We start from the raw sequence: 55792 nt of genomic DNA on the forward strand, positions 1-55792 counted from the left end.
CTCCGCCTACCCACCGAGGAACAGCTGGCGGCGCACTACGGCGTGAGCGTGCTGACGATGCGGCAGGCGCTCAAGGAGCTGGAGGACGAGGGGCTGATCACCCGGCACCGCCGCCGGGGCACCTTCATCGAGCCGGCCGCCCTGCGGGGCGCCCCGGTCCGGCTGCTCGGCTCGGTGGACGCGATCGTGGCCCAGCAGTCCGGTATGACGACGGAACTGCTGGAGCACGGCAGGTCGTCCGTGCCGACCGAACTCACCGAGTACTTCCCGAAGTTGGACGAGGTGGCGACGTACCACCGGCTGCGCAGCGACGAGAAGACCGGCGAGCCGACCAACCACGCCCGCAACTACGTCCGTCCCGAACTGGCGGCCCGCATCGACCCGTCCGACCTGCTGCGCTGGCCGATGACGAAGGTGCTCAAGGACGTCGTCGGTGCGGACATCAGCCGTATCACGGACACCGTGGAGGCGCGGCTGGCGGACCCGGAGACCGCCCGGCTGCTCCAGGTCCCGCTGCTCAGCCCGATCCTGCACTACACGGGGGTCACCTATGACACGGCCGGGCGGGTGCTGGACGCGGCGGTGATCCACTACCGGGGGGACCGGTTCTCCTTCACGGTGACCCTGGACGCCACATGAACGCACGGTCCGTGACAAGTCGTACGATGCCCAGCGTGACGCACGACGACGCTCCGCCGCTGGCGGACCTCATGCCGTGGTCCGTCGCACCGCCGCGGCTCGGCCGGGGGTGGCCGACGGGACCCGACGCGGCCTCCCTGAAAGCCCGCTGGGACGCCCTGCTGAAGGCCGAGGGCCCCGACCGGGAGGCCCTGTTCGAGCCCACGCGCTCGCGCACCCTGCGTTCGGCGGTGGGGCAGCTGCCGGGGCGGACGGGCGGCACGGAGAGGCTCGCGCGTGCTTCCGGTCCCTGCCCGGAGCCGGTACGGGTCCTGCACGCGCCCTTCGACGAGCAGTGGCTGATCCCGGACCACCGGCTGATCGACGCGGCCCGGCCGGAGTTGTGGCGGGTGGCCGACGACGACCAGGTGTTCGTGGTGGAGACGCCCGCGCATCCGCAGGGCGCCCTGCTGTTCGCGACCTCCGTGCTCCCCCTGCTCCGGCCCGGCCGGATCCGCCCGCTGTACCGGCGCCCCGGCGGCACGGAGCCCAACCTGGTCCCGGGCCTCCTGGAGCACCTGCGGACCCGGCTCGGGATCGCCGTGGAGCCCCTGGACGTCCTCGGCTGGATCCTGGCGGCGGTCCGTCCGGACCTCACCGTGCCGCTCAGCGACGATCCCGAACTCTGGTCCCGAGGCGTCGAGTCGGGCCGCCGCACGCTCTGGCTGATGCGGCGGCACGGCGACCGCCCGAAGCTTCCCGGAGGCCGCCGCCCGTACGTCCGCGCGCCGCTCCCCTCGCGCCCCCTGCTCCTGGACTACGACCGCGACGAGGAGGCCCTGCTGCTGGACGAGGGGCGCATCTCGCCGGTGCCGCCCGAGGCGTGGGACTTCGAGGTGGCCGGCGTCCGGGTCCTGGAGCAGTGGTTCACGGCCCGGGTCGCCGAGCCCGAACCCGGCACCCTGGCGGCGATCCGCCCGGCGACCTGGCCGCAGGCGTGGACGTCGGAACTCCTGGAGCTGATCGCCGCGCTGGCCCTGCTGGCGGAACTCCAGCCCCCGTGGGAGGAGTTGACGTCCCGGATCACGGCGGCCGACCTGCGCGGGGCGGGCGTGCTGCCGGTGCCGGAGTCGGCGCGCAGGCCGGCGTCGGTCCTGGACGGCCACGAGGAGGGGCCGGAGGGGCAGCTCGCGCTGATCTAACGCCGGCCCGGGTCGAAGGCGTCCAGCACCCGTTCCAGCGCCCGCACGAACACCGCCTCCAGATCGATCGGCCCGCTGTCCTCCGTGAAGGCCGCGGCCAGCCGCGGATAGGCGCCGGTGGCCACCTGACTGCCCAGGTAGGCGATGCGGACCGCGTTCTCCTCCTCCTCGGACCAGGGCATGGAACGGGTGCGCTCGGCGGTGGCGATCTCGTTCGCCGTGTACGTCGTGACGACGCCGTTGAGCAGCGCGACCAGCTCCATCTTCACGCCGTACGGAACGTCGAGCGGTTCGAGGCAGGCCAGGCAGTACTCCAGGTACCGCAGGGTGTTGGGGCTGAAGCCGTACACCCCCGACATCAGACGCGGCACCCAGGTGTGCCGGTGCATGATGGCGCGGGTCTCCTCCGCGTTGCGGATCATGTCGGCGCGCCAGTCGCCCGAGGGCTCGCGGATCTCGTGCTCGGCACCGATCGCGTCAATCATCAGCTCGTACAGGTCCTCCTTGCGGGGGACGTAGTTGTACAGCGACATCGTGCCGCAGCCCAGTTCGGCCGCGATGTGCCGCATGGACACGGCCTCCAGCCCCCCGGCGTCGGCGAGCCGCACCGCCGCGGCCGCGATGTCGGCCCGGCTGAACGCGGGCCTCGGACCACGCCCCGTCCGCTCAGGACGCGCCCAGATCACTTCGGGTACGGCCGCTCGGCCTGCCATCGATCATCACCTCGGCCACCATCCTAGTTACGTACATCGTACGTAGTGCGCTATGGTCACCCCATGACTTCTACGTACGCTGTACTTAGTGAAGGTCTGGAGAAGCGCTTCGGGGAGGTGCGCGCCCTGCGCGGGCTGGATCTCGCGGTCGCGCCGGGCACGGTCTGCGGCATCCTCGGCCCCAACGGCGCGGGCAAGACCACGGCCGTACGGCTGCTGACGACCCTGCTGCGGCCGGACGCCGGTTCCGCCAGGGTCGCCGGGCACGACCTCGTCCGGGAACCGGCGGCGGTACGCCGGGCCATCGCCGTGACCGGGCAGTCCGCGTCGGTCGACGGGGACCTCACCGGGCGGCAGAACCTCCGGCTGTTCGCCCGGCTGCACCGGGTGCGGGGGCCGGCCGAGCGGGCCACCGAGCTGCTCGACCGCTTCGGGCTGACCGACTCCGCCGACCGGCCCGCGTCCACCTACTCGGGCGGCATGCGTCGCCGCCTCGACCTGGCGGCTAGCCTGATCCGCCGCCCCGGGATCCTGTTCCTCGACGAGCCGACGACCGGGCTCGACCCGGCCAGCCGCAACCTGATCTGGGACGCCGTGCGCGATCTCACCGCGGACGGCACGACCGTGCTGCTGACCACGCAGTACCTGGAGGAGGCCGACCGGCTCGCCGACGACATCGCCCTGGTGGACAAGGGCCGGGTCGCGCACACGGGTTCGCCGTCCCAGCTGAAGGCGCTGATCGGGGCGCACGTCGAGATCGTCGTCGCGGACACGGACGTCCTGGTGAAGGCGGCCGGCGTGCTGGACCGACTCACCGGCGGGGAACCGTCGTTCGACCACGAGCGCAACTCGGTCGGCGCGGTCACCCGGGACACCACGCTCACCCTGCCCCGTCTGGTGCGCGAACTGGACGCGGCGGGCGTGCCGTTGCTCGACGCGAGCATCCGGCCGCCGACCCTCGACGACGTCTTCCTGCGACTCACCAAGGAGCATGCGGCATGAGCATGTTGGCCTACGACGGCACCGCGATGGTGGGCCGTCAGCTGCGGCGGGTCCGGAACAACCCGGGACTGCTGATCCTGACCCAGACCATGCCGATCACGATGCTGCTGTTCTTCGGCTACGTCTTCGGCAGCGCGCTGGCGATGCCGGGCGAGCAGTACCGGTCGTTCCTGGTGCCGGGTCTGCTGGTGGCGACGGCGGCGAACGGGATCATGACCGGGATGTTCCAGGCGGCCCAGGACGTCCACCGGGGCGTGACGGACCGGCTGCGCACGCTGCCGATCAGCCGGGCGGCCGTACCGCTGGGGCAGTCGGTCGCGGACGTGGCGGTGACAGCAGCCGGGATGGTGCCGTTCCTGCTGGTGGGGCTCGCGGTGGGCTGGCGCGTCGAGGGGTCCGCGCTCCAAGCGGCGGGCGCCGTCGGACTGTTGCTGCTGTTCCGGTTCGCGACCACCTGGATCGGCGTCTTCCTCGGCCTGCTCACCGGGAGCGAGGAGGCCGCCGGTCAGCTGGGCGGTGCGACGTTCATGCTGCCGCTGCTGTCCAACGCGTACATCCCGACCGAGAATCTGCCCGGCTGGCTGCGCACGCTCGCCGAATGGAATCCGATCAGCGCGGTGACCACGGCCCTGCGGGACCTGTTCGGGAACGCGCCCGTGCCGGAGGGCGCCGCCTGGCCGGTGGCCCATCCGGTAGCCGGGTCGCTGATGTGGTGCGCGGTGCTGCTCGCGGTCTTCGTACCGCTGGCCGTACGCCGGTACGGGCGCGGCGAGGGCTGATCACGCCGCCGGACTCAACGGACGCGCATGGCAAGGGTGTTACGGGTGGGGTGGGTGGTGCGGGGGACGTGCCCCGCACCCGGCGAGTTCACCTGGCGCCGCTGCATGCCGTGGGGATGACGGACGGGAGAGCAGCGGGACACCGGGATGGCCGGACCGCCGAGCGCGGGTCGGGAACGTCTGAGCCGTGGCCCCGGAGGGCCGTTGCGGCTCAGCGACCGCCGAACAGCGAACGGCGCAGTCGGCGCAGCGGCGCGAACAGCGAGACGCGACGAACGCGCGCTCCCCTGCTGTCGCCGCGCTCCTTGGTGGTGTCACGCGCGGTCAGCTCACGCATCAGCAATGTCGCCTCGGCCGCCTCCCGCTGCGGGACAGCAGGTCCCGACAGCACCGAGAGATGGCGGTCGAGGCGCGAACTGGTCGCGCTGCTCCCGCAGGTGATCGCAGGAACCCTCGCCCTGCGCACTGCTATCTGTTCCATGTCACTCCCCACCCGTACGAGTCCACCCGGCCCGGGCAGGTTAACCCTATCGCCCCGTCGGGGCACACGTGTATCGGCGTCACAGGATTCACCTTCCCCATAAGGGTGTTGACGACCCCTCTTTGATTACTCTCCGAATCCAACCGATTTCAGGGCGAGTTGGACAACCGGCTGAGTAGTGGGCTGCGCTGAGCCACCGTCGGGCTCGACCGTCACAGCGAGTGATGTTGCGGACTTGTCGAGTCCGGTCGCGACCAAGGGCGTGTCGGAGGCGAAGAGCCCCAGGGAGCGCGGTTGCTCGCCCGAGCGCATGAGCCACAGTTGGCGCACGCGGCCGCTCGGGGGCGCGCTGTACCCGCTCAGGGTGACGACCGCGCGCCCCTCCGATACGGAAGCGATCACTCCGATGATGCGGCCCTGTGCGTCCTGGCCACGGGTCGCGAGTGCGTCCGAGGCCTGCAGAACGTGGGCGATCTCACTGGCCTGGGCCTTCTGCGCGTCCAGTTCGTCCTGGGTGCGGTCGGCCTGGACGGCGAACAGGGAGGCGACGGCGAGCGCTGCGGCGGCGGTGGCCGTCGCGAAGGGCACGAACAGGGGCCGCCGCCGCTGCCTGGGCAGTGGCTGGGTGCCCCACACGTGGGCCGGCAACTGCGACTTGCGCGCGCGTCCCGGTCCCCGCTGCCGTGCTGGCCCCCGGTGCCGGTCGGGCTCGCGCTGCCGCACCGGCTCCCACTGCCGGTCCAACCCGTGGTGCGGGGCCGGATCCCGGAGCGAAAGGGGCTCCTGCGGAGTCGCGCGCACGGCGGCCAGCACCCGGTCGCGCATCGCGGGCGGCGCCGGGGCCGCCGCGGACCAGGCGAGCCGTACCGCGTCCTCGGACAGCGCCCGCACCTCGGCGGTACAGCTGTCGCAGCCTCCCAGATGCCGCTCGAAGCGGATCCGCTCGGCGGGTTCCAGCGCGTCGAGCGCGTAGGGAGCCGCCAGGGAATGGAGGTCCTCGCTGCGGAACCGGTCACTCAGGCTCATGCGACACCTCCCAGGCACTCGCGCAGCCGGGTCAGCCCGTCGCGCATCCGCGTCTTCACCGTACCCAGCGGCAAGGAGAGCCGCTCGGCCACTTCACGGTACGTGTAGCCGTCGTAGTAGGCGAGGGTGACGGACTGTCGCTGGAGTTCGGTGAGCCGCTCCAGGCACCTTCGCACCCACTCGCGTTCGAGGCCCGCCTCGACCTCCTCGGTCACATGGTCGAAGGCAGGGGGGTGGGCCCGGTTCGCCTCCCGCTGCTCGCGTTCGCCCGCCGCGCGGGCGCTGCGCACCCGGTCGACGGCGCGGCGGTGCGCGAGGGTGAGGATCCAGGACATCGCGCTGCCCTTGCGGGGGTCGAACCGCGCGGCGGACCGCCAGAGTTCGAGCAGCACTTCCTGTGACACCTCTTCGGACTGCGCCTGGTCGCGGACCACTCGGCGTACGAGCCCGAACACCGGCCCGGACACGAACCCGTAGAGCTCCTCGAACGCCCTCTGGTCCCCGCCCGCCACGAGCACCAGAAGCTCGTCAGCCTCCAACTCGTCGCCCCCTCCCGCAAAGCCGCACCTGGGCCGTCCCGCCCCACGTGGTATTCGCAACGAACACACCTCCGGATGGGGGTACGGATGAGAAGGCCGAAAGTGCGGGTCGAGCAGCAGAAAAGAAGTTTTGAGATTCGACCAATCCGGCCCGCCCACCGCTCCGAATCACCGACGTCAGGCAAGTTGGACTGAGGACGGACGGCATGACACCTATCTCCAGGAGCGGCTCGGGACGCGGAAGCATCGCGACCCTCATCTGTGGCGCGCTGGCCGCCGGGGGGCTCGTAGCCGCCGGTGTGGCCACGCTGGAACCCGGGGCGGCCTCCGCCTCCAGTCACCGGGAGGCCCCGCTGATCTCGGGCGACCCCCAGTACGACAACACGGACGTGTACGCGTTCGTCAGCCCGGACAAGCCCGACTCGACGACGATCGTCGCGAACTGGATCCCGTTCGAGGAGCCCGGGGGCGGGCCGAACTTCTACCAGTTCGCCGAGGACGCGCAGTACGACCTCCACATCGACAACAACGGTGACGGTCAGGGCGACCTGCTGTACCGCTTCACGTTCAAGACGCACGTCAAGAACAAGAAGTCGTTCCTGTACAACACCGGTGTGGTCGAGAGCCTCGACGACCCCGACCTGAACGTCACGCAGACGTACGACATCGACCTCGTCCGGCTGAAGTACGGGAAGGTCGAGTACAAGACGAAGGTCGCCGACGACATCCCGGTGGCGCCGTCGAACGTCGGCAAGGCGTCCATGCCGAACTACGAGAAGCTGCGCGACCAGGCGGTCTACAAGCTTCCCGGCGACTCGACGGCGTTCGCCGGCCAGGCAGACGACCCGTTCTTCGCGGACCTGCGCGTCTTCGACCTGCTGTACGGCGGGAACCTCAGCGAGGTCGGCAACGACACGCTCAAGGGCTACAACGTCAACTCGATCGCCCTGCAGGTCCCGACGGAGCTGATCGCCGAGTCGTCCCACCAGCCGGTCGTGGGCATCTGGTCGACGACCCAGCGCAAGAACGCGCAGGGCTACTACTCCCAGGTCTCGCGTCTCGGCAACCCGTTGGTCAACGAGGTCGTCAACCCGCTCAAGGACAAGGACAAGTTCAACGCGTCGCAGCCGTACTACGACGCGCAGTTCCTGAAGAACGTGACCAACCCCGAACTGCCGAAGCTCATCGAGGCGATCTACAAGATCCCCGCCCCGAAGGAGCCGCGCAACGACCTCGTCGACGTCTTCCTCAAGGGTGTGAAGGGGCTGAACCAGCCGCCTCACGTGCGTCCCGCGGAGGAGCTTCGACTCAACACGTCCATCAAGCCCACCGATTCTCCGAAGCGGCTCGGTGTGCTTGATGGCGACAACGCCGGGTTCCCGAACGGGCGCCGGCTCACCGACGACGTGATCGACGCCTCGCTGCAGGTCGTCGAAGGTGAGCTGGTCGGGTCCAAGAACGACCTCGGTGACGCGGTCGACAAGAACGACAAGGACTTCGAGAAGTCCTTCCCGTACGTGGCGCTGCCGACCGAGGGTTCCCGGGGGCCGCTGGCCAAGGGCACGAGCGGCGGCAACGACGTCCGCAACCAGCTCGGCGACGCGCTGTCCCCCGCCGGGTCCTCCGGTTCGGACAACATGACGCTGATCGCCGCGTCCGCGGGTGGCGGTGCGGCCGGTATCGCGCTCATCGGGGCGGCCCTCATGTGGTGGCGCCGGATGCGGGAGCGCGCCTACTAGGCCGACCCCTCCCCCTACTGGCGCGGCCCGCACAACATCGTCCCCCCACGGTGCGGGCCGCGCCGCGACACACGATCACGAACGAATCAGGAGAGGGCCATGTCCGGGTCTACGACCGACAGCGCAGCGGAGAGCGAACACGACGGGCCGCCGCAGACCGGGGCGCCCTCCGCTCGGGCCGACGAGGAGAAGGTCACCGCCGTGCGGCGCGTCTCCGAGGCCGGACGGCGGTGGCGGGCCGCTCAACTCGCCGGGTGCGCTGCTCTGTTGGCCGTGGCGTTGACCGGTGGGTCGATCGCCTTCGGGGCGCTGCGGGACGGCGGCACCGCCACCGTCGCCAGTTCGTCCTCGGCCGTCTCCCCCGGCCTCATGGCCGCCGGGAATCTCGACGCGAGCATCCGCGCGCTCCAGGCCCATCTCCGCAGCCAGCCCAAGGACTTCGGCGGCTGGGCCACCCTCGGGCTCGCCTACGTGGAGCAGGCGCGGACGAAGGGTGACCCCTCGCGGTATCCGCAGGCCGAGAAAGTACTGAAGAAGTCACTGAAGTTGTCGGCGGACAACGAGCAGGGACTCACCGGTCTCGCCGCGCTCGCCGCCGCCCGGCACGACTTCAAGGACGCCCTCGCCTACGCCGACCGGACCCTGAAACAGAACCCCTACAGCGAGCGGGCCCTCTCCTCCCGTATCGACGCCCTCGTCGAACTGGGCCGCTACGACGAGGCGTCCAAGGCGGCCGACCTCGCGGACGAACTGCGGCCCGGCATCCCGGTGTTCACCCGCTACGCCTACGTCCACGAGCTGCGCGGCGATGTCCGCACCGCCCGCAGCGCCCTGGAGCAGGCCCTGTCCAACGCGACCACGCCGGGCGACATCGCCTACGTGGCCGGCGCGCTGGGCCAACTCGCCTGGAACCAGGGCGACTACGCCACGGCGCTGACCGACTACGCCCGCGCCCTCGCCGCCGACGACACCTACCTCCCCGCCCTGGAAGGCAGGGCCCGCGCCCAGGCCGCGAGCGGGGACCGGGCCGCCGCGATCAAGGGCATGGAGAACGTCGTGGCCCGCTATCCGCTGCCCGGGCCGCTCGTCGAGCTCGGTGAGCTGTACGAGGACCGGGGCGCCGACGGCGACAAGGCGAAGGCCCAGGACCAGTACGCGCTGGTGGACGCCTGGATCGCCCTCGCCCGGGCCAACGGCGTCAACGCCGACCTCGACACCGCGCTCGCCGCGGCCGACCACGGCGACAAGGCCTCGGCCCTGCGCGCCGCCCGCGCCGAGTGGGCCCGCCGGCACACCGTGCACACCGCGGACGCGCTGGCCTGGGCCCTGCATGTGAACGGCCGTGACAAGGAGGCCCTGCCGTACACCCGGCAGGCCACCGCCACCGGTTATCGCAACGCCTCCTTCCTGTACCACCGCGGGATCATCGAACTCGCCGCGGGCGACCGGAAGGAAGGCCGGAGCCGTCTCGCCTCCGCCCTGAAGCTCAACCCCGGTTTCTCCCCCCTCGGCGCCCGTGAGGCCCGCAAGGCTCTCAAGGAGGCGTCCAAGTGAGGCCCCGCCGTCTGTTCGCGTCCGTCACGGCCGTCCTGACGGCGGCCTGCGCGCTCGCGCTGCTCCCTTCCGGCAGCGCGAGCGCGCACCCCCTCGGCAACTTCACCGTCAACCGCTACGACGGTCTCGTCGCCGCCCCCGGCGAACTCCGCGTCGACCATGTCGAGGACCTCGCCGAGATCCCGGCCACCCAGGCCAAGCCGGACATCGAGAAGCTCGGCATGACCGAGTGGGCCGCGCAGCGCTGCCGGAAGGCGGCCGAGGGCGGCAAGGTCACCGTCGACGGCCGTACCGTCGTCCTCACCGCCCGAAGCAGCCACGCGCGCGTACGTCCCGGTCAGGCCGGGCTCGACACCCTCCGCGTGGAGTGCCGGCTGACCGCCCCGCTGCCCCAGAGCGCCACCGTGACCCTCGGCTTCCACAGCGCGGGCACCGACTCCGGCCCCGGCTGGCGCGAGATCACCGCGCGCGGCGACCGGATGACGCTCGCGGGGTCGGACGTGCCCGCGAAGTCGGTCTCGAACGAACTCACCACGTATCCGACGGAGTTGCTCTCCTCCCCCGCCGACACCGTGACCGCCTCCCTGCGGGTGCGGCCCGGCGGCCCGGCGCTCACCGAAAAGCAGTCGGACGCACCGGCCGCCTCGGTCCTGCCGCGCGGCGCGGACCGCTGGACCCGTGCTCTGGACTCCCTGGTCGCCCGCCACGACCTCACCGTCGGTTTCGCCGCGCTCGCCCTGCTCATCGCCGTCGTCCTGGGCGCGATGCACGCGCTCGCCCCGGGCCACGGCAAGACGCTGATGGCCGCGGTGGCCGCGGCCCGCGGCGGCAAGGCCCGGATGAAGGACGTCCTGCCCCTGGCCGCCTCCGTGACGGTCACCCACACCCTGGGCGTGGTCGCCCTGGGCCTGCTGGTCACGGCCGGTTCGGCGGCGGCGCCCTCGGTGATCGCCTGGCTGGGCATCGCGAGCGGGGCGATGGTGACCGCGGCGGGCGTCACCCTGCTGCGACGGGCCTGGCGAAGCCGCGTCCACCAGCAGGGGGACGGCCCCGGGCACGGGCACACCCACGACCACGACCACCCGCACGGGCCGGACGGCCACACCCACCCGCACGCGGCCGACAAGCCCGAGGAACGGTCCCTGGTCCTGGTCGCCGCCCACACCGAGACCGCCCCGGCGACGGAGAAGGCCCACACGCACTCCCACACGTCCGGCCACAGTCACGATCAGGCTCACCGTCACGGGCACGACCACGGGCACACCCACGATCACCCGCACCCCCACGACCACTCGCACGCTCTCGAACACACCCACGGCGGCTTCACCCACACCCACGCCGTCGCCCCCACCGTCCGCGGCACGATCCTCCTCGGCTTCGCCGGCGGTCTCGTGCCCAGCCCCTCCGCCGTCGTGGTCCTCGTCGGTGCCGCCGCGCTGGGGCAGGCCTGGTTCGGCCTGCTGCTCGTCGTGGCGTACGGCGTCGGGCTCGCCCTCACTCTGACCGCCGCCGGATTCGTCGTCGTCAGGCTGGGTAGCGGAGTCACACGGGTGCTGGACCGGCGCCCCCGCCTGGCGTCGAGCCCGCTGACCGCGCTGGTGCGCAGGACGGCACCGCTGATGTCGGCGTTCGTCGTCGTGGCACTCGGGGCCGGGTTGGTGCTCAAGGGGGCGGCATCCGCACTCGGCTGAGCTACGTTTGTGGAGAAATCATGCGAAGTCGAGCGGAGTGCGAAGTGGGGGACGTCCGTGTCCGAAGATCCGGGCAGTGAACGAGTGATCGCGGGCCGCTACCGCCTCCTGTCCCCGCTCGGCGAGGGCGGCATGGGAACCGTGTGGCGCGCCCGTGACGAGGTGCTGCACCGCGAGGTCGCCGTCAAGGAGGTGCGCGCCCCGCACGGACTGGCGACGCACGAGGTCGAGCGGATGTACGCCCGCCTCGAACGCGAGGCGTGGGCGGCGGCGCGGGTGACGAACCGCAATGTGGTGACGGTGTACGACGTGGCCACCGAGGACGGCCGGCCATGGATCGTCATGGAACTGGTGCGCGGTGTCTCGCTCGCCGAACTCCTGGACGCCGAGGGCCCGTTGAGCCCGCAGCGGACCGCGCACATCGGCGCCGAGGTGCTCGCCGCCCTGCGGGCCGCGCACGAGGCCGGGGTGCTGCACCGGGACGTGAAGCCCGCCAACGTGCTCCTGTCGAACGACGGCCGCGTGGTGCTCACCGACTTCGGCATCGCCCAGGTCGAGGGCAGTTCGGCGCTGACGATGACCGGCGAGGTCATCGGCTCCCCCGAGTTCCTCGCCCCGGAGCGGGCGCTGGGCCGCACTCCGGGTCCGGAGTCCGACCTGTGGTCGCTGGGTGTGCTGCTCTACGCCGCCGTCGAGGGCAACTCCCCCTTCCGGCAGAACACCCCGCTGAGCACCCTGCGCGCGATCGTGGACGAGGAGCTGCCGCCGCCGTACCGGGCCGGTCCGCTCACCCCGGTCATCGAGGGGCTGCTGCGCAAGGATCCGGCGCAGCGGCTGCCTGCCGAGCGGGCCGAGCAGGAGCTGCGGATCATCGGGGCCGGAGGCACTCCGCGCGCGGACGCCGTACAGGCGGCGCCGTATCCCCCGACCGTCGCGGCGCCCTTCCCGCAGGAACCGGCGACGACCCCGTACCGGTCGGCGCCCACACCGGTCTCCACTCCCGCCACCACTTCCGCCAGGCCCCCGGAACGCAACCGTCGTGCGGGCTTCGTGCTGATCGCGGGTGCGGTGGCCCTCGCGCTGGCGATCGCGGGGCTGACGTACGCGCTGTTGAACAAGGACAACGGCGACGGGGACGGGGTGACCGCCAAGGACCCCAGCTCGTCGGTGAGTTCACCCGCGCAGACCGACACCGGCACAGAGGGGTCCAGCAAGGAGAACCCGCCCCCCAGTCAGCAGGAGAGCACCACGAGCGCGCCCCCGAAGCAGTCCGTGGACGTCTCGCTGGCGGGCTCGAACACCGGCTACTCCGGCAGCTGCCCCCCGGACAAGTCGGCGGCCCCCGGCTTCACGGCCACGCTGACGGTCGGCCGGCTCCCGGCGACGGTGACCTACCGCTGGGTGTCGAAGAACGGCTCGGTGAACGGCAGTTGGAAGACGCTCACGTTCCCGGAAGGTGGTGACAAGACGCAGCAGGACCGGCGGTTCGTCACCACGCAGGACGACAGCGGTACGTTCGAGGACGTCATCAGCGTGGAGGTCCGCGACCCGGTCCACGAGACGTCCAACTCGGTTCCGTTCTCGCTGACCTGTGTGAAGGAGACCCCGACCCCGACGGGCGAGGCCTCCCCCACCGAGTCCCCCTGAGGGGTCAGGCCGCGCTGTTCAGGACCGGAAGGTAGCCGCCGGACTGGCCGGCCGCGGTCGGGTGGTAGGACTGGCCGATGTTGAGCAGGTCGAGGCTGTGCAACCAGGCGCTGCCGGAGCAGAGTTCGTGCCCGGTGAAGGTGGGGCGGACATCGCCCCAGGCGAAACCGTGGTCCGCGGCGCGCTTGGCGGTCGCGGTGTCGAGGTAGTCGGCGGCGCCGTTGATCGCCTTCCGCTTGGTCTCGGAGAGGCCGAGGCAGGTGGCGCCGAGCTTGTAGAAGCGGGGGTAGCCGAGGACGACCACCCGGGCGTTGGGGGCCCGGCCGCTGATCGCCGAGTAGACGGCGTCCAGTCGGCCCGGCAGCGTCGAGTCGACGTACGCCTTCGCGGTGTTGATCCGGGCCAGGCAGGAGCTGTCGGACTGGAGCACACAGGTCGTCATGACGTCGGCGAAGCCCGCGTCGTTGCCCCCGATACTGATCGAGACGAGGGCGGTCGCGGAACTGAGGGGCGTCAGCTGGTTCGCCAGAACGTCACCCGTACGAGCGCCCGAGCACGCCGTGAAAGCGAACGACGAGGGTGAGTTGGCGGCGGCCCAGAGGTAGGGGTAGGCCTTCGTGCTTCGTTTGCAGTCGCCGCTTGAACTGATGTAGCTGCCTGCGCCGACACCCGAGGAATAGGAGTCGCCCAGGGCCACATACGGGCCTTCGGCGGCGTGGGCGGTGCCTGTCCCGGTGAGGACGGCGGCGAGGGCGAGGAGGAGCGAGCCGACGTAAGCGGCAAATCGGGAACGTCTCATGGAACCTCCCTTTAGCAGGATCTCTGCCACATCCGTCGTAGCAAGCACGCGAATCGACGGGAAGTGTCCATGCCAAAATCGTCAATGATTTCGTGGACATGGCAGGTTTGTCGACGCCGCCTCAACTCCCTTGTTCTACGCCCGTAGACGACCCAGTCTTTACCTCGGTCCGGAGCGGAACGCGACGCTCCCAGCCGTGTGCGCGAACACGTGCACACCTGCGTGGCAACACGTTCCGGTTCGCCGCGATCACCGGTCTGGCAACCGCCGCCCTCATGGGCGGGCTCACCGCCCTGCCCGCCGAGGCCACCCCGGCACACACCGCCTGAACGGCCTTTCCCCGGAGGCGCCTTGTACCTCCGGGGAACACTCATGTCCAAGTCCGTACCTGTGCGTCTTGACGGCCCCCACCACCCTGAGCGACATTGAAGCCCGGCATCCGGCGCTTTCTGGGGGGAAACGTCGCCCATGCACCTCACACGTATCAGGACATCTCCGAGAGAATCGGGCAGAGACCTCACACCGTTGCTCGCGGGCGCCGCGACCACGGCGGGGGGACTGGGCGCGCTGCTCGCCCTCACCGGCTCGGGCTCACCACTGCGCGCACCGCTCGTGCTGTTCTTCCTGCTCGCGGCGCCCGCCGTCGGCATCGCCGCCGCGCTGCGCGGCCTCGATCCGTTCGCCCGGACACTGACCGCGCTGGCCGGCTCGGTGGTCCTCAACATGCTCGTCGCCCAGGGCATGCTGGCCACCCACCGCTGGTCGGCGCGCGGCGGTGTCGTGGCCATGGCCGTGATCAGCTCTCTCATCCTGCTGCTGGTGCTGGTCCTGCGGCGCCGTACGGCGAAGGGCCGGAACCTCTGACATGGACCTCGACGTGTACCGACCCGGCGAGCTGAGTGCCGCCGACCGGGCGGCATGGACGGCCCTGCAGTCCAAGGCCCATCTCCAGGGCTCACCCGGGCTGGCGAACCCGTTCCTGTCCCCCGAGTTCGCGCTGGCGGTGGGCCGGTACAGACGGGGCGTGCGGATCGCGGTGGTACGGGAGCGGGGCGAGCCCGCCGCGTTCTTCCCGTTCCAGCGCACCGCCGCCGGCGTCGGCCGGGCCGTGGGGCTCGGCATCTCGGACGCCCAGGGTCTGGTGCACCGGCCCGGATTCACCTGGGACGCACGGGAGTTGCTGCGGGCCTGCGGGCTCGCCGTGTGGGAGTTCGACCATCTGGTGCAGGAGCAGGGGCCGTTCGAGACGGGCGCCTCCCGCGGCTTCGCCTCACCCGTACTGGACGTGGACCAGGGCTACGAGACGTATCTGGCCCAACTGCGCAAGCGTTCACCGAAGTTCACCCGCACCACCCTCGCCAAGGAGCGCAGACTGCACCGCGCCGCGAGCGAGGTGCGCTACGTCCACGACGAGCGCGATCCGGCCGTTCTGCGCACGTTGATGGGCTGGAAGTCCGCCCAGTACCGCAGGACCGGCCGCAGCGACCGCTTCGCGCACGAGTGGATCTCCGGGATCGTGCGGCAGTTGTTCCACACCCGCTCCGAGTCGTTCGCCGGGATCCTGTCGGTGCTGTACGCCGACGGGAAGCCGGTCGCCGCCCACTTCGGGCTGCGCACCGAGCGCGTGCTGGCCTGCTGGTTCCCTGCGTACGACCCGGAGTACGCGACGTACTCGCCGGGCCTGATCCTGCATCTGCGCATGGCCGAGGCGGCCGCCGCCGACGGCATCGCGTACCTCGATCTGGGTCGGGGCCACAAGGAGTACAAGGACTCCCTGAAGACACGGGAACTGACCGTGTCGGAGGGGTGGGTGACCCGTCGGCACCCGGTCGCGGCAGTACACCGCGTCCGCCGGGTGCCGGTACGGGCACTGCGCAACGCCGTGGTGACGCGGCCGGAGCTGTTCGAACCCGCCGACAGACTGCTGAAGAAGGTGGGAAAGATCCGCACGGTCCCGTCTGTAACGGTCAAACCAACAAAAACGTGAGGCCTCGTTCCAGGTCTTGCCATAGGGGTCCAATCGTCAATACCGTCATACATCACACCCGCTTCGTCCCGTCATCGAGCGGCTCTAGGGGAGGGCTCAAGAACCGCGACGGGGGACGCGGGGCGCGGTAGGGGGGTGCCGTGCTCGGTGGCCGTACAGGTGACCGAGTCGTGCCGCGCGACCGGCTGTCGTTTTCTTGAAACAGGCACAGCACGACGGTGGTCGGCCAGCTTTGCCAGCTCACCCAGCGGGTACGGAGATTCCTTCCGGCATGCCCTGAGTGAGAACCCCCCTTTCGAACCGGAGTTAAAAGCCGGACCGCCCAGGGGCGGGCGGTCCACCGGACGAGAGGGAACCAGACTCATGAGTTCAGTTCTGCGCCCGGCGACTACGGGCCAGGATGCGCCAGTAGTCGACCGGTACCGACCGATCTCCACTCACCTGGCCATAGCGCCACCGGTGAGCGTGGTCATACCCGCCATGAACGAGGCGGAGAACCTTCCGTACGTCTTCAAGACCCTGCCGGACTGGATCCACGAAGTGGTTCTCGTGGACGGCAACTCCACCGACGACACCGTCGCGGTGGCCCGCGGGCTGTGGCCCGAGGTGAAGGTCGTGAAGCAGCACGGCAAGGGCAAGGGGGACGCGCTGATCACCGGGTTCGAAGCCTGCACCGGTGACATCGTCGTCATGATCGACGCGGACGGCTCGGCCGACGGCAACGAGATCGTCTCCTATGTCTCCGCCCTCGTCTCGGGCGCGGACTTCGCCAAGGGGTCGCGCTTCGCCAACGGCGGCGGCACCGACGACATGACCTTCATCCGCAAGCTCGGCAACTGGGCGCTGTGCACCATCGTCAACCGCAAGTTCGGCGCCCGCTACACGGATCTCTGCTATGGGTACAACGCGTTCTGGCGGCACTGCCTCGACAAGATCGACCTCGACTGCACGGGCTTCGAGGTGGAGACCCTGATGAACATCCGGGTGGTCAAGGCCGGGCTCAAGGTGCAGGAGATCCCCAGCTACGAGTACCTCCGCATCCACGGCGCCAGCAACCTGCGGGCGGTCCGGGACGGGTTCCGGGTGCTCAACGTGATCCTCGGGGAGCGGTCCAACCGGCGTGCGCTGCGCCGTCGTATCCACCACTCGCCGATGCTCGGCCCGGGCCGGGGAGAGGTGTCTTGAGCGATCCCGACATCTCCGTCGTGATCTGCGTGTACACCGAGGACCGCTGGGAGGACATCCTCGCGGCGGTCGCCTCGGTGCGGACGCAGTCGTACACGGCCCTGGAGACGCTGCTGGTCGTCGACCACAATCCGGCGCTGCTGGATCGACTGACCAAGGAGTACAAGGAAGTCGGGGAGGTCCGCGTGTTCGCCAACGCGGGCCCCCGTGGCCTGTCCGCGGGCCGCAACACCGGGATCGCCGCCTCGCGCGGCGAGGTGATCGCCTTCCTCGACGACGACGCCGTCGCCGAGCGCGACTGGCTGCGCCACTTCGCGGCGGCCTACACCGACCCGCGGGTCATGGCGGTGGGCGGCCGTACGGTGCCGATCTGGGCGTCGGGCCGCCGGCCGGCCTGGTTCCCGGAGGAGTTCGACTGGGTGGTCGGCTGCACCTACAAGGGCATCCCGCCCGGCCGGGTACGGGTGCGCAACGTCCTCGGCGGCAACGCCTCCTTCCGTCGCGGTGCCTTCGACGCGGCCGGCGGCTTCGCCACCGGCATCGGACGGGACGGCGACAAGCGGCCGCTGGGCTGCGAGGAGACGGAGCTGTGCATCCGGCTGAGCCGGGCCAGACCGGACGCGGTCCTGCTGATCGACGACCGGGCGGTGATCCACCACCGGGTGCCCGAGGTACGCGAGCACTTCGGCTACTTCCGTACCCGCGCGTACGCCGAGGGTCTGTCGAAGGCGCTGGTGGCCCGAAGTGTCGGCGCGGACAAGGGACTTGAGTCCGAACGCCGTTACACCACCCGGGTACTGCCGTCCGGGGTGGTGCGCGGGCTGCGGGACGCCGCGCTGTTCCGGCCGGGAGGCGCGGGCCGGGCGGGCGCGATCGTCGCCGGGGTGCTGACCGCGGCCGGCGGGTATGTCGTCGGCAGCGTCCGGGCGCGGCGGGGAGGAGCAACGTTCTCGGTCGCGGAGATCGAGGGGGGAACGCATGCCTGAGCCGCCCGTACCGATCCTCATGTACCACGCGGTCGCCACCGACCCGAACGACGCCACCCGCGTGCTGTCGGTCTCCCCGGAGGGCTTCGCCCAACAGATGGAGGTCATCGGCGAGTTGGGTCTCACCCCGGTCAGGACGGCGGACCTCGCGGCCCGTTGGCGCGACGGCCGCCCGCTGCCCGAGCGGCCCGTCCTGATCACCTTCGACGACGGCTACGAGGGCGTGCACCGCCACGCGCTGCCCGTGCTCGCCAAGCACGGCTTCCCGGCCACGGTGTTCGTCTCCACCGGCTGGATCCGGGGTGCCCACGACACCGGCGGCGGCCTGGACACCATGCTGGACTGGGACCAGGTGCGGGAACTCGCCGCGGCGGGCGTGGAGATCGGCGGCCACACCCACACGCACCCCGAGCTCGACCAGCTCGACGACACCGCGCTGCGCCACGAGCTGATCCACTCCAAGGAGATCGTCACCGACGAACTCGGCACCTTACCGGTCTCGTTCGCCTATCCCTACGGCTACTCCAGCCGCCGGGTGCGTGAAGTGGTGCGCGAGACCGGGTACGGCCAGGCGCTCGCCGTGAACAACGGCCTGGCACGCCGGCGCCAGGGGCCGTATGCGCTCACCCGCCTCACCGTGCGCCGTAGCACCTCGGCCGAGGAGTTCGAGCGGCTCGTCCAGGGGCGTGCGATCGCCCGGGACTTCGCCAGGGACCGTGCCCTCACCAAGGGGTACGCGTTGGTCCGAAGAGCACGACAGGTCCGCCGGAAGGTCTCCCGTTCCCGTGTCTGACACGACGACCACGACCGAGCCCGAGTCGACCGCGGCGAAGGCGCCCGAGCAGTCGGGGCGCCGTCTTCGGCTGCCCGGACTGGGCAGGGGCGCCGGCGGCGGCAACCAGCTGTTCCGTAACGCCTACGCCCTGATGCTCAACACCGGTATCTCCGCGGTGCTCGGCCTCGGCTTCTGGCTGGCGGCCGCCCGCTACTACTCCGAGTCCGCGGTCGGCCAGGGCTCCGCCGCGATCGCCGCGATGAAGTTCCTCGCGGGCCTGACCGCCGTCGCCCTGACCGGGGCGCTGGCCCGCTTCATCCCGGTGGCGGGCCGCGCCACGGGGCGGCTCATCTTCCGTACGTACGCGGGCAGTTCGCTGGTCGTGGCGGTGGCCGCGGTCGCCTTCCTGCTGACGCTCGACGTGTGGGGGCCGTCGTACCGCTTCCTGCACGGGCCCCTCAACGGCCTCGGGTTCATCGCGGCCGTCGTCGCCTGGAACGTGCTCACGCTCCAGGACGGGGTGCTGACCGGGCTGCGCAACGCGCCCTGGGTGCCGGTCGGCAACACCGTGTTCTCCGCGGTGAAGCTGGGACTGCTGGTCGCCTTCGCGGTGGCGATCCCCACGGCCGGAGTCTTCGTGTCCTGGGTCGCGGCCATCGCGATGTCCGTACTGCCGCTGGGCTGGCTGGTGTTCCGCCGCCTGGTGCCCCGGCATGTGAAGGCCACCGAGGACCGCACCGAGCCGCCGTCCCTCAGGGAGATCGGACGCTTCCTCGCCGGCGACTACACAGGCTCGCTGTTCTCGCTCGCCGTGGTCTACCTGATCCCGGTGATCATCGCCTCGCAGGTCAGCTCCGAGGACAACGCGTACTTCTACATCACCACGACGATAGGCGGCACCTGCAACCTGCTCGCCATCAACATGGGCGCCTCCCTGACCGTCGAGGGCTCGCACGACCCGGGGCGGCTGGCCGCCAACACCCGTGCCGCGCTCAAGCGGATGGCCCGGATCATGCTGCCGGTCGCCTCCGTCCTGTTCTTCGGGGCGCCCTGGATCCTCGGCGTGTTCGGCGAGGGCTACGCGGACGCGGCCACCCCGCTGCTGCGCTGGTTCGCGGTGGGCGCGGTGCTCAGGGTCGTCATGGAGACCTACTTCGCGATGCTGCGCGCGCAGAGCCGCACCGCCGGACTCGCCTGGATGCAGGGCCTGTTGTGCGCGCTGGTGCTGAGCCTGACCCTGCTGCTCCTGCCCCGTATGGGGCTGACCGGAGCGGGCGTCGCCGAGATCTCCTCGCTCGCGGTGATCGTCGCGATCTCCGCGCCCAAGCTGTACCGGACGATCCGGCAGGCACCGGCCGCCGAGATCCCCGAGGGCGCCGCTCCCGACGGTGACCTCGCCGACCTCGGGGCACGCGAGGTCACGGCCGACGGCCGCACCCGCCGCCCCGGCTGGGCGCTCGACCAGGACACCCTCGCGCTTGGCATCCACGTCGACTTCGACCACCAGGAACGCCGCCCCGACGTACGCCCGGGCCCCGGCACCCCGCCCACCGGCACGCCCGTGGACCGGCCGGCGCGCGACCGGCCGACCTGGGCCCTGAGCAAACTCCCCGACCTCGGACTGCCCGTGGAGAACCGGGAGCCCGGCTCCGAGTCCTCCCTCGGACCGTCCGAGACCGAGGTGGACGCACCGTTCGAGAAGACATTCGACGCGGGCAGGGAAGCCGTACCGGGAGAGGAACCCGAGGTACTGGAAGAGGCGGCCGTCCCCATGGAGGCGGCGGAGTCCGCGCAGCCGCCGACATCGCTCCCGCCGCTCTCGTGGCGGGAACGGCTGCGGCCCACCCGGAGCGGAGTCGTCCTCGGCTGTCTGCTGGTCGCCGCGCTCCTGCTGTACTGGGTGCCCGCGGCCCGCCTGGGCGAGTCCGACCTGGACCGGATGGGCGGGCTCGGGCTGATCTCGGTCCTGCCGCCCGCGACCCTGCTCGGAGCGGCCCTGCTGGTCGCGGTGTTCGCCTCGCTGCTGTGGCTGGGCCGCGAGCACAAGGCACTGCTGCTGGTCACGCTGGTGGCGACGGTGGTCTCCCTGCACGCGCTGCCCGCGGTGATCGAGGCGGAGCCCCGGTTCGCGACGGCCTGGCAGCACCTCGGGTTCATCGACTACATCGACCGGACCGGTTCCGCGGTGCCCGACCTGGACGCGCGCTGGAGCTGGCCGGGCTTCTTCGCGGTGGCCGCCTTCGTCGCGAAGGCCTGCGGCGTCACGGACTTCACCGAGGTGATCCGCTGGTGGCCGACCGCGATCCAACTCGCCTACCTGGTACCGATGTTCCTGCTCGTACGGCACATGCGGGCGAGCTGGCGGGCCAAGTGGACCGGCATCTGGATCTTCGTGCTCAGCGGCTGGGTGGGCCAGGACTACTTCTCCCCGCAGGGCTTCACCTATCTGCTGTACCTGGTGTTCGTGGCCGTCCTGCTCGTCTGGTTCCGGGCACCCCGCGTGATCTGGACGAAGAGGCGCCCCGGCGAGGCGGAGGTCGAACCGACGGACCGCCGCCAACGGGCCGTGCTGCTCGCGGTGTTGATCGGCCTGTTCGCGGCGAGCGTGCCGGCCCACCAGCTCACCCCGTTCATGATGCTCGGTGTGCTGGCGGCGCTCGTGGTCTTCCGCCGCAGCGAACTGCGGGGCCTGCCCGTGCTGTTCGCAGTGATGGTGACCGCCTGGATCTGCTACATGGCGGAGCCGTACTGGTCGGGTCACTTCGACGACCTGTTCGGCGGGGTCGGCGGGGTCGGCGGCAATGTGTCCTCGTCGGTCTCCGGCCGTATCGAGGGCGGCAGTTCGACCCACAAGCTGGTCCTGTACGTACGCGTCCTGCTGGCCGGCGGTGTCATGGCGCTCGCCTGCTACGGCTGGTGGCGGCGGCGCGACCACAAGTACCGGGAAGCCGCGCTGCTCGTCCTCACCTTCGTCCCGTTCCTCGGCTTCGGCATGCAGTCGTACGGCGGCGAGATGGCGCTGCGCGTCTTCATGTTCGCCCTGCCGGGTGCCGGTCTGCTCGCGGCGCTGGCGCTGTTCCCGCGTACCGGTGTCACCGCGAAGGAGCGTGAGCGGGACCGGGTGAGCCTCGCTCCGGTGGCCGCGTTCATGGCGGGTCTGCTGCTCATCGGGGGCTTCCTGGTGGCCCGTTGGGGCAACGAGCCGTTCGAGCGGATCCAGCCCGGCGAGGTCGCCGCGATGGACTACGTCTACGCCCACGACGACCCGACGGTCCGGGTGCTGTGGCTGTCCAACGACACGGTGAACAACGTGACGCCGGCGATGCCGTGGGGCGCGAAGGACATGGAGAAGGTGTCGTACGTGCCGACGCTTGCGCCGCCCGACCCGGTGCTGGTGTCGAGCCTGGTCAAGGCGCTGAAGGACGCGGGCCCGAACTCGTATCTGATGGTCAACGTCGGTCAGGTCACGTATCTGCGGCTGGACGTGGGCTATTCGCGGACCTGGGAGCCGCGGCTCATCGAGAACCTCGACAACCGCAAGGAGCTCAAGCGGGTCGTCAGCAACGACGACGTGACCATGTACGCGCTGCGGGACCAGCCCGCGGGCAGGATCCCGCAGCCCGACCCCGGGCCGATCGGGCCGCAGGTGACCTGGACGTCCTGGTCGGTGGTGGGTGCGCTGGCCGCCTTGGCGCTGATCCTGCTGCTGTCGGCACGTGAGGTGGTCCGGGTCGCGGTGCGGCCGAGTGTGCGCCAGTTGCGATGGCTGCAGAGCAGCTTCTGGTTCTCGCTGCCGCTGCTCGCGGTGTTTCTGGCGGCGCTGGTCCAGCGGTTCCTGACGATGAAGTAGGCGCGCTGCCCGAAAGAGGTCAAGTGGCTCAGCGGCTGAGCCACTTGACCTCGTACGCCTGCATGTCGAACCGCTTGCCGTCGACCTGCGCGCTGATCTTCCGGTTCAGGGTGTTGACGACCAGGACCGTCTTGTCGGTGGCGAGGACCCGGACGTTGGGTACGTCGTCCGCGGCGACGGGGACCGTCCGGTACCGCGTGCCCGGCGGGAACGCGGCGCCGAAGCGGCTCAGCAGACCGAACATGGGCAGCTCCCGGCCGCCATCCGCACCGCTGGTCGGCGTCCAGAGGCAGCCCGCGCAGTCCGTGCCCTTCTCGTTCTCCGGGTTCCAGTAGAGGGCGGACGTGGTGCCGCCCCTGGCCAGCGCGATCATTCCGGCGGCCTGGACCGCGACCCGGCGGCTCTCGGACCAGCCCTCGCGTTCGTCCCGGCTGTCGGCGGGCTCGACGTAGTACTCGGCCCACCACAGCGGCAGGTTGCCGGTCTGCCTGCGCACCCAGCGGCTCACCGCGGTGAACTTGTCGGTGGCCGCGAACTCGTTCGGCAGCAGTTCGTCGTCGTTGGTGTAGCTGGAGCCGTCGACGACCACGAAGTCGGCGCCGGCCTTGTGCTGGTTCCAGTAGTCGAAGGCGTCCAGGATCCGCTGGTCCATGGCGCCCCAGGGACCCTTGAAGGTCGTGGAGGCGTCCGTGGAGCGCGGGTCGACGCTGTCCATCACGAGGTACGGCCCGCCCACCATGATCTTGGGGTCGACCTTCTTCAGCGCCTTGTAGACCAGGTTGTACAGCCGGGTGTATCCCTCGTAGTCCCAGCGGGCCTCGCCGTCGTTCCAGAAACCCTTGAACTCGTTCCAGACGATGAAGTGCCGTACGTCCGGATAGCGCTTGGCGACGGTCGCGGCGAGCGCGGCGTAGTCCTTGAAGTGCTCCGGTTCCGGGGCGGTCTCCAGGGCTGCCTTGCTCCAGTCGGTACTGCCGACGCCCGCCTTGCCGCCCTTCATCCAGTCCGGCGCACAGCACAGGGTGATGACCGGGGTGGAGCCGGAGGCCCGGATGAAGTCGACGCGCCGGTCCAGGTCCTCGAAGTCGTAACGCCCCTTGACCGGTTCGGGGTTGTCGGCTCCCCAGCCCATGACGGCCTGGTTCTGCGGCAGCCCGCCGACGTCGGCCAGCATCCCCTCGACACGCTCGGTGGCCGCCGTGCTGCCCTCGTCGGCGCTGAACTGGGTGTGCGTGAACCCCCAGCCCACGTCCGGGGTGTCGGCGTCCGGCGTGGTCGTGGGAGTGCCGTGGACCCTGTCGCCGTTGCGTGATGTGCCGTCGGTGCCCGCGCCGTTCCCCGGAAGCGTGTTGAGGAGGGTCACGAGCAGCGCCAGAGCCACCGCGCCCACACCGAGCAGAGCGGTGAGCCGCCACCGCAGTGCCCCCGAATTCCACCCATGACGTGCCATCGAGGACAACGGTATCCGCGAACACGCCTGTGCGGGCAGAGGTCGTGGATGCACAGCTCTGTAACAGGAGGCGGCGGACGGACCGGAGGCACGGGACGGGCGCGACACAACCGGCGAGGCACGGAAACCGGGTGCGTATGGGGGTCTTGTGCCGGATCATGGCCCGCATGTCTGCGAACCCACACGACGCGTTGCCGATCCGGCTCAACGTCGACGACAGCGACTCACCGTCCGACGTCGTCGACGCGCTGTTCCTCGGCCGCTTCGCGACGGGCGAGCAGCCGTACTCCCACGCGGTCAACATCGACCGGGTCCGCTCCGGGGCCACGCTCCTGCCGACGGGCGCCCGCGTGCTGCGCGTCGCCCGCGACGACGACCGCAGCGCGACCCTCGCCGAGGGCGACGGCTGGACCCTGCTGATCTCCCGCTGGAACCGCGGCGCCGACGTCACCGTCACGGCCACCGACGCCGAGCTGGCCAAGAAGGTCCTCGACCAGGCCACCGACGGCGCGACGGACGAGCCGGAGCCCCAGCCGGAGAACGTCACGATGGGCTTCTGGTACGTCTCCCCCAGGCGCGGCCCGCACCGCACGACCCGGCAGATCTCCGCGGGGACCTGGGACGAGGTCCGGGAGAACTACACGGCACCGGTCGCGGACGCCATGGACCGCCTGATGAAGACGACTCCGGAGAACATCGCGGGCCGCCTGCTCCTGCTCCACGGCCCGCCGGGCACCGGCAAGACCTCGGCCCTGCGCACCCTCGCCCGCTCCTGGCGGGACTGGTGCCAGGTGGACTGCGTCCTGGACCCGGAGCGTCTGTTCAGTGATGTCGGCTATCTGATGGACATCGCGATCGGCGAGGAGGACGCGGCCGGCAAGGGCCGCTGGCGGCTCCTGCTCCTGGAGGACTGCGACGAACTGATCCGCGGTGAGGCCAAGCACACGGCGGGGCAGGCCCTGTCGCGGCTGCTGAACCTGACCGACGGGCTGCTCGGCCAGGGCCGCAACGTCCTGGTGGGGGTGACGACCAACGAGGACCTGGAGCGGCTGCACCCCGCCGTGGTCCGCCCCGGCCGCTGTCTGGCCCGTATCGAGGTCGGCCCGCTGACCCGCGGGGAGGCGGTGGGCTGGCTCGGCACCGAGGAGGGCGTCGGCCGCGAGGGCGCGACGCTGGCGGAGCTGTACGCGCTGCGCCGCGGGACGTCACCGACGACACTGCCGGAGCCGCGGGGAGACGTCGACGCCGGGCTGTACCTCTGAGCTCCGCGGCCGGTGCTTTCATGGAGGTATGACCCTGCACGTCGGCACGTCCGGGTGGCAGTACAAGGACTGGCGTGACGTCCTGTACCCGGCCGGCCTGCCCGTGCGGCTGTAGCTGGAGGAGTACGCGGCGCACTTCTCCACGGTCGAGATCAACAACGCGTTCTACCGGCTGCCGACCCGGGAGCACTTCGAGACGTGGCGGGACCGGCTGCCGCAGGACTTCGTGGTGGCGGTGAAGGCCAGCCGGTATCTGACCCACATCAAGCGTCTGAAGGACCCCGAGGAGCCGGTGGCACGCCTGATGAGCCACGCGGAGGGCCTGGGCCCGCGCCTGGGCCCGGTGCTGCTGCAACTGCCGCCGACTCTGCGCGCGGACACGGCACTGCTCGACACCTGTCTGGGGTGCTTCCCGCCCCGCACTCGTGTCGCGGTCGAGCCACGGCATGACTCCTGGTGGACCCCCGAGGTGCGGAAGGTCCTGGAATCACGGGGCGCGGCCCTGTGCTGGGCCGATGTACGGGCCCGCCCCGTGACCCCGCTGTGGCGCACCGCCGACTGGGGCTACGTCCGCTTCCACGAGGGCCGCGCACAGGCGTGGCCGCACTACGGCAGGCGGGCCCTGGAGACCTGGGCGGAGCGGATCGCGGAGACCTGGGCCGGGGACGAGGACGTGTACGCGTACTTCAACAACGACCCGAACGGTGCCGCGGTACGGAACGCGACGATGTTCGGGTCCCTTTCTCAGCCCTCCCCGTAGCCCGCTCTCAGCCCTCCCCGTAGCCCGCCCGCAGCGCGTCCCGCACGGCGGCGAGGGCCGCCGACTCGTCCAGCCCGAGCCGCCGGGCCCGCTCCACGTACGCCTGGGCAGCCGACGCAAGCTCCCGTTCCGCGGCCGGGCCCGCCGCGGCGACGAGCGTGCCGTTGCGTCCCCTGGTCTCGATCACGCCGTCGCTCTCCAGCGCCCGGTACGCCTTGGCGACGGTGTTCGCGGCGAGCCCGAGCGACTCGGCGAGCCCCCGCACGGTCGGCAGCCGGTACCCCACGGGCAGCACCCCCGCCCGCGCCTGCTCGGAGATCTGCGCCCGCACCTGTTCGTACGGCGGCGCACTGTCGTCGATGTGGATCTTCAGGGTCACGTGCCGATTGTCCCGCACCCGCCGGAAAATGAGAGGCATCCGGGCAAGCCCCCCACGTAGCGTCCGCCTTCATGACCGTGATCGTGCGCGACCTGCGCCCACAGGACCCGGCCGACGTCGAGAACTTCAGCCACGCCCGCCATCTGGCCCTCCCGTTCGTGCTGTGGACCCCGGCCGGTGTCCTGCACCGCCTGGCCCACACCCACCCCACCGCCCGCTACCGGTCCCTGGTCGCCGAGGAGGACGGCGAGGTGATCGGCACGGCCCAGCTCGGCCTCGCCCACGACAGCCCGGAGCCGGGCCAGGGCTACCTCAACGTGTACGTACGCCCGGACCGCACCCGGCACGGCGCCGGCGCCCTCCTCGTCCGCACCGCCGAGGAGCACCTGGCGGCACACGGCGCGACCAGACTGTTCTCCTGGGTCCTGGACGAGCCGCGAAACCGCGCCTTCGCCGAACAGTGCGGCTACCGGGCCAGCCGCTCCGCCCACTTCCTCGGCCTGGACCTGGCGAACGGCGCGCTGCCCCCGCTCCAGCCCCCTCCCCCGGGCGTCGAACTGCGCACCGCCGCCGACTTCGCGGACGACCCGCGCCCGTTCTTCGAACTGGACGCGGAGACCACACTGGACGAACCGAGCGACGTGGGCGCCGAGTTCACGGACTACGACATGTGGATCGAGGAGACCTGGAAGCACCCGCTCCTCGACCACGCCCTGACCACGATCGTCCTCGTCGACGGCCGCCCCGCCGCTTTCAGTGCCGCCCATACGGACGGCGCGGGCCGCTACGCCACCGCCATGACCGGCACCGCCCGTGCCTTCCGCGGTCGCGGCCTCGCCAAGCTCGCCAAGAACCACTCCCTGCACCGCGCCCGCGCCGCCGGACACACCGAGGCCCTCACGGGCAACGACGCCGGAAACGAACCCATGCTCGCGATCAACAAGTGGTTCGGATACGAGATCCGCGCCACGGAGGTACGCCATGTCCGCGAACTCACCTGACCCCAAGACCCTCCTGGACGTCGTCCTGGTCAAGGCGGGCCGCACGAAGATCCGTTACGAGGCCGAACTCCTCGCCGACGACGGCACCCACGTCGCCGTCCGCGCCCCCTGGGCGGGCAAGGGCGTACGCGACTTCGGCTTCGTACGCTTCGAGCCCGGTGACGTCTTCACCGAGCACTACTGGCGCGACCGCTGGTACGCGGTGAAGGAGGTCCGCACACCCGACGGCACCCTCAAGGGCTGGTACTGCGACATCACCCGCCCCGCGGCTCTCGACGGCGCCGAGCTGGTCGTGGAGGACCTGGACCTCGACCTGTGGGTCTCCGCCGACGGCCAGGAGGTACTGCGCCTGGACGAGGACGAGTTCGAGGAGAGCGGTCTGGCGCAGCGGGACCCCGAGGCCGCGTCGGCGGCGACGACGGCCCTGGACGAGCTGGAGGCCTCGGCCCACCGCTTCAGGGACGCGGGGCCGTATCGATCCGCGGCTGCGCCGCGGGACGCGCCAGGCCACGACGAACCCGCAGCCGACACCCACCACTGGCCCCCGACCTCTTAGTCGCTCCTCACCACCACCGCATACCGCTCGTCGTCCACGTCCTTCCCCCACAGCACGGAGTTCTCCGACAGTCTCTCCACGAGGACATGGCCGCCGAGCGGTTCCACCAGCTTGGCCACCACGTCGGCGGGTATCCCGACCTGCCCCCACACCCCCTCCACCAGCACGAGCCGCCCGGCCGGCCGCAGCAACCCCCACCACCACCGCAGCGCCCGGCCGGGATCGGGCAGCGCCCACAGCACATGCCGTCCGAGCACCACGTCGAAGCGCTGCTCCCCCACCGGCGGCATCGCCGCGTCACCGACCAGGAACGCCGCGTCACGCCCGGCGAGCTTCGCGCGAGCCAGCTCGACCATCGCCGGGGAGAGGTCCACCCCGGTGACACGGTGTCCCTGCTCGGCCGCGAGGAGCGACAGACTCCCGGTCCCGCACCCGAGGTCGAGGACATCGCCCGCGCCGGCCGGGAGCCAGTCGCGCAGCCGCTCGGCCCAGGCCCCGCGCACCTCGGGGTCACGCAGTCCGTGATCCGGCTCCTCGTCGAAGGACGGCGCCTCGGCGTCCCAGTCCACGTCCGCCGCCCCGCCCCCGTTGTCCCTGTTCTTCGCCATACGCCCAAGAGTGACACCCGCCACTGACAATCGAATCGTGACAGCCGCCACTGACAGATCAGGGACCGATGAGGAACTCTCCCCCAAAGGGTCTATCTCCGTGAGAACGCGGAACTCGGTAGGCACTGAAGGAGGCAGTCATGCGCCGCACCACCGTGCAGAAGCCCCTGAAGAGGACGGACGCCCGCCGGATCCGCGAGGAGGCCGACGAACGCCCCGCGGGTCGACCCGAGGTCCGGAAGGACATCGCCCGCACGTGGTGGCCGGACGGCTGACGGCGCCTGCCATGCCCCCGTCTCAGACCAGTCGCTTGCGGTAGTGGACGCGGTCGTAGGGCCCGTCCACTCGCCGCTCCACGACCTCATAACCGAACTTCGGGTAGATCTTCTGGTTCTCCCACATCAGCGCGTTCGTGCAGAGCCTGACTTCGGGCAGCCCCCGCGCACGCGCGTGTGTCTCGACGAACCGCAGCAGCCGTCCCCCCACGCCCTGTGCCTGCGCGTCGGGACGGACGGCGATGGTGTCGAGATACAGATGGTCCGCGTACTCCTCGACCACCACGAGTCCGCTCACGGGGTCGCCCGTGACGAACACCTGTCCCGCGGCCACGTTCGCCGCGTGGTCCCGCTCCATGGGCTGCGGCACATGCCCGATGCGCTCGGTGTAGTGCGCGAACGCCGCGTCGGTCACGGCCTTCACGGCCGGCACGTCGGCCGTTTCGGCGGGCCGGATCTCCTCGTTCGTCATGCGCGCACGCTATCCACCTGATCTGCGTCTCAGCATTCCCTTAAGAGGGCCATAAAGATCGCCACCGACCGTCCCAAGCTGGGGATTTCACGGTTTCTTTGATCCGGCACCCGTCAGTTCCGGTTCCGAGGAGATCCCCCATGCCCGCACGCCGCAAGGCCGCCGTCGCCGTGGCCCCGCTCGCCCTGACCGTGCTGGCCGTCGCACCCGCGTCCGCGCACGGCTCGATGGGCGACCCGGTCAGCCGGGTCGCCCAGTGCTACGCGGAGGGTCCCGAGAACCCGAGGTCGGGCGCGTGCCGGGCGGCGGTCGCGGCTGGGGGTACCCCCTCTGGGGGAGGCACCCAGGCGCTCTACGACTGGAACGGCATCCGGATCGGCGACGCGAACGGACGGCACCAGGAGCTGATCCCGGACGGCAGGCTGTGCAGCGCGAACAACGAGGAGTTCAAGGGGCTCGACCTGGCCCGGGCCGACTGGCCGGCGACGAGCGTGCGCGGCGGGTCGTACACCTTCAGGTACCGCGTGACCGCCCCGCACAAGGGCACCTTCGAGGTGTACCTCACCAAGCCGGGCTACGACCCCTCGCAGCCGCTCGCCTGGGACGACCTGGACCTGTCGCACCCGGTCGCGACGGCCACCGACCCGGTCGCCTCGGGCGGCTACTACACGTTCTCCGGCACCCTCCCCGAGCGCTCCGGCAGGCAGCTCCTGTACGCGGTCTGGCAGCGCTCTGACAGCCCGGAGGCGTTCTACTCCTGTTCGGACGTGACGTTCGGGGACGGCTCCGGTGGCGCGGCGAGCGGTTCGGCCCCCGCCCCGGTCGCCTCCGCTCCCTCCGAGGAGCAGATCGAGGCGGGGGCCGAGGAGTCGACGGTCGAGCACCAGGGGCACGGCGACAGCGACGCGAGCACGTCGGCGGAGCCGGTGGCGGACACCGCGAGCACCCCGGCCAACGACCCGAAGGCGGCGGGGACTTCGCCGCGTCTGGCCGAGACGGGCGGGGACGGCAGCACGCCGTATCTCGCGATGGGCGGTGCGGCCGTTCTCGCGGCGGGCGCGGCGCTCCTGTTCGGCTCGGTCCGGCGGCGTGCGGTGAACGGCGCGGGACGGCACGGCCGTTGAGCGCGTGAGACTCCGGGGCCTGTCGGGCGGCTCAGGCCGGACAGGCCCCGGCATCGGTCAACTCAACGCCGACGCGCAGGTGGTGGTGGAGGCATGCGCCGGGTCGAGGGCGTTGGCCACCTCGTGGAAGGCGATCCGGTCGAACAGTCCGATGGCGGCGTGTTCGGAGAGGTCGAGCGGGCACAGGTCCTGGAGCAGCACGTTGTGGACGCCGGATCCGCTGAGGAACTGGCTCCGGTACGGCGTCACGACCTCGTCGTACCTGGTGGCGAGGACCGTGTACCTGACGCCGGGGACGGTGTCGCCGCCCTCGTTGAGCTTGGTGAGGAAGGGGGAGCCGACGACCTGGTCGGCGAGGGCGGGGGTGTTGGTGGTGAGGAAGTCCCCGATGCCGGGGAAGTACGGCAGCAGGTTGGTGAGGCCCGACAGGGTGGTGCCGTGGTTGTCGGGGGCGATGCCGACGAGGGCGTTCACCTTGGCGGCTCCGCCGAGGAACTTGAGGTAGTAGCGGGGCATCAGGCCGCCCTGCGAGTGGCCGACGAGGTCGGTCTCGGTGGCTCCGGTGGCGGCGAGCACCTTGTCGACGAAGGTCTTCAGCTGTTCCGCCGACTTGTCGATCGGGCCGAGACCGTGGATCAGGGGCACGCCGGCCAGCTGACCGTAGTCGAAGGAGAAGAGGCAGTAGCCGCGGTCCTCCAGGTACGGGGCGAGGGCCAGCCAGTTGTCCGTGGCGTTGGCGAAGGTGCCGTGGACGAGGACGACGGGGCGGGGGTGGGCGGCTGAGGGTGTGCAGGACCAGTCGTTCCAGCCGTGGCTGGGGGCGTCGGCCGCCTGGGCGACACCGGCGGCGGGGACGACGGCGACCGCGGCGGTCAGCAGGAGGGCGGAGAGGGGTCTGAGCAGTCGTTTCCAGGGCAGCATCGTGTGATCTCCTTGCGGCTCAAGGGAGGTGCGATGGCCTTACGCCCTGTGACCCGGATCACGAGGATGCTGTTCAATTCGAAAGTTACGGACGAGTAGTGCACTTGTGAAGTTACGCGTCAGTAAAAACTTCCAGTGATAACCGCGTCGACTGCATCTGCTGATGAACCGTCACCAGGCGGGCCTGATGGGACCATAGGGAGCAATGCGCCCCAATCGCTCGCTCAACGCGCGCACTTCACTCTCACCGAGTACGTCGACCCACGCCCGTACGGCCTCGGCGGCGGCCTCTTCCGCCGCACGGGTGCAGGCCCACCCCCGCTCGGTCAGCACGACGAGCCGGGCCCGCGCGTCCGCGGGATGCGGCCGCCGCTCGGCATACCCCTTGCGCACGATCTCGTCGACCAGCTGACTGGCGGCCTGCTTGGTCACCCCGAGATGGGTCGCGATCTCGGTGGCGGTCGCCCCGTCCGGCGCGAGCCGCGCGAACGCGAAACCCCAGGCGGGCCGCGCCTCGAACCCCCGGGCGACGACCCCGTCGTTGATGCGGTGCGTCAGATCGCCGGCGGCGGCGAGCAGGGCGGCGGACAGGGTGAGGGCTTCGGAGTTCTGCACTCAGGCATTGAAACACCCTTGACTAATTGGTCAAGCAGCTTGACTATGAATCCACATAGTCAACCTGCTTGACCATCTCTCGATCAGTCCCGGAGGCCACCCATGCCCGTAGTCCGCTCGTCCGACGCCGTCACCCACGAGATCCACGGCGCCCGCTTCGTCTCGTACGCCACTCCCCTGAGCGGCGCCAAGGAGCTCTGTGCCTGGCGGGGCGAGATCCCCGCGGGGACGAAGGCGCCGGCGCACACCGTCAACCGCGAGGAGATCTTCCATCTGCTCATCGGCGAACTCTTGATCACCCTCGACGACACCACTCACCGGATCACCGCCGGTGACACGGTGATCATCAACCCCGGCGCGACCCTGGCCGTCGAGAACCCGACCGCCCACACCGCGATCTCCTGGGTCACGACCTCCATCGGCCTGGAGGCGGAACTGGCCGACGGCACCCGCATCACTCCCCCGTGGGCCAACTGACCGCTATGCCGCCAGCGTTCCCGGCAGCACCGCGAGCGGGCCGAACCTGGCGCGGGCGCGGTCCGCGGCCTCCTCGATGCGGCGGAGTTTGTCGTCGACGGGGTCGAAGGTGAGCTGGTGGGAGGCCTGTTCGGCGGGGTCGAGCCCCTCGGCGCGGAGGGACATCGAACGGACCCGGGCCCGTTGGAGGCCCAGCGCCTCGTACATGCCGTAGGCCACCCTGGTCAGGGCCGCCGAGTGGGCGGTGGGTTCACCGAGGGTGCGGGTGCGGGTGGTCGCGCTGCGGTCGGCGTAGCGGACGGTGAGGGTCAGGGTGCGGCAGACCTTGTCGAGGGCGCGCAGCCGGGAGCCCAGTTCCTCGGCGGCGGAGAGCAGGGCTCGGCGGTGCCGGCCGGGCGACAACTCGTCGCGGGTGAAGGGGCGTTCGGTGGCGAGGGACCGGGAGACGCCGTTCGGGACCACTCGGCCGCGGTCCACTCCGTTCGCCTTCTCGTGCAGGTCTCGGCCGGCCTTCGCGCCGACGAGGCGCTGGAGTGTGGACAGGGGCGCGGTGGCGACCCGGCCCAGGGTGTCGAGGCCGTACTCCCACAGGGTGCGGGCGGTCGCGGCGCCGACGCCGGGGAGCGCGGCGACGGGCCGGCCGGCGAGGAAGTCCACCGCCGTGTCCTCGGGGACCGCGCAGGTCACCCCGGGCCTGGCGTCCTTCAGCGCCATGCGGGCCAGCATCGGTCCGGGCCCGGCGCCGATCGCGCAGTCGACGCCGTGCAGGGCGAGGGCGCGGACCCGGATCACCGAGGCCAGCTCGACGGCGTCCCGCTTGAAGTACCGTTCGGCGCCCCGCAGATCGGCCAGTGCCCCGTCCGGTGGCAGCGCCTCGACGACCGGCGTGAACTCCTCCAGGAGGCCGAGCAGTTCGGGCAGGGCCGCCTCCCGCGTCGGCGGCAGCTGGAAACGTACGCAGAGGATGGTCATCCCGCACTCCCCGGACTCTGGTGCCACAACTTCCGTACCTGTGAAGCCTCTTGACCCGCCGGTCGCAGATCGGCCCACGGATGCAGTTCGTATCCCGTCGGCATGTGGATTCGCCTGCCGCCCGTCGGATCCCCGGTGGCGTCACCATCCGCTTCCGGCACCGGCACCGGCACCGGCTCCGCCAGCCGCGCCGCGACCGCGTCGAGGCCTTCGGCGTCCCGCAGTTCGACCAGTTCGGCGAGGTTCCAGGCGGCCGAGCCCACCACGCTGAGGCTGCGCGGACCGCGCCGCTGCACCACTCCGCGCACCAGCAGCAGCCAGGAGTGGAAGACGGTGTGCGCGCAGGCGTCGTGCGAGTCGTCGAAGAAGGCGAGGTCGACCAGGCCGGTGCCGTCGTCCAGGGTGGTGAAGATGACCCGCTTGCCGGACCGGATCGGCGGGGTCTGGGTGGCGGCCTTGGCGCCCGCGACCAGCACGGCCTCTCCGTGCCGCGCCTCCCGCAGCCGCCGTGCGCCGACCACGCCCAACTCCCGCAGGAACTCCTGGTGGTCGTCCATCAGGTTGCGCGAGACGTCCATCGACAGCACCCCCAGTTCGGCGCTGAGCCGCTCCACGGAGGAGAGGTCGGGAAGCCCGGCCGAGGCCGTCTTACGGCCGCCGGACAAGGGGAGTTGGCTCCCGCGGCCGGCACGCGCACCCCGGTGCAGTTCGGTCAGGTGCAGTTGCAGATCACGCCGGTTGGCGCCGAACGCGTCCAACGCCCCTACCTGGGCGAGTCTTTGGGCCACCGGGCGGCTCGGCCGCGCCCGCTCCCAGAAGTCCAGCAGCGAGGCGTACGGCTGCCCCTGGGCGATCCGCGCCGCCTCGGCCTCGCTGATGCCGTGCACGTCGGAGAGGGCCAGCCGCAGCCCCCACACCCTCGGTGATTCAGACACCAGTTCGATACGGTGGGCGACCGCCGACCGGTTCACGTCCAGCGGCAGGATCGGCACCCCGCGCCGCCGCGCGTCCGCCAGCAGCAGCCGCTTCGGATACATCCCGGGGTCGTGCGTGAGCAGCCCCGCGTAGAAGGCGGCCGGGTGGTGCGCCTTCAACCACGCCGACTGGTACGTCGGTACGGCGAAGGCGACCGCGTGCGCCTTGCAGAAGCCGTACGACCCGAAGGCCTCGACGATCTCCCAGGTCCGCTGAATCGTTTCCGCGCTGTATCCGTTCGCCGCCGCGTGCTGCGCGAACCAGAACCGGATCCGCCCCTGCGACTCCGGTTCGGACAGCCCGCGCCGCACCCGGTCCGCCTCGCCGCGTCCGCAGCCGGTCATGATGTCGACGATGTCGATGATCTGCTCGTGGAAGACGACGACCCCGTACGTCCCCTTCAGCGGCCGCTCCAGATCCCGGTGCGGATACCTGACGGGCGCCCGCCCGTGCCGCGCCTCGATGAACGGCCGCACCATGTCGGCGGCGACCGGGCCGGGCCGGAAGAGCGAGATGTCGACGACGAGGTCGTGGAAGGTCTCCGGCTGCAACCGCCCCACCAGGTCCCGCTGCCCCGGCGACTCGATCTGGAAGCAGCCCAACGTCTCTGCGGACCGGATGAGTTGGTACGTCGCCGGGTCTCCCGGCGGCACCGCGTCCAGGTCGACCCGCTCCCCCGTACCCCGCTCCACCTCGGCGACCGCGTGCGCCATCGCCGACTGCATCCGCACGCCGAGCACGTCGAGCTTGAGCAGCCCGAGGTCCTCGACGTCCTCCTTGTCGAACTGCGACATGGGCAGCCCCTCGCCGCTGGTCGGCACGACCGGTGTACGGCTCAGCAGCGACGCGTCGGAGAGCAGCACCCCGCACGGATGCATGGCGATCCCGCGCGGCAGGGCGTCGAGGGCCTCGACCAGCTCCCACAACCTGCCGTGACGCTCCTTCTCCCCTGCCAGCGCCTTGAGTTCGGGCAGTTCCTCCAGCGCCGCGCGGACATCGCGGGCCCGGATGTGCGGGAAGGACTTGGCGATCCGGTCGATGTCGGCGGGGTCCATCGACAGGGCCGCCCCCACGTCCCGGATCGCGTGCCGCACCCGGTACGTCTCCGGCATCGCGACGGTGGCGACCCGCTCGGTGCCGAACCGTCCGATGATCGCCCGGTAGACCTCCAGCCGGCGCGCGGACTCCACGTCGATGTCGATGTCGGGCAGGACGAGCCGCCGCGTGGACAGGAACCGCTCCATCAGCAGCCCGTGTTCGACGGGATCGGCGTGGGCGATACCGAGGAGGTGGTTGACCAGGGAGCCGGCGCCGGACCCACGGGCGGCCACCCGGATCCCCATGTCCCGTACGTCGTCGACGACCTGAGCGACCGTCAGGAAGTAGGAGGCGAAGCCGTGGTGGGCGATGATGTCCAGTTCCTGGTGCATCCGTTCCCAGTAGGCGCCCTTGCCCGCGTAGCCCTTGCGCACCATCCCCGCCGCCGCCCGCGAGGCCAGCGTCCGCTGGGCGGTGCGCCGGCCGACGCCGACGAGACGCGCCTCGGGGAAGTGGACGGTACCGATACCGAGGTCGTCCTCGGGGTCCACGACACACTCGGACGCGGCCGTCTGCGTCTGCTCCAGCAGCCGGTACCCGGTGTCGCGCCGGAAGCCCGCGGCCTCGACGATCCGCTCGGCGGCCCCCAGCATCGCACCGGAGTCCTTGAGCCAGGCCTCGCCGGAGTCCAGCTCCCCGACGGCACCGACGGGGACGAGCCGGCGGGCGGAGTCCAGGACGTCGGCGACCGGGCCCAGGCCCGCGTCGGCATACCGGACGGCGTTGCTGAGCACGGGCCGGATCCGCTGTTCGGCGGCGAAGCCGACGGTACGGGCGGCCAGCCGCAGGGAGCCGGGCCCGGTGCCGTTGCGCCCGTGCCAGACGGCTTCGAGCCGCAGGGCGTCGCCGTAGGCCTCCCGCCAGGGGGCGAGGAGGCGGGCGGCCCGGTCGGGGCGGCCGGCGGCAAGGGCACGGCCTACGTCGGAGGCGGGACCGAGCAGCACGGTCAGCCCGTCCCCCCGGTTCTCGGTCCACGGCAACAGGGGGATGCCCTCCGCGCCCTTGCCGGAGTGCGCCACGGTGACCAGCCGGCACAGGTCGGCCCAGCCTCGGGCACCGTCCCGGGCGAGAAAGGTGACACGGGGAGTCGACTCGTCGACGAAGGCACCTCCGCGCACAGGAGCGCGGCGCCGCTCCTGCCGCACGGACCCGGTCTCCTCCACCGCCAGCTCCACCCCGAACAACGGCCGCACCCCGGCCTTCGCGCAGGCCTTGGCGAAGCGGACCGTGCCGGCGAGGGTGTCGCGGTCGGTGAGGGCGAGGGCGTCCATGCCCCGCTCGGAGGCGCGCTCGGCCAGGCGCTCCGGGTGCGAGGCGCCGTGGCGCAGGGAGAACCCGGAGGCGGTGTGCAGATGGGTGAAGCCGGGCATCCGCACCTCCCACCTCGAATATCGAACACCAGTTCCTTGCTGCCCCATCTCCACCATAGACCAACTATCGAACTCTTGTACGACAACCCTTCGGCCGCCTCCCACCTGCGAAAACGTCCGCCCTGCGGCCACTGCCCAGCAGCCCGGCGGCCCTGGACGCACGGAAGTCCCGCCCCTCGCACAAGGGGCGGGACTCCACAGCGCCGGATCGTCAGCCGATCGAGGTCCCGGTCGCCGACAGCGCCTCCGTCACCGGCTGGAAGAACGTCTCCCCGCCGGAGGTGCAGTCACCGCTGCCGCCCGACGTCAGGCCGATCGCGCTGCTGCCGGAGAACAGCGACCCGCCGCTGTCCCCGGGCTCCGCGCACACATCGGTCTGGATCAGCCCGTTCACGATGTCGCCGTTGCCGTAGTTCACGGTCGCGTCCAGCCCGGTGACCTTCCCGGAGTGCACCTGGGTCGTGGACCCGCTGCGCGTCACGGACTGACCGACGGTCGCCGACGCCGCACCGGTGATCGCCTGCGCGGACCCGTTGTAGAGGTTCACCTCGCTGGGGTGGGCGACCTCGGCCGTGTACTTCACCAGCCCGAAGTCGTTGTCCGGGAAGCTCGACACCTCGTTGGTGCCGATCTCGTTCCCGCTGGAGTCCGACCAGGTCGAGATCGCCTCGGTGCAGTGCCCCGCGGTGAGGAAGTACGGCTCGCCGCCCTTGACCACGTTGAACCCCAGCGAGCACCGCCCGCCGGACCCCGAGATCGCGTCACCGCCCGCGACGAAGGGCTTGAACTCCGCCTTCGTGCGCTGGAGTTCGGCCACCGACCCCAGCCCGTCGACCACCTTGGTGAGCTTGGTCCACTCGGCCTCGGACACCGTGCGGTCGGCGGTGACGACGACCTTGTTGGTCGTCGGGTCGGTCACCCAGGACGTCCCCGGGATGGTCGCGTCGCTCTTGAGCGTCGTACGCGCGCTCTTCAGCTCGGCGAGGGAGTTCGCGACGATTCTCGCCGAGGCCCCTGCCGCCGACACGGTCCGCGCCGCGTCCTCGTCGAGGACGTTCACCACGAGACTCCTGGTCTTCGCGTCATAGAACGTCCCGGCCGCGTCCGCGCCCAGGTCGGCCCCGAGCGTCGAGGCGAGCTTTCCGGCCGCGAGGGCCGAGAGGGTCTTGACTTCGGGCGAGGCCGGCGTCTCACTGGCGTTCGCAGTCTGCAAGGTGACTCCCGCGGCGACCAGCGCGGCGACACCCGCGCCTGCCACGACGATCCGCCGCCTGGGTATGCGTCGGTGCTTCAACTCGCGTCCTCCTGTGGGGGGTCGGTCCAGGAAAGTGGGGGGATCCCGTGGACCGGAAGGCTGGTTGACAGGCGCCTACTCTTCCGAACCCCCCAGGGGGCGCACAAGGTTGACTTCAGGACGCGCGTAGAACGCGGTTGCGCGCCCCTTTCGATTTGACCGTGCACAGTCACACCAGGCGAATTCGCACTGCAAACACTACGTGCGAGTAACCCATCAGCGGTGTGTGAGGTCTAGTCCTGTCTTGAATCCGATGCTTCGGGGGCGGGATCCGGACGGGGCGCAGGAGACGGGAGTTGCTCCTGCACCGGTTGCTGAACAGCCGGCGGCACCACGGCCTGCGCGGGCGCCACGGTCTGCGCGGGCGCCACCGTCGGCTGCGCCCGCTCCAGGAACCGCAGCAACTCCACCGGGAACGGCAGCACCAGCGTCGAGTTCTTCTCCGCGGCCACCGCCACCACCGTCTGCAGCAGCCGCAGTTGCAGCGCGGCGGGCTGCTCGGACATCTCCTTGGCCGCCTCGGCCAGCTTCTTCGACGCCTGGAGCTCCGCGTCCGCGTTGATGACCCGCGCCCGCCGCTCCCGGTCCGCCTCGGCCTGCCGGGCCATGGACCGCTTCATGGTCTCGGGCAGCGAGACGTCCTTGATCTCGACCCGGTCGATGGTGACGCCCCACTCCACGGCCGGGCTGTCGATCATCAACTCCAGCCCCTGGTTGAGCTTTTCGCGGTTGGAGAGCAGATCGTCCAGTTCGCTCTTGCCGATGATGGACCGCAGCGAGGTCTGCGCCATCTGCGCGACCGCGAACCGGTAGTCCTCCACCCGGACGATCGCCTCGGCCGGCGAGGTCACCTTGAAGTAGACGACGGCGTCGACCCGCACCGTGACGTTGTCCCGGGTGATGCCCTCCTGCCCCGGCACCGGCATGGTCACGATCTGCATGTTGACCTTCCGGAGCTTGTCGACGCCCGGGACGATCATCGTGAACCCCGGCCCGCGCACGTCGGACCGCAGCTTGCCGAGGCGGAAGACCACACCCCGTTCGTACTGTTTGACGACCCGCGCAGCCGCCATCGCGTACACCGCTCCGGCGGTCACGAGCGTCGCGCCCGCCGCCACCAGCTCCTCGACCATTGCGGCCCCCCAGGGTCCGAACCAGGCGCTCAAGGTGTGTACTTCGACGGTAACTCCGAGATGTTCGCGTTGGGGAGACGGAGGACACAGGTGGTCCACGGCATCAGGACACAGGACGGCCGCCGGCTGGCGGTCGAGGAGTACGGCGATCCGGACGGCACACCGGTGGTGCTGCTGCACGACACACCGGGCTGCCGATCCGGAGTCGTACCCGAAGACGTCGTCGCCGCGCACCCGGCAGCGCGGTTCATCTCCTACGACCGCCCCGGCTACGGCGACTCGGACCGCCTGCCGGGACGGCGCGTGGCCGACACCGCCCGGGACGTGGCGGACCTTGCCGACGCCCTCGGGCTCGACCGTTTCTCGGTCCTGGGCCGCTCCGGCGGCGCCCCGCACGCCCTGGCCTGCGCCGCGCTGCTGCCCTCCCGGGTACGCCGGACGGCGGCACTGGCCTCGCCCGCACCGCCGGACGCACGGGACCTGAGCTGGTTCGACGGCATGGCCGAGTCCAACGTCGAGGAGTTCACCCTGGCGCTGACCGACCCGCTCGCCTTCGCCGGCCGGCTCGCCGCCCGCGCCGCCGACATCCGCCGGGACCCCGCCCAGCTGCTCGTCTCCGTCCGCGACGGGCTCACCGACTCCGACCGGCGGATCGTGTCCACCCCGGCCGTCGCCGAGATGCTGCTGCGCGGCTACCGCGAGGCGCTGCGCGGTTCGGCGTACGGCTGGCTCGACGACGACCTCGCCCTGCTCAGCTCCTGGGGCTTCGACCCGGCGGCCGTCACCCGGCCCGTGCTGCTGTGGCACGGTGCCCGGGACACGTTCTTCCCGGCCGGCCACTTCAAGTGGCTCGCGAACCGGATCCCCCGCGTGCGGCCCGTCCTGGAGCCGGAGGCCGGTCACTTCGGGGCGCTTCAGGCACTGCCGGCCGTACTGGACTGGCTGTGCGCCGCCCCGGAGGGGACCGCGCCCCGGCCGCGGTGAACCCCCGTACGACACACGCGTACGGGGGTTCACCTGGTGCCGGCTGCGACAAGGGCCGTTGTTCCGGTCCTAGAAGACGCTGACGCCGTACGTGCTCAGGGCCTCGGTGACCGGCTGGAAGAAGGTCGTGCCGCCGGAGGAGCAGTTGCCGCTGCCGCCGGAGGTCAGACCGTAGGCGACACCGTTGCTGCCGTACAGCGGGCCGCCGGAGTCGCCGGGCTCGGCGCAGACCGTGGTCTGGATCATGCCGTAGACGACGTCACCGCCGCCGTAGTTGACCGTCGCGTTGAGCGCGGTGACCCGGCCGCTGTGGATGCCGGTAGTAGAGCCGCGGCGGTTGACCGTGGTGCCCACGCTCGGGGTGGCGGCGCTGGTGATGTCGACGCTGCCGACGGTGCCGGAGATCGACGACGTCGGGTAGCTGGTGGCGTACTTGACGATGCCGTAGTCGTTGGTCGGGAAGCTGGACCCGGTCGTCGTGCCCAGGGTGGCCGTGTGCCCGGAGTTCGACCACCAGGTGCCCGCGCCGTCGGTGCAGTGACCGGCGGTCAGGAAGTAATAGGTGTTGCCGCTGCGGACGTTGAAGCCGAGGGAGCAGCGCCAGCTACTCGCATAGATGGCGTCGCCGCCTGAGATCAGCTTGTTGAACTTGCCCGGGGTCCGCTTGATCGTGAGCGCGTCGGCGTTGCCGCCGGCCTGCTCCTTGATCTTGGCGATCTCGGCCTGCGAGACCGTGCTGTCGACGGTGACGACCACACGGTTGGTCTTGCTGTCGACGGCCCAGGCGGTGCCCGGGATGTCGGCCTTGAGCACCGAGCTGCTCGCGCTCTTCAGCTCGGCGGTGCTGAAGGGTGTCGCGGCGGTCGCGTTGGCGCTGGGGACCGCGATCGCTGCCGCGGCGACGAGTCCGGTGGTACCGGCGATCAGCCGGGTCCGTCTCGCGATGCCGCTGCGGGGGGTGGTGCGCTTGATCCTCACGTTTCGTTCCCTCCCAGGGGAAGTCGGGGGCCCGCGTGGGGTCGGGGCCCGTGAGGCGCAGTCTGGGGCGAGCACGTCCGGTTTTCGAACACGTTGTGCCCCTGACAAGCGCTGAGGGGGAGTATTCGGCCGAACGGACGGTAGGCGCAAGGGCGCCTTTCGGCCGTCAATCTTTGAAACACCTTTGCGATCCGGAGGGAACCGCCGCGCACCGGGCCAGGGTGCGCTCCCCACCGGGACGGTGACGCCCGTGGTGTTGGCCGGCGCCGGGAAACGGACAGAAGAAGTGGTCGGCGCGGGCGCACGGCGGCAGCACCGCCCGGTGGAAGCCGGCCGTCGTACGGCCTCCCGCGTCCGGCGAGGCCGGGTCCACGGACCGGAATCGGCAGCCGCTGCCCCCGCTCGCCGGATCGCCGAAAACAGCCCACCGCGAACCGCCGTCCCGGACCCCGGAATTGAGCGCCCGCTCCCGCCCGCCGCCTTCGAACGCCGCCGCGCCGTGTGTCGTACGGCGTGACACACATGTCGTTCGGCGGACGCGAACCCCATCCGGGACCTCTACCGCAGATCTGCCCCGGCGGTGGTGCGGCCGGTGCCCGGAAACCGCTCGGCGAGACGGACCCGCCGACGGCTCATGCCCCTCCCCCGGCGACGCCGTACTGGTGGGTTGTCCTGGCGAGGCCCAGGTGTTCCCTGAGCGTGCCGCCCGGATAGAAGGTGCGGAACAGGCCGCGGTGTTGGAGCAGCGCCACCGTGCCGTTGACGAGTCGTTCCAGGTCTCGGAACGGCTCGGTGGGCGTGAGGTGGAAGCCGTCGACGACTCCCTCGGCGTGCCAGGTGGCGATCAGTTCCGCGAGGTCGACCGGGCCGCCCCGGTACAGCGGCCCTCGCGCGGTCTGCCGGGGGCCGCCTCCGCCGTGGCCCGGTTCGGCCGCGTGCTCGCCGCCGCCGAGGTCGACGAGCAGGCTCGCGAAGACCCGCAGTTCGTCGGGGTCGCGGCCGAACCCGGCTGCCCGGGAACGGAGTTGGTCTCGTTCGGCGGCTGTCTGCTCGGCGCTCACGGCGTCCACCAGGACCACGTCGGCATACCGGGCGGCGGTCTGCCGGGCGGCTGCGTCGGTGGCGTCGACCACCCGGACCGGGTGGCCCTGCGGGGGCCGCGGCCCGGCCGAGGGGCCCCTGGCGGACAAGGCCGTGACCGGGAAGCCGACGGGGTGCGGCTTGTGCCGGTCGACAGGACGGCCGGTCGGCGCGTCCCCCTGCCCGGCGCCGGCCACCCGGCCGTCCCACGACGTCCCGGCCGCGTCGGCGACTTCACCGGCCCCCCGCCGCAGCGCGTCGGCCGGGGACGGTGGTCCCCCCACCCGCGCGAGGCCGAGCGGAGCCGGGTGCCGGCTGTCGAGGCGGTCCTCGTCCTCGGTGGTGGGCACGTCGAGCCGCCAGCCTGCCCGGCCCCGGCTGATCCGGTCGAGGCTCGCGACGGTGGCCTGCGCGTGGAGGGGCTCGGTGTGCGTGGTCGTCACGGTGGGCACCAGGCCTATCCGTCTGGTGGCGGGCGCGACCCCCGACAGCACGGCGAGGGCGTCGGGGCCGGGCCGGGCGAAGGTGTCGTGCAGCGTGACGAAGTCGAACCCGCCGCGCTCCGCGAGCTGTGCGAGGTCGACGTAGGAGGCGGCGTCGTAGCCGGTCGGCCGATCGACAGCGGCGGCGAGATGCAGCATCACAGCACCTTCGAGAGAAAGGCCCGCGTGCGTTCGTGCCGCGGGTTGTCCAGGACCTCGGCGGGCGGGCCCTGTTCGACGATCCGTCCGTCGTCCATGAACACGACGGTGTCGGCGACCTCGCGGGCGAAGCCGATCTCGTGGGTGACGACGATCATGGTGGTGCCCTGTCCGGCCAGGTCCTTGATGACGTCGAGGACTTCGCCGACGAGCTCGGGGTCGAGCGCGGAGGTCGGTTCGTCGAACAGCAGCAGCCGGGGCTCCAGCGCCAACGCCCGGGCGATGGCGACCCGTTGCTGCTGTCCACCGGAGAGCTGCCGCGGACGGGCGTCGGCCTTGTCGGCGAGCCCCACCCGGTCCAGGAGCCGCCGTGCCGCCTCGACGGCCTCCTTCCGCGGCCGTTTCAGCGCGGACACCGGAGCCTCGATGACGTTGTCCAGCACGGTGAGATGCGGGAACAAATGGAAGTTCTGGAAGACGAAGCCGATCCGCGTGCGCTGTCGGAGCACCTCGCGTTCGGGTAGTTCGTACAGCTTGTCGCCGGAGCGCCGATAGCCGATCAGTGCCCCGTCCACGCTGATCACGCCCTTGTCCACCTTCTCCAGATGGTTGACGGTGCGCAGCAGCGTCGACTTTCCGGAGCCGGACGGACCGAGGATCACGGCGACCTCGCCTGCGCGTACCGCGAGATCGATGCCCTTGAGCACCTCCAGCGGGCCGAAGCTCTTGTGGACGGACCTGATGTCGACCATGACACTCATCGCTTGACTTCCCTCATGTGCGGGCAACTTGGGCTGTCCGGGCGGTTCAGGCGACCGCATGGCCGGTGAGCGCGCCGAGGAACAGCAGCGCGGCCCGCGCGGTCGCGTCGTTCTGCCGGAAGGCGGGGCCGCCCGTGCGCGGCCGGGTGAAGGCGCCGGGTGTCCGTCCGTCGGTGTGCGGGCCGAGGGCGAAGCGCCGTGGGTGCGGCAGGCCGGACCGGTCCAGGATGCGTCCGTCGGCGCGGTCCACGCGCAGCAGTCCGTCCGGGCTCTCGGCGGCCCCGTCGGCGTGCAGCTCGCGCAGCAGCGGGTCGAGGGCCCGGCGGACCGTCGGCTCGGGGAGCCGGGCCTCGACCAGCGCCCGCGCCTCGACCGAGTGTCCGGGCACCGTGGGGCTCGACGCCCGGAACAGCCCGTCCTCGGCGCGGACCTCCATGTCCGCCCCGACGAACCTGACCACCCCCGCCCGGGACAGCGCGAGCAGCTGCCGCAGCCGGGGCCCGGGCGGTCCGGACGCGAGGTAGCTGAAGAAGCCGTGCCACCGTCGGCCGATGTCCCCGAGCCGGACCAGCTGCCCGTAGACGGAGAGCAGTGCGAGGAAGACGGCCAGGTCCGGGCTGTAAGCGGGGTCGTGACTGCGCCTCAGGTCGGCCTCGACGTACTCCCGCACCCCCTTCTGGAGCTCCTCGTGCGTCGCGTACCGCACGTTGTGCAACGGCCAGTCGAGCGCGGCGAGGTCGAGCCGGTCACCGGGTTCGGGCACGGCCGAGGCGGCCAGGGTCTCCCGTTCGAGGGGGTCGTCGATGGCGGCGTACTTCTCCTCGAAGTCGGCCCAGGACATCGCGGTCCGCTCCGGATGCACGGTGAACAGCCGGTGGTAGTGGGCGAATCCGAGTTCCTTCTCGATCAGCGGCCACACGTCCCGCCCGAAGGCGAAGCCCCCTGGCCGGGCGCGCAGTTCGTCGATCTGGGCCGGCCCCAGGAAACGGGGCAGCGGCGGCCGGTCACCGGTCCAGTCGTAGCCGATCTTCGAGTGGTACGGCACTCCGCGCCGCGATCCGACGTACAGCACAGGCTCCCGCCCCGACGGGACGTAGGTGTCTCCTTCGTACCGCCCGCCCCGGCCCTCGGTGAGCAGCACCATCAGGTCGACGAAGGCGAGCCCGAAGCCGCGGACCAGGACGGGTTCGCCGGGCGCGAGCGCGGCCAGGTCGCTGTCGGCGGTGAAGTCGGGTGGCAGGTGGACGAGGTTGTGGGTGCGGGCGTAGGCCGCCAAGTCGGTCTGCTCGCCGTCGAGTTCGGCGTCGAGGTGGCCCAGGGCGAGGACGACGAGGTCGGCGAGGAGCGGTCTCGCGCGGCCCTCCAGCCAGACCTGCTGTCGGCCCTCGCGCGGCCCGCTGACACGCAGGGCGCGGTGCGGATGGTGGTGGACGGTGACGCCGTCCGGGAGAGCCGCCACCGCCTGCTCGTGCACCCAGCGCAGATACCCGCCCTGGAGCTGCCGGTCCGCGAAGGTGCGGCCGTCGATGCCGGCCCACTCGTGCAGCGTGGGGCCGGGGCGCACGGGTCCGGCCATGTCCACCGTCTCGTCGGTGAACATGGTGACGTCCTCGGCGTGCGAGTTCATCCACAGCAGCGGCGACTGCGCCGCCCGCCAGATGCGTCCGGCGCCGGGCGGATGCGGGTCCACCAGGTGCACGTCCAGGCCCTGACCGTCGTACAGCTCGGGCGCGTTGGCGGCCAGCCGCTCGATCAGACCGGTCCCCCGCGGCCCGGCCCCGACGATCACCAGAGAGCGCCTCATCGGGTGCGCTCCGAGCCTCGGGCGTAGTGCTTCTCCACGTAGTACTGGCCGACGCCGAGCACCGAGGTGACGACGGTGTACCAGACGGTGGCGACCATCAGCAGCGGGATGACCTGGTAGGTGCGGTGGTAGACGAGCTGCACGGAGTAGAGCAGGTCCTGCACGGCGATCACGCTGACGATGGAGGTGCCCTTGAGGGTGCCGATCAGCATGTTCCCGGCCGGGGGCACGATGGAACGCATCGCCTGCGGCAGCACGATCCGCCACCAGCGCCGCCACCGGCTCAGCCCGAGCGCCTGCGCGGCCTCGATCTGTCCGGGGTCGACCGACAGGATCCCGCCCCGGACGACCTCGGCGGCGTAGGCGGCCTCGTGCAGGGTCAGACCGATGATCGCGACGGTGACCGGGCCGAGCAGGTCCACCGTCCTGACCCCGAGGATCTGCGGGTACAGCGCCCCGATGTTGAACCAGAGCAGCAGCTGCACCAGGATCGGGATCGACCGGAACAGCCAGACGTATCCCCAACTGACGCTTCTGAGCACCGGGTTGGCGGACAGCCGGGCCGCCGCGAGCAGCGCGCCCAGCACGAAGCCGAGCACCATCACGACCGCGGTCAGCCACAGCGTGAGCCACAGCCCGCGCAGCACCGCGGTCGAGGTGAAGTAGTCCGCGACGACGTCCCACTGGAACGCCCGGTTGCGCAGTACGGAGGTGACGGCGAGGCCCAGCAGCACGAGGACGGCGACAGCGGCCGTCCACTGGCCGGGGCGGCGCTGCGGGACGATGCGAAGGGAATCCGCGTGCTCCGGTATGTCCGGTGCGGCGGGGGCTTTGGCAAGGGTGTCGGAGGACATGCGCAGGCTCCGTGACATCGAGTCGTCGAACTCGGGCGGGTGCCTTCACACATGTGCGGCCGAGCCCCTCAGCAGGGCCGCCCCTTGAGACTACGGGTGCGTTTCCCGGCCCTGTCAAGGCTGTCCATACTGTGAGCGTTACATCTCAAGTCAGTTGACGCCCCACCGGATGCCTGTTCCACTTGGCCCATGCATCCACAGCAGTGGCTGGTCAAGCGCTCCCACATCGACCTCGGTCGCGTGTGGTCCTCTTCCTGTTGAGCTGACCCACTGCGCGCCCTGATTCCCTAGGGCGCCCTTTCGCGTTCTCTCCTCCTTCGCCTTTCCTGCCTTCACACGCGCCTCCCCTCACCCAGCGCTGCACGCTCTCAGGAGACCGCCCCGCCATGCGCACACCCACGCCTGCCCGAAACAGGCTCATGCTCCCCTTTGCCGTCATCACCGCTGGGACCCTGCTGCTGACCGCCTGCGGCTCCGGCACGGACGAAACCGTGACCGCCTCCGCCACGTCCGGCGCGATCCCCACCACGGACGTCGTCTCCGCGATCAGGAAGGACGGGGCCGCGGCCAAGCTCCTGCCCTCGGGAACGACGAGCCTGACCCTCGCCGTCAGCGTCTCCGGGCAGCCGCCGGGCACCTCGATCCTCGACGACGGCAAGACCCTGGCCGGCCAGGACGTGGACTTCGCGAACGCGGTCGCCAAGGTGCTCGGCGTCAGACTGAAGACCGAGCAGGCGAGCTTCGAGGCGATCCTGCCTGCCCTCGACAGCGGCAAGTACGACCTCGGCGTCGGCAACTTCGGCGTGACCGACGAACGCCGCAGAACGATCGACTTCGTCACCTACATCAACGACGGTCAGGGCTTCGCGACCCGTGACGACAGCAAACTCACCAAGGTCACCGACCTGACCCAGCTGTGCGGACTGAACGTGGCGACCGGCGCGGGCACGACGTTCGAGGCGACGCTGGAGGACAACAAGTCCCTCTGCACCAAGGCCGGCAAGAACGCGTACGACGTCCAGACCTACAACGAGCAGGGCGCCATCTGGTCCTCGCTCCAACAGGGCCGCAGCGACGTCGTGATGTCCACGATCAACGGCCTCCGCTATGCGGTGGCCCACCAGCAGGGCGTGAAGTTCCTCAACGAGTACCACCGCCTGGACGTCGGCTTCGCCTTCAAGAAGGGCACGAAACTGACGCCGGCCTTCCAGGCGGCGGTCAACTCCCTGATCCAGGACGGCACCTACGCCAAAATCCTGAAGAAGTGGGGCACGACGGGCTCGGCGATCACGAAGTCGGAGATCTCACCGCCGGAGCTGTAGTCAGCAGTCGCACCCGCAATCGCAGCAATCACACCCGTCCCCGCAACAGCTGCAGCATTCGCAGCAGTCCCCGCAGTCGGTGCCCCGGCACGCCCCGTCCCGTCGCCGCCCGCTCCAGGGGTCCTCGAACGTCCCGCAGCACATCTGACAGGTACAGGCGAGCCCCACCCACACCGCGCACCCCGCCACCAGCCCCCGCCGCTCCCGCCGGGACGGCGGCTCCGGTGGCGCGCTGAACGCCCGCTCCACCGAGGTACGAAGCTCGTGCACCAGCAGCACATGCGCCAGCGCCGGGTCGGCGAACTCGGCCTCCCGCAACGCGAGCCGCACCCCGTGGACGGCGTCGTCGGCGAGCCTGCGGGCCTCCTCCAGGGACGTCCCGGTGGCGGTGAGCGGGTTCCACGCTCCCGCCGCGGCGTCGGCCGCTCTGTCCTCCACGGCGTCCAGCAGATGGGCCAGCCGCCCGAAGAGCCGCCCGGCCTCGGCGAGCGCCGGGGCGTTCCCCGGCCGCCCCGCCAGCACGGCCGTATGCGCGAAGGCGGCCGCCGTCGCGGTCTCGGTGGGCTCGGTGACCGTCAGGATCGGCGTCCCGGGCCCGGCCAGCGCCTCGATGCCGAACTGGCGGTCCACCGCGTCGACGAGTACGGCCGTGTCGAACCCCACGTCGAGCCCGGTCCGTTCCCCGGCCCGCCCCCACCCCTCGGCGACCCTCCGCGCGGCGACCGCCACCGGCCGCCGCGCCAGCATCCCGTCCCCGTCGGCGACGTGGTCCCGCACCTTGGCCGAGGCCAGCACCAGCGAGACGGCCGCCGCGAGCCGCGCTCCCTCCCCCTGTGCGACGGACGCGGTCCGCATTCCCCGCAACGGACACGGCCCCGCCGTACGCCTTCCGCCGGATTCGCCGCCGGTCTGAGCCTCCGTCAGAACCGATATCAGCAAGCCGTCGTAGTTCGTCACGACCCGTGCGAACTGGCCGTGGTCCTTACGCAGAGCGAGACACAGCCCGCACAAATGGGCCATCCACTGGTTCCTGAGACTTTCCCCGAGCCGATGGCTGCAGGGCCTGACGATTCCGAACATGACGATCCCCCGTGGTCAGTGCGGTGTTGGGCGGCGGCATCGTACCGGGCCCCCGTTCACCCGTACGCTCCGTCCGTCACCCATACGCCGTGAAGAATCATATTTCACTCACAGTCAGCAGCCGTATGGGATGCGACCCTTGGGGCACCCGGGCTCTCGACGGATTCGCTGTGCACCAGTACCGTCACAAACCCCCCGCGCGGCGGCTATTCACTTGGCGCGCGATCCGCATCATGGATGACCATAGGGAAACAGAAGCAAGAGAAGACCGCTGTGAGAGGAGGCGTCCATGGGATCGGTGCGCAAAGCGAGTGCCTGGCTGGGCCTCGTTGACGACAACGATGACGAGCGTTACTACGACGACGACGGATACTCCGAAGGGACCGAACAGCCCGGGGATGCCTGGGTCACCGACCCGCGGGTCAAGGTGGCCACGGATGTCGCCGAGGAGAAGGGCCGCCGGATCGGCACCGTGACCCCGGACAGCTTCCGGGACGCGCGGGCCATCGGCGAACTGTTCCGTGACGGTGTCCCCGTCATCGTGAACCTCACCGCGATGGAGGCCGGCGACGCCAAGCGGGTCGTCGACTTCGCGGCCGGGCTGATCTTCGGACTGCGCGGTTCCATCGAGCGCGTGTCCACCCGGGTGTTCCTGCTGACCCCCGCCAACACCGAGATCGTGAACGGCGATCCCGCGCAGCACCGTACGGACGGCTTCTTCAACCAGAGCTGAGGCAGGGCCGCTCGCCGGCCCTGCCCCAGGCAGGGTTCACCGGAAGGCGTCCAACCCGGTGAGTGCCTTGCCCAGCACCAACTGATGCATCTCGACGGTGCCCTCGTACGTCAGCACCGACTCGAGGTTCGTCGCGTGCCGCATGACGGGGTATTCGAGGGAGATCCCGTTGGCACCGAGGATCGTCCGTGACGTACGGCAGATCTCGATGGCCTCACGGACGTTGTTCAGCTTGCCGAAGCTGACCTGCTCGGGACGCAGGCGGCCGGCGTCCATGCGCCGCCCCAGATGGTGGGCGAGCAGAATTCCCTTGTGCAGTTCGACCGCCATGTCGGCGAGTTTGGCCTGGGTGAGCTGGAAGCCGCCGATCGGCCGCCCGAACTGCTCCCGTGTCTTCGCGTAGTCGACAGCGGTCTCGAAGCACGACCGCGCCGCCCCCATCGCACCCCAGACGATGCCGTACCGGGCGTGCGACAGACAGCTCAGCGGCCCCTTGAGCCCGACGACCTCCGGCAGCACCGCGTCGGCGGGCAGGCGTACGTCGTCGAGGACGAGTTCACTGGTGACGCTGGCCCGCAGGGACCACTTGTGCTTGATCTCGGGCGCCGAGAAGCCAGGCGTGCCGGTCGGCACGACGAACCCGCGGATCCCGTCGTCGGTCTGCGCCCACACCACGGCGACCCCGGCGACCGACCCGTTGGTGATCCACATCTTGCGCCCGTTCAGGACCCAGTCCGTGCCGTCCTTCTTGGCGTACGTCCGCATGCCGGCGGGGTCGGAGCCGTGGTCGGGTTCGGTGAGCCCGAAGCAGCCGATGACCTCGCCTGCGGCCATGCGCGGCAGCCAGGTCTGCTTCTGGTCCTCGCTGCCGAACCGGTGGACGGCGTACATGGCGAGGGAGCCCTGGACCGAGACGAGGGACCTGATCCCGGAGTCGGCGGCCTCCAGCTCCAGACAGGCGAGTCCGTACTGCACGGCGGAGGCGCCGGCGCACCCGTATCCGTCCAGGGACATGCCGAGGGCGCCGATTCCGCCCAGTTCACGGGCCAGTTCCCTGATCCCGGGCAGCTCGCCCTTCTCGTACCAGTCGGCGACATACGGCAGGACGCGGTCGGCGGCCCAGGTCCGCACGGTCGCGCGGATCGCCAGGTCCTCCGGGTCCAGCAGGTCGTCGATGCCGAGCGGGTCGGCGGGGTCGAACGGGGGCATGGCACATCCTCCGGCAGACGGCTCCAGCGGGCGGCGCCTCGAAACTAGCACCGCTAATTAAAACTCCGTGGCCGACGGTACAGCGCAGTGTCCCGCACAGCCAGACCGCCGCTCACGCCGAGACACGGGACTGCGCGACCTCGCCGGCCGTCCCGACCTCCCGGGGCGCCGGAAGCTCCACCGCCGCCGTGGACTCACCGCACTGCATCGTGCGCGGCAGCCGCAGTGCCATCACCGCGCCCAGCAGCAACAACCCCGCACTCACCAGCAAGGTCACGTGCAGCCCGTGCACGAAGGAGTCCCGGGCGGCCCGGCGCAGGGCCTCGCCCGGGGATCCGCCCAGGCGTCCGGCGACGTCGTAGGCCTCGCCCAGGGAGTGCCCCGCCGACCTCGACGCCGACTCCGGGACCCCGGGTACGCCCGAGAGACCGGGCGCGTAGGCCGCGTTCATGACGCTGCCCAGCAGGGCGATGCCGATGCCCGCGCCCAGCTGGTAGGAGGTCTCGCCGATCGCGGCGGCCCCGCCCGCCTGCTCCGGCGGTGCCTCGCTGAGCATCGACTCGTACGCCCCGAAGAGCGTCGTCTCCAGACCGAACCCGAGCAGGACGAACCCGGCCAGCAGCAGCCCCGTGTTGTCCGCCTCGTCCATCGCGGTGAGCAGCAGCACGGCCACGGCGGTGAGGCAGAACCCGACGCTGACCATCCGGCGCGGCCCGAACCTCCGCAGCAGGCGCGCCCCGGCCAGCCCCGCGGCCATCGCCGCGATGGTCAGCGGCAGCAGCCGCAGCCCGGTCTGCAGCGGGGAGAGGTCCAGGACCAGCTGGAGGTACTGCGCCGCGATCAGTTCGAGGCCGACCAGCGCGAGCATCGCCAGCACGATGCAGCAGACCGAGGTGCTGAACGCCGGGCGGGCGAACATCCCGAGGTCCACCAGGGGATGGGTGAGCCGGCGCTGCCGTCGTACGAAGAGGACGAGCAGCACCGCGCCGACGATCAGCGGCACCGCGGTGAAGGCGTCGAACTCGGCGCCGCCGAGCCGCTTCACTCCGAGGACGAGGGCGAACAGTCCGGCGGCGGCCATCAGTGCGCCGGCGACGTCCCAGGGCCCGTTCGCGCCGCCCTTCGACTCGGGCAGCAGCAGGCGGCCCACCGGCAGACTGACCAGCATCAGCGGGATGTTGATGAGGAAGACCGAGCCCCACCAGAAGTGCTCCAGGAGGAAGCCGCCGAGCAGCGGCCCGACCGCCGCGCCGACCGCGGCGACCGCGCTCCAGATGCCGATCGCGAGCGCCCGCTCCCGCCGGTCAGGGAAGACCTGGCGGAGGATCGACAGGGTCGCGGGCATGATCATCGCGCCGCCGACGCCGAGCAGCGCCCGCGCGAGGATCAGCATCACGGCGCTGTCCGCGAAGGCGGCGAGACCGGAGGCGACGCCGAAGAGGCCGTAGCCGAGGAGAAGGACCCGTCTGCGGCCGACGCGGTCGCCGAGCGTGCCGAAGAGGATCAGCAGCGAGGCGCAGACGAGGGGGTAGACGTCGACGATCCAGAGCAGCTCTATCGCGCCGGGCTTGAGGTCCTCGGTGACGGCGGGGACCGCCACGTGCAGCACGGTCGCGTCGAGGGCGACCAGGAGCAGGCTGACACAGAGGACGACGAGGACGACCCAGCGGTTGGCGCCGGCCCCGGCCGCCCGACGGCGCAGCGCTGCGGCGGCCGTGGTCGTCCCGGACATGCACGTACCTCCCAGATGTTCCCTCGCGTTCGGCGGGTGCACGGGGTGGGGACTCCCCGTGGTCTCGGCCGGAGAGGAGCGGGGTCTCCGGCCCGCGCAGCGAACGGCGGGTGACACGTCAGCGTACGCGAGTTCGTACGGTGGCCCAGTGGCGGACCTCTCACACTCCGGACTCAACACGTGTGGCGTACACCACTCCCCGCACGCCTCTGCGTGACCCTGCGGACACGCCGGTCCGGCGCGCGGTCGATAATCGGGCCCGTGACCGATCTTGGAACGCGCACCGAACCGGCCCTGCGCCGAGCCGCCCCGGCGCTGCTCGGCTACGCGGCCGTACGGGCCCTGGGCCTGATCGCCCTGGCCGTGTGGAGCGCGGCCCGCGACAAGAGCGCGTACACACTGCTGACGGCCCGCTGGGACGCGCTCTGGTACACGCGGGTCGCCGAACTCGGTTACGGCTACGAGGTGCGGCTGCCCAACGGGGACGTGCACTCGAACCTGGCGTTCTTCCCGCTGCTGCCCTGGCTGGAACGGCTGTTGGCCGCGCTGACCCCGCTGTCGTACGCCGACGCCGGGTTCGCCGTCTCCCTGCTCGCCTCGCTCGCCGCGGCCTGGGGTGTCTTCGCGGTGACGGACCATGTGTACGGCCGCAGGGCCGGCGTCTGCGCGGTCCTCCTGTGGGCCGTCCTGCCGGTCGGGATCGTCCAGTCGATGGCGTACAGCGAGTCGCTGTTCACCGCGCTGGCGGCCTGGTCGCTGTACGCGGTCCTGACCGGCCGCTGGGTGACGGCGGGTGCCCTGGCCTCCCTGGCCGGTCTGACCCGGCCGGTGGGGATCGCGGTGGTCGCGGCGGTGTGGGCGGCGAGGATCGCAGCGTTCGTGCGGAACCGGGTGGACGCCGTCGAGGACACCTCCGCCCTCTCCTTGCGCCGCGCTCTCGGCCTGGCGCTGGCCCCCGTCGGCACCGCCGCCTACGTCCTGTGGGTCGGGCACCGCACCGGCGCAGGGCCGCTCGGCTACCTCGACGTCCAGGCGGGCTGGCGCAACGGGTTCGACGGCGGGTACGCCTTCGCGCGTTTCGTCGCCGACAAGTTCACGTCGTTTCCGTCGGCCCTGGCCGGGGCGGGACTGATCGTCGGGGTCGGGCTGGTGGTGTGGCTGTACGTGGTCTGCGTGCGGCAGGGCCAGCCGCTGCCGCTCCTGGTGTACGCGGGGGTCGTCACGGCGCTCGCCCTGTGCGCGTCGAGCTACTTCGGCTCGAAACCGCGCCTGCTGATGCCCGCCTTCCCCCTGTTGCTCCCCCTCGCCCTGGCGCTGTCCCGCTTGCGTACGCCCAGGTCAGCCGCGGTCGTGGCGGCGATCGCCGGCGCGTCCGCCCTGTACGGCGCGTTCTGGCTGAACGGCTCCGGTCCGCCCTGACCGGCCGCGGGACATCGATGAGCGCCGGGAGAATTCCGCCCCATGATTCGGTGAACGAATTCATAAGGGCCATAAAACCGAACCCGGAATGATCAAAGGAATTGAAGGACGCAGCCGCCCACCTTTGCGGAATCACTGGAAATAAACGCCCGCCTGAGAGGAATCCCACATCACATCGTCATCACAAAGCCGTTGATTCGACAGGGAACTGCACTCACTCGCTGTAACGTCGATTGAGTGCGTACCGAACGAGACCCCACCCGTCTGGACCGGGTGTTCGCCAGGCTGGACCGTGAGCGGGAGCGGCCGGCTCACCTCAGCGTGCCCAGGCCGAGCCGGCACCGGACCGTCCTGGCGCTTGCCGGCCTGGCCTTCTACCTGACCATCGTGTGGCTGGTGGTGACCACCTCGTGGCTGGTCCGCCTCGACTGGCAGGTCATGTTCTTCCGGCCCTACCAGCAGTGGGCCTCGATCCACTGGTTCGTCGACTACTACGTGGTGCTGGGCCAGCGCGGCCCCACCGCGGTGATGGTCGCGGCCTGGCTGGGCTGGCGTTCCTGGCGGCAGCACACCCTGCGCCCCCTGCTGACCCTGGGCGCGTCCCTGCTGCTGCTGAACATCACGGTCGGCGCCGCCAAGTACGGCATGGGAAGGCTCGGACCGCACTACGCGACCGTCATCGGCTCGAACGAGATGGGTCTGGGCGGCGATATATTTCCCAGCGGCCACACCGCCAACGCCGTGGTGACCTGGGGAATCCTGGCGTATCTGGCCTCGACCCCGGCGGCCCGCCGCTGGCTTTCCGCGATCTCCGCGGTGACCTCGCTGGGCGTGGGCATGGCCACCGTCTACCTCGGTACGCACTGGCTGAGCGATGTCGTGCTGGGCTGGGTGGCGGGTCTGCTGATCCTGCTCGCACTGCCCTGGTTCGAGCCGTTGATCGCCCGCACCGAGGCCTACGCCTTCGATCTGCGCGACCGCTGGCGGGCCCGCGGCGGCGTGAAGGCCCCGGCTCCGGTCACCCCCGTCGCGGCGCCCGCGCCCGCCCGGCTCAAGCCCCTCACGGCCCCGCAGAACGAGACGGCGGCCCGCGAGGCCACCACTCCGGCGCATGTCACCAGGTCACCGGCGTATCTGGCGCAGGGCCCGCACACCAGCCGCTCGGAGCGCACCCCGGTCACCCCGGTCGGCAGCCGCCGCCCGCCACAGGCGGACCGCGTCGTGCGCGGTACGCCCTCCCCGGCCACCCGGCCGGTGACAGGCGGCTGAACCGCTTCGGACCAGCGGGGCCGGTACGCACCACCACCCCGCGCGAAGGCCCCGGCTCCCTCACAGGGAACCGGGGCCTTCGTCGTCGTACAGCGGCTCTCAGCCCTTCCAGGCCCGGGCGACGCGGCCGTCCTTCACCTCGAAGTTCAGCCTGCCCGCGCGGTACTCCATCGTGATGATCGCGCCCGGCGGCAACGACCGGACGGTCGACCAGCCCCGCTCACGGGCGAGCCGCTCGGCGGAGGCGGAGTCGAGACCGACGTACGTGTCCGGGCTGTCGGCGGGTTCGGCGGACGGTGCGGGAATGGGTGCCATGGCGCCACGCTAGGCCCTGCCCGGCGACGGGGGAAGTACGGGTCCCGCACCCCTCCTGTCACGCTTCTGTCACAGGATCACGCCACCGGTTTCCCTAGCGCTGTGTCACACGGACGGGCGTTTCCCCGGCTCTTCCGCGGGTATTCGAACGCAATTCCCGCGTGTCGTACGACTTCCCGGAATGACCTGTGAGAGTGCTTGTCGGAGAACTGCTCCGTGCCCTTTGCCCACAGATTCCGGACAGTGCCACGGAAGCTGACACCGCATAAGAAATACACGGTTCCGGCACAGAACCC

The 55792-nt window shown here is 71.0% G+C and carries 50 protein-coding genes and 1 pseudogene (1 of these 51 running past the window's edge); 26 read left to right on the top strand and 25 right to left on the bottom strand.

Annotated elements, in window-relative coordinates; translation table 11 throughout:
- Both ACZ48Z_RS02350 and ACZ48Z_RS02355 read left to right on the top strand, forming a co-directional pair.
- On the top strand, window positions 1-639 hold the 3' portion of the coding sequence (locus tag ACZ48Z_RS02350) for a GntR family transcriptional regulator (RefSeq protein WP_468733897.1). Its footprint begins 111 nt before the window's first position; the window shows 639 of its 750 coding nt (coding positions 112-750); its start codon lies off the left edge, out of view; its stop codon occupies window positions 637-639.
- 26 nt (window positions 640-665) lie between these two features.
- Window positions 666-1820, top strand: a complete 1155-nt coding sequence (locus tag ACZ48Z_RS02355) for a type ISP restriction/modification enzyme (RefSeq protein WP_468733997.1) — start codon at window positions 666-668, stop codon at window positions 1818-1820.
- Here the strand turns inward: ACZ48Z_RS02355 and ACZ48Z_RS02360 are convergent.
- Complete coding sequence (locus ACZ48Z_RS02360) at window positions 1817-2533, bottom strand: TetR/AcrR family transcriptional regulator (protein ID WP_468733898.1); 717 nt, start codon at window positions 2531-2533, stop codon at window positions 1817-1819. The genes ACZ48Z_RS02355 and ACZ48Z_RS02360 overlap by 4 nt on opposite strands.
- Window positions 2534-2596: 63 nt before the next feature.
- Between ACZ48Z_RS02360 and ACZ48Z_RS02365 the strand changes: the two genes are divergently transcribed.
- Window positions 2597-3535, top strand: a complete 939-nt coding sequence (locus ACZ48Z_RS02365; protein WP_468733899.1) for an ATP-binding cassette domain-containing protein — start codon at window positions 2597-2599, stop codon at window positions 3533-3535.
- Window positions 3532-4314 (top strand): ABC transporter permease, encoded by a 783-nt coding sequence (locus ACZ48Z_RS02370; RefSeq protein ID WP_468733900.1) that lies wholly within the window; start codon window positions 3532-3534, stop codon window positions 4312-4314. The genes ACZ48Z_RS02365 and ACZ48Z_RS02370 overlap by 4 nt, the downstream gene beginning before the upstream one ends.
- 211 nt (window positions 4315-4525) lie before the next feature.
- On the opposite strand, the gene ACZ48Z_RS02375 is transcribed toward ACZ48Z_RS02370, so the two are convergent.
- The 3 genes from ACZ48Z_RS02375 to ACZ48Z_RS02385 form a co-directional block, all read right to left on the bottom strand.
- Window positions 4526-4795, bottom strand: a complete 270-nt coding sequence (locus ACZ48Z_RS02375) for a hypothetical protein (RefSeq protein ID WP_389098399.1) — start codon at window positions 4793-4795, stop codon at window positions 4526-4528.
- Window positions 4796-4921: 126 nt separating this feature from the next.
- Entirely contained in the window at window positions 4922-5821 is a 900-nt protein-coding gene (locus tag ACZ48Z_RS02380; protein WP_468733901.1) for an anti-sigma factor, read from the bottom strand.
- On the bottom strand, window positions 5818-6360 hold the full coding sequence (locus ACZ48Z_RS02385; protein ID WP_389098395.1) for a sigma-70 family RNA polymerase sigma factor: 543 nt from the start codon (window positions 6358-6360) through the stop codon (window positions 5818-5820). The genes ACZ48Z_RS02380 and ACZ48Z_RS02385 overlap by 4 nt, the downstream gene beginning before the upstream one ends.
- 206 nt (window positions 6361-6566) lie before the next feature.
- Between ACZ48Z_RS02385 and ACZ48Z_RS02390 the strand changes: the two genes are divergently transcribed.
- The 4 genes from ACZ48Z_RS02390 (at window position 6567) to ACZ48Z_RS02405 (ending at window position 12991) form a co-directional block, all read left to right on the top strand.
- Entirely contained in the window at window positions 6567-8099 is a 1533-nt protein-coding gene (locus tag ACZ48Z_RS02390) for a DUF4331 domain-containing protein (RefSeq protein ID WP_468733902.1), read from the top strand.
- A 99-nt stretch (window positions 8100-8198) separates the two neighbouring features.
- Window positions 8199-9653 carry a tetratricopeptide repeat protein gene (locus tag ACZ48Z_RS02395; protein ID WP_468733903.1) on the top strand — a complete coding sequence of 485 codons (1455 nt, stop codon included), beginning with the start codon at window positions 8199-8201 and terminating at the stop codon, window positions 9651-9653.
- On the top strand, window positions 9650-11344 hold the full coding sequence (locus tag ACZ48Z_RS02400) for an urease accessory protein UreH domain-containing protein (RefSeq protein ID WP_468733904.1): 1695 nt from the start codon (window positions 9650-9652) through the stop codon (window positions 11342-11344). The genes ACZ48Z_RS02395 and ACZ48Z_RS02400 overlap by 4 nt, the downstream gene beginning before the upstream one ends.
- 57 nt (window positions 11345-11401) lie before the next feature.
- A complete protein-coding gene (locus ACZ48Z_RS02405; RefSeq protein WP_468733905.1) occupies window positions 11402-12991 on the top strand; it encodes a protein kinase domain-containing protein in 1590 nt (529 codons plus the stop codon).
- A 4-nt stretch (window positions 12992-12995) separates the two neighbouring features.
- Here ACZ48Z_RS02405 and ACZ48Z_RS02410 read toward each other — a convergent pair whose 3' ends face one another.
- Window positions 12996-13790: an SGNH/GDSL hydrolase family protein gene (locus ACZ48Z_RS02410; protein WP_468733906.1), complete on the bottom strand. Its 795-nt coding sequence runs from the start codon at window positions 13788-13790 to the stop codon at window positions 12996-12998.
- Between the two features lie 468 nt (window positions 13791-14258).
- Between ACZ48Z_RS02410 and ACZ48Z_RS02415 the strand changes: the two genes are divergently transcribed.
- From ACZ48Z_RS02415 to ACZ48Z_RS02440, 6 genes are all read left to right on the top strand, one after another.
- Window positions 14259-14654 (top strand): hypothetical protein, encoded by a 396-nt coding sequence (locus ACZ48Z_RS02415; RefSeq protein ID WP_468733907.1) that lies wholly within the window; start codon window positions 14259-14261, stop codon window positions 14652-14654.
- Window position 14655: 1 nt separating this feature from the next.
- The gene (locus ACZ48Z_RS02420; protein ID WP_468733908.1) at window positions 14656-15777 is read left to right on the top strand and encodes a GNAT family N-acetyltransferase; all 1122 of its coding nucleotides are present in this window, start codon (window positions 14656-14658) and stop codon (window positions 15775-15777) included.
- A 363-nt stretch (window positions 15778-16140) separates the two neighbouring features.
- Window positions 16141-16962 carry a glycosyltransferase family 2 protein gene (locus ACZ48Z_RS02425; protein WP_468733909.1) on the top strand — a complete coding sequence of 274 codons (822 nt, stop codon included), beginning with the start codon at window positions 16141-16143 and terminating at the stop codon, window positions 16960-16962.
- Window positions 16959-17948 (top strand): glycosyltransferase family 2 protein, encoded by a 990-nt coding sequence (locus ACZ48Z_RS02430; protein ID WP_468733910.1) that lies wholly within the window; start codon window positions 16959-16961, stop codon window positions 17946-17948. Before ACZ48Z_RS02425 ends, ACZ48Z_RS02430 begins: the two co-directional genes overlap by 4 nt.
- Window positions 17941-18741: a polysaccharide deacetylase family protein gene (locus tag ACZ48Z_RS02435; RefSeq protein WP_468733911.1), complete on the top strand. Its 801-nt coding sequence runs from the start codon at window positions 17941-17943 to the stop codon at window positions 18739-18741. Before ACZ48Z_RS02430 ends, ACZ48Z_RS02435 begins: the two co-directional genes overlap by 8 nt.
- Entirely contained in the window at window positions 18734-22573 is a 3840-nt protein-coding gene (locus ACZ48Z_RS02440; protein ID WP_468733912.1) for a lipopolysaccharide biosynthesis protein, read from the top strand. The genes ACZ48Z_RS02435 and ACZ48Z_RS02440 overlap by 8 nt, the downstream gene beginning before the upstream one ends.
- Window positions 22574-22601: 28 nt before the next feature.
- On the opposite strand, the gene ACZ48Z_RS02445 is transcribed toward ACZ48Z_RS02440, so the two are convergent.
- Window positions 22602-24023, bottom strand: coding sequence for a GH39 family glycosyl hydrolase (locus tag ACZ48Z_RS02445; protein ID WP_468733913.1), 1422 nt, complete (start codon window positions 24021-24023; stop codon window positions 22602-22604).
- A gap of 167 nt (window positions 24024-24190) precedes the next feature.
- Here ACZ48Z_RS02445 and ACZ48Z_RS02450 point away from each other — a divergent pair, with 167 nt between their 5' ends.
- The gene (locus ACZ48Z_RS02450) at window positions 24191-25285 is read left to right on the top strand and encodes a DUF5925 domain-containing protein (protein ID WP_468733914.1); all 1095 of its coding nucleotides are present in this window, start codon (window positions 24191-24193) and stop codon (window positions 25283-25285) included.
- A 28-nt stretch (window positions 25286-25313) separates the two neighbouring features.
- Window positions 25314-26045, top strand: a pseudogene (locus ACZ48Z_RS02455) (DUF72 domain-containing protein).
- Window positions 26046-26052: 7 nt separating this feature from the next.
- On the opposite strand, the gene ACZ48Z_RS02460 reads toward ACZ48Z_RS02455, so the two are convergent.
- Window positions 26053-26424 carry a GntR family transcriptional regulator gene (locus ACZ48Z_RS02460; RefSeq protein ID WP_328745942.1) on the bottom strand — a complete coding sequence of 124 codons (372 nt, stop codon included), beginning with the start codon at window positions 26422-26424 and terminating at the stop codon, window positions 26053-26055.
- Window positions 26425-26495: 71 nt separating this feature from the next.
- On the opposite strand from ACZ48Z_RS02460, the gene ACZ48Z_RS02465 reads away from it, so the two are divergent.
- Both ACZ48Z_RS02465 and ACZ48Z_RS02470 read left to right on the top strand, forming a co-directional pair.
- Complete coding sequence (locus ACZ48Z_RS02465) at window positions 26496-27425, top strand: GNAT family N-acetyltransferase (protein ID WP_468733915.1); 930 nt, start codon at window positions 26496-26498, stop codon at window positions 27423-27425.
- Window positions 27406-27981: a ribonuclease FAU-1 family protein gene (locus ACZ48Z_RS02470; protein ID WP_468733916.1), complete on the top strand. Its 576-nt coding sequence runs from the start codon at window positions 27406-27408 to the stop codon at window positions 27979-27981. The genes ACZ48Z_RS02465 and ACZ48Z_RS02470 overlap by 20 nt, the downstream gene beginning before the upstream one ends.
- On the opposite strand, the gene ACZ48Z_RS02475 is transcribed toward ACZ48Z_RS02470, so the two are convergent.
- On the bottom strand, window positions 27978-28589 hold the full coding sequence (locus ACZ48Z_RS02475) for a class I SAM-dependent methyltransferase (RefSeq protein WP_468733917.1): 612 nt from the start codon (window positions 28587-28589) through the stop codon (window positions 27978-27980). The genes ACZ48Z_RS02470 and ACZ48Z_RS02475 overlap by 4 nt on opposite strands.
- 140 nt (window positions 28590-28729) lie before the next feature.
- On the opposite strand from ACZ48Z_RS02475, the gene ACZ48Z_RS02480 reads away from it, so the two are divergent.
- Window positions 28730-28864 carry a hypothetical protein gene (locus ACZ48Z_RS02480; RefSeq protein WP_123759758.1) on the top strand — a complete coding sequence of 45 codons (135 nt, stop codon included), beginning with the start codon at window positions 28730-28732 and terminating at the stop codon, window positions 28862-28864.
- A gap of 22 nt (window positions 28865-28886) precedes the next feature.
- Here ACZ48Z_RS02480 and ACZ48Z_RS02485 read toward each other — a convergent pair whose 3' ends face one another.
- A complete protein-coding gene (locus ACZ48Z_RS02485; protein ID WP_468733918.1) occupies window positions 28887-29336 on the bottom strand; it encodes a GNAT family N-acetyltransferase in 450 nt (149 codons plus the stop codon).
- A 140-nt stretch (window positions 29337-29476) separates the two neighbouring features.
- Here ACZ48Z_RS02485 and ACZ48Z_RS02490 point away from each other — a divergent pair, with 140 nt between their 5' ends.
- Complete coding sequence (locus ACZ48Z_RS02490) at window positions 29477-30460, top strand: lytic polysaccharide monooxygenase auxiliary activity family 9 protein (RefSeq protein ID WP_468733919.1); 984 nt, start codon at window positions 29477-29479, stop codon at window positions 30458-30460.
- Window positions 30461-30517: 57 nt separating this feature from the next.
- Here ACZ48Z_RS02490 and ACZ48Z_RS02495 read toward each other — a convergent pair whose 3' ends face one another.
- Window positions 30518-31381: an esterase/lipase family protein gene (locus tag ACZ48Z_RS02495; protein WP_468733920.1), complete on the bottom strand. Its 864-nt coding sequence runs from the start codon at window positions 31379-31381 to the stop codon at window positions 30518-30520.
- Between the two features lie 171 nt (window positions 31382-31552).
- Window positions 31553-31996 carry a MarR family winged helix-turn-helix transcriptional regulator gene (locus ACZ48Z_RS02500; RefSeq protein ID WP_468733921.1) on the bottom strand — a complete coding sequence of 148 codons (444 nt, stop codon included), beginning with the start codon at window positions 31994-31996 and terminating at the stop codon, window positions 31553-31555.
- 102 nt (window positions 31997-32098) lie between these two features.
- Between ACZ48Z_RS02500 and ACZ48Z_RS02505 the strand changes: the two genes are divergently transcribed.
- A complete protein-coding gene (locus tag ACZ48Z_RS02505) occupies window positions 32099-32473 on the top strand; it encodes a cupin domain-containing protein (protein ID WP_468733922.1) in 375 nt (124 codons plus the stop codon).
- Between the two features lie 3 nt (window positions 32474-32476).
- On the opposite strand, the gene ACZ48Z_RS02510 is transcribed toward ACZ48Z_RS02505, so the two are convergent.
- The 4 genes from ACZ48Z_RS02510 to ACZ48Z_RS02525 form a co-directional block, all read right to left on the bottom strand.
- Entirely contained in the window at window positions 32477-33445 is a 969-nt protein-coding gene (locus ACZ48Z_RS02510; RefSeq protein ID WP_468733923.1) for a DNA polymerase Y family protein, read from the bottom strand.
- Window positions 33442-36888 carry a DNA polymerase III subunit alpha gene (locus ACZ48Z_RS02515; RefSeq protein WP_468733924.1) on the bottom strand — a complete coding sequence of 1149 codons (3447 nt, stop codon included), beginning with the start codon at window positions 36886-36888 and terminating at the stop codon, window positions 33442-33444. Before ACZ48Z_RS02515 ends, ACZ48Z_RS02510 begins: the two co-directional genes overlap by 4 nt.
- 211 nt (window positions 36889-37099) lie before the next feature.
- Window positions 37100-38182, bottom strand: a complete 1083-nt coding sequence (locus tag ACZ48Z_RS02520; RefSeq protein WP_468733925.1) for a S1 family peptidase — start codon at window positions 38180-38182, stop codon at window positions 37100-37102.
- A 233-nt stretch (window positions 38183-38415) separates the two neighbouring features.
- A complete protein-coding gene (locus ACZ48Z_RS02525; protein WP_468733998.1) occupies window positions 38416-39315 on the bottom strand; it encodes a slipin family protein in 900 nt (299 codons plus the stop codon).
- A gap of 90 nt (window positions 39316-39405) precedes the next feature.
- Between ACZ48Z_RS02525 and ACZ48Z_RS02530 the strand changes: the two genes are divergently transcribed.
- On the top strand, window positions 39406-40299 hold the full coding sequence (locus ACZ48Z_RS02530; RefSeq protein ID WP_468733926.1) for an alpha/beta fold hydrolase: 894 nt from the start codon (window positions 39406-39408) through the stop codon (window positions 40297-40299).
- Window positions 40300-40368: 69 nt separating this feature from the next.
- Here the strand turns inward: ACZ48Z_RS02530 and ACZ48Z_RS02535 are convergent, their stop codons facing one another.
- The 6 genes from ACZ48Z_RS02535 to ACZ48Z_RS02560 form a co-directional block, all read right to left on the bottom strand.
- On the bottom strand, window positions 40369-41277 hold the full coding sequence (locus tag ACZ48Z_RS02535; RefSeq protein WP_468733927.1) for a S1 family peptidase: 909 nt from the start codon (window positions 41275-41277) through the stop codon (window positions 40369-40371).
- A 166-nt stretch (window positions 41278-41443) separates the two neighbouring features.
- The gene (locus tag ACZ48Z_RS02540) at window positions 41444-41797 is read right to left on the bottom strand and encodes a DUF1684 domain-containing protein (RefSeq protein ID WP_468733928.1); all 354 of its coding nucleotides are present in this window, start codon (window positions 41795-41797) and stop codon (window positions 41444-41446) included.
- Window positions 41798-41909: 112 nt separating this feature from the next.
- On the bottom strand, window positions 41910-42998 hold the full coding sequence (locus tag ACZ48Z_RS02545) for an LLM class flavin-dependent oxidoreductase (RefSeq protein ID WP_468733929.1): 1089 nt from the start codon (window positions 42996-42998) through the stop codon (window positions 41910-41912).
- The gene (locus ACZ48Z_RS02550) at window positions 42998-43759 is read right to left on the bottom strand and encodes an amino acid ABC transporter ATP-binding protein (RefSeq protein ID WP_468733930.1); all 762 of its coding nucleotides are present in this window, start codon (window positions 43757-43759) and stop codon (window positions 42998-43000) included. Before ACZ48Z_RS02550 ends, ACZ48Z_RS02545 begins: the two co-directional genes overlap by 1 nt.
- Before the next feature lie 46 nt (window positions 43760-43805).
- Window positions 43806-45563 carry an FAD/NAD(P)-binding protein gene (locus ACZ48Z_RS02555; RefSeq protein WP_468733931.1) on the bottom strand — a complete coding sequence of 586 codons (1758 nt, stop codon included), beginning with the start codon at window positions 45561-45563 and terminating at the stop codon, window positions 43806-43808.
- On the bottom strand, window positions 45560-46417 hold the full coding sequence (locus tag ACZ48Z_RS02560) for an amino acid ABC transporter permease (protein WP_468733932.1): 858 nt from the start codon (window positions 46415-46417) through the stop codon (window positions 45560-45562). Before ACZ48Z_RS02560 ends, ACZ48Z_RS02555 begins: the two co-directional genes overlap by 4 nt.
- A 386-nt stretch (window positions 46418-46803) precedes the next feature.
- On the opposite strand from ACZ48Z_RS02560, the gene ACZ48Z_RS02565 reads away from it, so the two are divergent.
- On the top strand, window positions 46804-47739 hold the full coding sequence (locus ACZ48Z_RS02565) for an ABC transporter substrate-binding protein (protein WP_468733933.1): 936 nt from the start codon (window positions 46804-46806) through the stop codon (window positions 47737-47739).
- Here ACZ48Z_RS02565 and ACZ48Z_RS02570 read toward each other — a convergent pair whose 3' ends face one another.
- Entirely contained in the window at window positions 47740-48819 is a 1080-nt protein-coding gene (locus ACZ48Z_RS02570; protein ID WP_468733934.1) for a DUF5685 family protein, read from the bottom strand.
- A gap of 289 nt (window positions 48820-49108) precedes the next feature.
- Here ACZ48Z_RS02570 and ACZ48Z_RS02575 point away from each other — a divergent pair, with 289 nt between their 5' ends.
- On the top strand, window positions 49109-49552 hold the full coding sequence (locus ACZ48Z_RS02575; RefSeq protein ID WP_389098325.1) for a cell division protein SepF: 444 nt from the start codon (window positions 49109-49111) through the stop codon (window positions 49550-49552).
- 36 nt (window positions 49553-49588) lie between these two features.
- On the opposite strand, the gene ACZ48Z_RS02580 is transcribed toward ACZ48Z_RS02575, so the two are convergent.
- Both ACZ48Z_RS02580 and ACZ48Z_RS02585 read right to left on the bottom strand, forming a co-directional pair.
- Complete coding sequence (locus ACZ48Z_RS02580; protein WP_468733935.1) at window positions 49589-50761, bottom strand: acyl-CoA dehydrogenase family protein; 1173 nt, start codon at window positions 50759-50761, stop codon at window positions 49589-49591.
- A gap of 112 nt (window positions 50762-50873) precedes the next feature.
- Window positions 50874-52493: an MFS transporter gene (locus ACZ48Z_RS02585; protein ID WP_468733936.1), complete on the bottom strand. Its 1620-nt coding sequence runs from the start codon at window positions 52491-52493 to the stop codon at window positions 50874-50876.
- A gap of 261 nt (window positions 52494-52754) precedes the next feature.
- Between ACZ48Z_RS02585 and ACZ48Z_RS02590 the strand changes: the two genes are divergently transcribed.
- Together ACZ48Z_RS02590 and ACZ48Z_RS02595 are read left to right on the top strand one after the other, a co-directional pair.
- Window positions 52755-53912, top strand: a complete 1158-nt coding sequence (locus tag ACZ48Z_RS02590; RefSeq protein ID WP_468733937.1) for a mannosyltransferase family protein — start codon at window positions 52755-52757, stop codon at window positions 53910-53912.
- A 237-nt stretch (window positions 53913-54149) separates the two neighbouring features.
- A complete protein-coding gene (locus ACZ48Z_RS02595; protein ID WP_468733938.1) occupies window positions 54150-55181 on the top strand; it encodes a phosphatase PAP2 family protein in 1032 nt (343 codons plus the stop codon).
- Between the two features lie 99 nt (window positions 55182-55280).
- Here the strand turns inward: ACZ48Z_RS02595 and ACZ48Z_RS02600 are convergent, their stop codons facing one another.
- A complete protein-coding gene (locus ACZ48Z_RS02600) occupies window positions 55281-55496 on the bottom strand; it encodes an I78 family peptidase inhibitor (protein ID WP_468733939.1) in 216 nt (71 codons plus the stop codon).
- Between the last annotated feature and the right edge of the window lie 296 nt (window positions 55497-55792).

This window comes from Streptomyces sp. NPDC031225 (genome assembly GCF_055570355.1).

Excerpts from the sequence above, each read along its gene's own strand:
- ACZ48Z_RS02355 (WP_468733997.1), top strand. The coding sequence starts at position 666 with ATGCCCAGCGTGACGCACGACGACGCTCCGCCGCTGGCGGACCTCATG.
- ACZ48Z_RS02360 (WP_468733898.1), bottom strand. The coding sequence starts at position 2,533 with ATGGCAGGCCGAGCGGCCGTACCCGAAGTGATCTGGGCGCGTCCTGAG.
- ACZ48Z_RS02365 (WP_468733899.1), top strand. The coding sequence starts at position 2,597 with ATGACTTCTACGTACGCTGTACTTAGTGAAGGTCTGGAGAAGCGCTTC.
- ACZ48Z_RS02370 (WP_468733900.1), top strand. The coding sequence starts at position 3,532 with ATGAGCATGTTGGCCTACGACGGCACCGCGATGGTGGGCCGTCAGCTG.
- ACZ48Z_RS02375 (WP_389098399.1), bottom strand. The coding sequence starts at position 4,795 with ATGGAACAGATAGCAGTGCGCAGGGCGAGGGTTCCTGCGATCACCTGC.
- ACZ48Z_RS02380 (WP_468733901.1), bottom strand. The coding sequence starts at position 5,821 with ATGAGCCTGAGTGACCGGTTCCGCAGCGAGGACCTCCATTCCCTGGCG.
- ACZ48Z_RS02390 (WP_468733902.1), top strand. The coding sequence starts at position 6,567 with ATGACACCTATCTCCAGGAGCGGCTCGGGACGCGGAAGCATCGCGACC.
- ACZ48Z_RS02395 (WP_468733903.1), top strand. The coding sequence starts at position 8,199 with ATGTCCGGGTCTACGACCGACAGCGCAGCGGAGAGCGAACACGACGGG.
- ACZ48Z_RS02410 (WP_468733906.1), bottom strand. The coding sequence starts at position 13,790 with ATGAGACGTTCCCGATTTGCCGCTTACGTCGGCTCGCTCCTCCTCGCC.
- ACZ48Z_RS02415 (WP_468733907.1), top strand. The coding sequence starts at position 14,259 with ATGCACCTCACACGTATCAGGACATCTCCGAGAGAATCGGGCAGAGAC.
- ACZ48Z_RS02420 (WP_468733908.1), top strand. The coding sequence starts at position 14,656 with ATGGACCTCGACGTGTACCGACCCGGCGAGCTGAGTGCCGCCGACCGG.
- ACZ48Z_RS02425 (WP_468733909.1), top strand. The coding sequence starts at position 16,141 with ATGAGTTCAGTTCTGCGCCCGGCGACTACGGGCCAGGATGCGCCAGTA.
- ACZ48Z_RS02435 (WP_468733911.1), top strand. The coding sequence starts at position 17,941 with ATGCCTGAGCCGCCCGTACCGATCCTCATGTACCACGCGGTCGCCACC.
- ACZ48Z_RS02445 (WP_468733913.1), bottom strand. The coding sequence starts at position 24,023 with ATGGCACGTCATGGGTGGAATTCGGGGGCACTGCGGTGGCGGCTCACC.
- ACZ48Z_RS02450 (WP_468733914.1), top strand. The coding sequence starts at position 24,191 with ATGTCTGCGAACCCACACGACGCGTTGCCGATCCGGCTCAACGTCGAC.
- ACZ48Z_RS02465 (WP_468733915.1), top strand. The coding sequence starts at position 26,496 with ATGACCGTGATCGTGCGCGACCTGCGCCCACAGGACCCGGCCGACGTC.
- ACZ48Z_RS02470 (WP_468733916.1), top strand. The coding sequence starts at position 27,406 with ATGTCCGCGAACTCACCTGACCCCAAGACCCTCCTGGACGTCGTCCTG.
- ACZ48Z_RS02475 (WP_468733917.1), bottom strand. The coding sequence starts at position 28,589 with ATGGCGAAGAACAGGGACAACGGGGGCGGGGCGGCGGACGTGGACTGG.
- ACZ48Z_RS02480 (WP_123759758.1), top strand. The coding sequence starts at position 28,730 with ATGCGCCGCACCACCGTGCAGAAGCCCCTGAAGAGGACGGACGCCCGC.
- ACZ48Z_RS02485 (WP_468733918.1), bottom strand. The coding sequence starts at position 29,336 with ATGACGAACGAGGAGATCCGGCCCGCCGAAACGGCCGACGTGCCGGCC.
- ACZ48Z_RS02490 (WP_468733919.1), top strand. The coding sequence starts at position 29,477 with ATGCCCGCACGCCGCAAGGCCGCCGTCGCCGTGGCCCCGCTCGCCCTG.
- ACZ48Z_RS02495 (WP_468733920.1), bottom strand. The coding sequence starts at position 31,381 with ATGCTGCCCTGGAAACGACTGCTCAGACCCCTCTCCGCCCTCCTGCTG.
- ACZ48Z_RS02505 (WP_468733922.1), top strand. The coding sequence starts at position 32,099 with ATGCCCGTAGTCCGCTCGTCCGACGCCGTCACCCACGAGATCCACGGC.
- ACZ48Z_RS02510 (WP_468733923.1), bottom strand. The coding sequence starts at position 33,445 with ATGACCATCCTCTGCGTACGTTTCCAGCTGCCGCCGACGCGGGAGGCG.
- ACZ48Z_RS02515 (WP_468733924.1), bottom strand. The coding sequence starts at position 36,888 with ATGCCCGGCTTCACCCATCTGCACACCGCCTCCGGGTTCTCCCTGCGC.
- ACZ48Z_RS02525 (WP_468733998.1), bottom strand. The coding sequence starts at position 39,315 with ATGGTCGAGGAGCTGGTGGCGGCGGGCGCGACGCTCGTGACCGCCGGA.
- ACZ48Z_RS02545 (WP_468733929.1), bottom strand. The coding sequence starts at position 42,998 with ATGCTGCATCTCGCCGCCGCTGTCGATCGGCCGACCGGCTACGACGCC.
- ACZ48Z_RS02550 (WP_468733930.1), bottom strand. The coding sequence starts at position 43,759 with ATGAGTGTCATGGTCGACATCAGGTCCGTCCACAAGAGCTTCGGCCCG.
- ACZ48Z_RS02555 (WP_468733931.1), bottom strand. The coding sequence starts at position 45,563 with ATGAGGCGCTCTCTGGTGATCGTCGGGGCCGGGCCGCGGGGGACCGGT.
- ACZ48Z_RS02560 (WP_468733932.1), bottom strand. The coding sequence starts at position 46,417 with ATGTCCTCCGACACCCTTGCCAAAGCCCCCGCCGCACCGGACATACCG.
- ACZ48Z_RS02565 (WP_468733933.1), top strand. The coding sequence starts at position 46,804 with ATGCGCACACCCACGCCTGCCCGAAACAGGCTCATGCTCCCCTTTGCC.
- ACZ48Z_RS02570 (WP_468733934.1), bottom strand. The coding sequence starts at position 48,819 with ATGTTCGGAATCGTCAGGCCCTGCAGCCATCGGCTCGGGGAAAGTCTC.
- ACZ48Z_RS02575 (WP_389098325.1), top strand. The coding sequence starts at position 49,109 with ATGGGATCGGTGCGCAAAGCGAGTGCCTGGCTGGGCCTCGTTGACGAC.
- ACZ48Z_RS02580 (WP_468733935.1), bottom strand. The coding sequence starts at position 50,761 with ATGCCCCCGTTCGACCCCGCCGACCCGCTCGGCATCGACGACCTGCTG.
- ACZ48Z_RS02585 (WP_468733936.1), bottom strand. The coding sequence starts at position 52,493 with ATGTCCGGGACGACCACGGCCGCCGCAGCGCTGCGCCGTCGGGCGGCC.
- ACZ48Z_RS02600 (WP_468733939.1), bottom strand. The coding sequence starts at position 55,496 with ATGGCACCCATTCCCGCACCGTCCGCCGAACCCGCCGACAGCCCGGAC.